The sequence below is a fragment of the Terriglobus albidus genome, assembly GCF_025685425.1.
GTDB classification, from domain to species: domain Bacteria; phylum Acidobacteriota; class Terriglobia; order Terriglobales; family Acidobacteriaceae; genus Terriglobus; species Terriglobus albidus.
In genome coordinates, this window is sequence record NZ_JAGTAS010000029.1 from 1 (window position 1) to 57,671 (window position 57,671).

At 59.1% G+C, this 57,671-nt stretch carries 46 protein-coding genes, 1 tRNA gene and 2 pseudogenes (1 of these 49 running past the window's edge); 26 read left to right on the top strand and 23 right to left on the bottom strand.

Annotation, left to right across the window (positions count from 1 at the left end; genetic code table 11):
* Positions 1-314 precede the first annotated feature (314 nt).
* Positions 315-1,073 carry a GPI anchored serine-threonine rich family protein gene (locus OHL21_RS05535; RefSeq protein WP_263416252.1) on the bottom strand — a complete coding sequence of 253 codons (759 nt, stop codon included), beginning with the start codon at positions 1,071-1,073 and terminating at the stop codon, positions 315-317.
* 175 nt (positions 1,074-1,248) lie between these two features.
* Between OHL21_RS05535 and OHL21_RS05540 the strand changes: the two genes are divergently transcribed.
* On the top strand, positions 1,249-1,716 hold the full coding sequence (locus tag OHL21_RS05540; protein ID WP_263416253.1) for an ester cyclase: 468 nt from the start codon (positions 1,249-1,251) through the stop codon (positions 1,714-1,716).
* A 130-nt stretch (positions 1,717-1,846) separates the two neighbouring features.
* On the opposite strand, the gene OHL21_RS05545 is transcribed toward OHL21_RS05540, so the two are convergent.
* The 7 genes from OHL21_RS05545 to OHL21_RS05575 all read right to left on the bottom strand — a co-directional run bounded on the left by OHL21_RS05545 (position 1,847) and on the right by OHL21_RS05575 (position 6,574).
* A tRNA-Pro gene (locus tag OHL21_RS05545) sits at positions 1,847-1,923 on the bottom strand.
* A gap of 373 nt (positions 1,924-2,296) precedes the next feature.
* Complete coding sequence (locus OHL21_RS05550) at positions 2,297-2,830, bottom strand: DUF4112 domain-containing protein (protein ID WP_263416254.1); 534 nt, start codon at positions 2,828-2,830, stop codon at positions 2,297-2,299.
* A complete protein-coding gene (locus OHL21_RS05555; protein WP_263416255.1) occupies positions 2,827-3,696 on the bottom strand; it encodes an outer membrane lipoprotein-sorting protein in 870 nt (289 codons plus the stop codon). The genes OHL21_RS05550 and OHL21_RS05555 overlap by 4 nt, the downstream gene beginning before the upstream one ends.
* 259 nt (positions 3,697-3,955) lie before the next feature.
* A complete protein-coding gene (gene gatA, locus OHL21_RS05560) occupies positions 3,956-5,392 on the bottom strand; it encodes an Asp-tRNA(Asn)/Glu-tRNA(Gln) amidotransferase subunit GatA (RefSeq protein ID WP_263416256.1) in 1,437 nt (478 codons plus the stop codon).
* Complete coding sequence (gatC, locus tag OHL21_RS05565; RefSeq protein ID WP_263416257.1) at positions 5,392-5,712, bottom strand: Asp-tRNA(Asn)/Glu-tRNA(Gln) amidotransferase subunit GatC; 321 nt, start codon at positions 5,710-5,712, stop codon at positions 5,392-5,394. Before gatC ends, gatA begins: the two co-directional genes overlap by 1 nt.
* A complete protein-coding gene (locus OHL21_RS05570; protein ID WP_263416258.1) occupies positions 5,712-6,014 on the bottom strand; it encodes a DUF721 domain-containing protein in 303 nt (100 codons plus the stop codon). The genes gatC and OHL21_RS05570 overlap by 1 nt, the downstream gene beginning before the upstream one ends.
* 2 nt (positions 6,015-6,016) lie before the next feature.
* Positions 6,017-6,574 carry a D-glycero-alpha-D-manno-heptose-1,7-bisphosphate 7-phosphatase gene (locus OHL21_RS05575; RefSeq protein WP_263416259.1) on the bottom strand — a complete coding sequence of 186 codons (558 nt, stop codon included), beginning with the start codon at positions 6,572-6,574 and terminating at the stop codon, positions 6,017-6,019.
* A 52-nt stretch (positions 6,575-6,626) separates the two neighbouring features.
* Here OHL21_RS05575 and OHL21_RS05580 point away from each other — a divergent pair, with 52 nt between their 5' ends.
* A complete protein-coding gene (locus OHL21_RS05580) occupies positions 6,627-6,818 on the top strand; it encodes a hypothetical protein (RefSeq protein WP_263416260.1) in 192 nt (63 codons plus the stop codon).
* A gap of 346 nt (positions 6,819-7,164) precedes the next feature.
* On the opposite strand, the gene bamD is transcribed toward OHL21_RS05580, so the two are convergent.
* Complete coding sequence (gene bamD / locus OHL21_RS05585) at positions 7,165-8,907, bottom strand: outer membrane protein assembly factor BamD (protein ID WP_263416261.1); 1,743 nt, start codon at positions 8,905-8,907, stop codon at positions 7,165-7,167.
* A gap of 134 nt (positions 8,908-9,041) precedes the next feature.
* Positions 9,042-9,740: a ribulose-phosphate 3-epimerase gene (gene rpe / locus OHL21_RS05590; RefSeq protein WP_263416262.1), complete on the bottom strand. Its 699-nt coding sequence runs from the start codon at positions 9,738-9,740 to the stop codon at positions 9,042-9,044.
* 134 nt (positions 9,741-9,874) lie between these two features.
* Between rpe and OHL21_RS05595 the strand changes: the two genes are divergently transcribed.
* The gene (locus OHL21_RS05595; protein ID WP_263416263.1) at positions 9,875-10,873 is read left to right on the top strand and encodes a catalase family peroxidase; all 999 of its coding nucleotides are present in this window, start codon (positions 9,875-9,877) and stop codon (positions 10,871-10,873) included.
* Positions 10,874-11,065: 192 nt separating this feature from the next.
* Here the strand turns inward: OHL21_RS05595 and OHL21_RS05600 are convergent, their stop codons facing one another.
* Positions 11,066-12,277, bottom strand: coding sequence for an excinuclease ABC subunit C (locus tag OHL21_RS05600; RefSeq protein WP_263416264.1), 1,212 nt, complete (start codon positions 12,275-12,277; stop codon positions 11,066-11,068).
* Positions 12,278-12,977: 700 nt separating this feature from the next.
* On the opposite strand from OHL21_RS05600, the gene rplA reads away from it, so the two are divergent.
* From rplA to rpoC, 5 genes are all read left to right on the top strand, one after another.
* Positions 12,978-13,688 (top strand): 50S ribosomal protein L1, encoded by a 711-nt coding sequence (gene rplA, locus OHL21_RS05605; RefSeq protein ID WP_263416265.1) that lies wholly within the window; start codon positions 12,978-12,980, stop codon positions 13,686-13,688.
* A 69-nt stretch (positions 13,689-13,757) separates the two neighbouring features.
* Positions 13,758-14,381 carry a 50S ribosomal protein L10 gene (gene rplJ, locus OHL21_RS05610; protein WP_263416266.1) on the top strand — a complete coding sequence of 208 codons (624 nt, stop codon included), beginning with the start codon at positions 13,758-13,760 and terminating at the stop codon, positions 14,379-14,381.
* 161 nt (positions 14,382-14,542) lie between these two features.
* Positions 14,543-14,920 (top strand): 50S ribosomal protein L7/L12, encoded by a 378-nt coding sequence (rplL, locus tag OHL21_RS05615; RefSeq protein ID WP_317889960.1) that lies wholly within the window; start codon positions 14,543-14,545, stop codon positions 14,918-14,920.
* A 729-nt stretch (positions 14,921-15,649) separates the two neighbouring features.
* Positions 15,650-20,116, top strand: coding sequence for a DNA-directed RNA polymerase subunit beta (gene rpoB, locus OHL21_RS05620; protein WP_263416267.1), 4,467 nt, complete (start codon positions 15,650-15,652; stop codon positions 20,114-20,116).
* Positions 20,117-20,263: 147 nt separating this feature from the next.
* Positions 20,264-24,454: a DNA-directed RNA polymerase subunit beta' gene (gene rpoC, locus OHL21_RS05625; protein ID WP_263416268.1), complete on the top strand. Its 4,191-nt coding sequence runs from the start codon at positions 20,264-20,266 to the stop codon at positions 24,452-24,454.
* Between the two features lie 162 nt (positions 24,455-24,616).
* On the opposite strand, the gene OHL21_RS05630 is transcribed toward rpoC, so the two are convergent.
* Positions 24,617-25,081: an REP-associated tyrosine transposase gene (locus OHL21_RS05630; RefSeq protein ID WP_263416269.1), complete on the bottom strand. Its 465-nt coding sequence runs from the start codon at positions 25,079-25,081 to the stop codon at positions 24,617-24,619.
* A gap of 220 nt (positions 25,082-25,301) precedes the next feature.
* Between OHL21_RS05630 and OHL21_RS05635 the strand changes: the two genes are divergently transcribed.
* Complete coding sequence (locus OHL21_RS05635; protein WP_263416270.1) at positions 25,302-27,485, top strand: DUF4139 domain-containing protein; 2,184 nt, start codon at positions 25,302-25,304, stop codon at positions 27,483-27,485.
* A gap of 435 nt (positions 27,486-27,920) precedes the next feature.
* Here OHL21_RS05635 and OHL21_RS05640 read toward each other — a convergent pair whose 3' ends face one another.
* Positions 27,921-28,289 (bottom strand): VOC family protein, encoded by a 369-nt coding sequence (locus tag OHL21_RS05640; protein WP_263416271.1) that lies wholly within the window; start codon positions 28,287-28,289, stop codon positions 27,921-27,923.
* 87 nt (positions 28,290-28,376) lie between these two features.
* Between OHL21_RS05640 and OHL21_RS05645 the strand changes: the two genes are divergently transcribed.
* The 5 genes and pseudogenes from OHL21_RS05645 to OHL21_RS05665 all read left to right on the top strand — a co-directional run.
* The gene (locus OHL21_RS05645) at positions 28,377-28,670 is read left to right on the top strand and encodes a helix-turn-helix domain-containing protein (protein WP_263416272.1); all 294 of its coding nucleotides are present in this window, start codon (positions 28,377-28,379) and stop codon (positions 28,668-28,670) included.
* Positions 28,671-29,012: 342 nt separating this feature from the next.
* Positions 29,013-31,685 carry a DNA gyrase subunit A gene (gyrA, locus tag OHL21_RS05650; protein WP_263416273.1) on the top strand — a complete coding sequence of 891 codons (2,673 nt, stop codon included), beginning with the start codon at positions 29,013-29,015 and terminating at the stop codon, positions 31,683-31,685.
* Positions 31,686-31,789: 104 nt separating this feature from the next.
* Positions 31,790-33,532 (top strand): hypothetical protein, encoded by a 1,743-nt coding sequence (locus tag OHL21_RS05655; protein WP_263416274.1) that lies wholly within the window; start codon positions 31,790-31,792, stop codon positions 33,530-33,532.
* Positions 33,533-33,582: 50 nt separating this feature from the next.
* A pseudogene (locus OHL21_RS24455) lies at positions 33,583-34,090 on the top strand (TIGR03435 family protein).
* Positions 34,091-34,221: 131 nt separating this feature from the next.
* Positions 34,222-34,440: pseudogene (locus OHL21_RS05665) on the top strand (TIGR03435 family protein); the annotation flags it as partial.
* Positions 34,441-34,775: 335 nt separating this feature from the next.
* Here the strand turns inward: OHL21_RS05665 and OHL21_RS05670 are convergent.
* Complete coding sequence (locus tag OHL21_RS05670; RefSeq protein WP_263416277.1) at positions 34,776-34,997, bottom strand: DNA-directed RNA polymerase subunit omega; 222 nt, start codon at positions 34,995-34,997, stop codon at positions 34,776-34,778.
* Positions 34,998-35,240: 243 nt separating this feature from the next.
* Between OHL21_RS05670 and OHL21_RS05675 the strand changes: the two genes are divergently transcribed.
* The gene (locus tag OHL21_RS05675; RefSeq protein WP_263416278.1) at positions 35,241-35,783 is read left to right on the top strand and encodes a hypothetical protein; all 543 of its coding nucleotides are present in this window, start codon (positions 35,241-35,243) and stop codon (positions 35,781-35,783) included.
* A gap of 308 nt (positions 35,784-36,091) precedes the next feature.
* On the opposite strand, the gene OHL21_RS05680 is transcribed toward OHL21_RS05675, so the two are convergent.
* Entirely contained in the window at positions 36,092-36,742 is a 651-nt protein-coding gene (locus OHL21_RS05680; protein WP_263416279.1) for an NAD(P)-dependent oxidoreductase, read from the bottom strand.
* Positions 36,743-36,882: 140 nt separating this feature from the next.
* On the opposite strand from OHL21_RS05680, the gene OHL21_RS05685 reads away from it, so the two are divergent.
* Positions 36,883-37,767, top strand: coding sequence for an ROK family protein (locus OHL21_RS05685; RefSeq protein WP_263416280.1), 885 nt, complete (start codon positions 36,883-36,885; stop codon positions 37,765-37,767).
* A gap of 326 nt (positions 37,768-38,093) precedes the next feature.
* Here the strand turns inward: OHL21_RS05685 and OHL21_RS05690 are convergent, their stop codons facing one another.
* Positions 38,094-38,219: a hypothetical protein gene (locus OHL21_RS05690; protein ID WP_263416281.1), complete on the bottom strand. Its 126-nt coding sequence runs from the start codon at positions 38,217-38,219 to the stop codon at positions 38,094-38,096.
* 179 nt (positions 38,220-38,398) lie between these two features.
* Between OHL21_RS05690 and OHL21_RS05695 the strand changes: the two genes are divergently transcribed.
* The 4 genes from OHL21_RS05695 to OHL21_RS05710 all read left to right on the top strand — a co-directional run bounded on the left by OHL21_RS05695 (position 38,399) and on the right by OHL21_RS05710 (position 43,992).
* A complete protein-coding gene (locus OHL21_RS05695) occupies positions 38,399-40,633 on the top strand; it encodes a sensor domain-containing phosphodiesterase (RefSeq protein WP_263416282.1) in 2,235 nt (744 codons plus the stop codon).
* A 520-nt stretch (positions 40,634-41,153) separates the two neighbouring features.
* Entirely contained in the window at positions 41,154-41,912 is a 759-nt protein-coding gene (locus tag OHL21_RS05700; RefSeq protein ID WP_399257464.1) for an RNA polymerase sigma factor, read from the top strand.
* Positions 41,913-42,022: 110 nt separating this feature from the next.
* Positions 42,023-42,994: a HEAT repeat domain-containing protein gene (locus OHL21_RS05705; protein ID WP_263416283.1), complete on the top strand. Its 972-nt coding sequence runs from the start codon at positions 42,023-42,025 to the stop codon at positions 42,992-42,994.
* Positions 42,995-43,002: 8 nt separating this feature from the next.
* Positions 43,003-43,992, top strand: coding sequence for a PDZ domain-containing protein (locus OHL21_RS05710; protein ID WP_263416284.1), 990 nt, complete (start codon positions 43,003-43,005; stop codon positions 43,990-43,992).
* A 332-nt stretch (positions 43,993-44,324) separates the two neighbouring features.
* Here OHL21_RS05710 and OHL21_RS05715 read toward each other — a convergent pair whose 3' ends face one another.
* Complete coding sequence (locus OHL21_RS05715) at positions 44,325-45,767, bottom strand: hypothetical protein (protein WP_263416285.1); 1,443 nt, start codon at positions 45,765-45,767, stop codon at positions 44,325-44,327.
* 145 nt (positions 45,768-45,912) lie between these two features.
* On the opposite strand from OHL21_RS05715, the gene OHL21_RS05720 reads away from it, so the two are divergent.
* Complete coding sequence (locus OHL21_RS05720; RefSeq protein WP_263416286.1) at positions 45,913-46,962, top strand: radical SAM protein; 1,050 nt, start codon at positions 45,913-45,915, stop codon at positions 46,960-46,962.
* 108 nt (positions 46,963-47,070) lie between these two features.
* On the top strand, positions 47,071-47,220 hold the full coding sequence (locus OHL21_RS05725) for a hypothetical protein (RefSeq protein WP_187143281.1): 150 nt from the start codon (positions 47,071-47,073) through the stop codon (positions 47,218-47,220).
* A 499-nt stretch (positions 47,221-47,719) separates the two neighbouring features.
* Here the strand turns inward: OHL21_RS05725 and OHL21_RS05730 are convergent, their stop codons facing one another.
* Entirely contained in the window at positions 47,720-48,367 is a 648-nt protein-coding gene (locus OHL21_RS05730) for a dihydrofolate reductase family protein (protein ID WP_263416287.1), read from the bottom strand.
* 111 nt (positions 48,368-48,478) lie between these two features.
* On the opposite strand from OHL21_RS05730, the gene OHL21_RS05735 reads away from it, so the two are divergent.
* Complete coding sequence (locus OHL21_RS05735; RefSeq protein ID WP_263416288.1) at positions 48,479-49,399, top strand: amidohydrolase family protein; 921 nt, start codon at positions 48,479-48,481, stop codon at positions 49,397-49,399.
* 109 nt (positions 49,400-49,508) lie between these two features.
* Positions 49,509-49,697, top strand: coding sequence for a hypothetical protein (locus OHL21_RS05740; protein WP_263416289.1), 189 nt, complete (start codon positions 49,509-49,511; stop codon positions 49,695-49,697).
* A gap of 56 nt (positions 49,698-49,753) precedes the next feature.
* Here the strand turns inward: OHL21_RS05740 and OHL21_RS05745 are convergent, their stop codons facing one another.
* Positions 49,754-50,428: a DsbA family protein gene (locus OHL21_RS05745; protein WP_263416290.1), complete on the bottom strand. Its 675-nt coding sequence runs from the start codon at positions 50,426-50,428 to the stop codon at positions 49,754-49,756.
* Positions 50,429-50,559: 131 nt separating this feature from the next.
* On the opposite strand from OHL21_RS05745, the gene OHL21_RS05750 reads away from it, so the two are divergent.
* Positions 50,560-52,047, top strand: coding sequence for a TolC family protein (locus OHL21_RS05750; RefSeq protein WP_263416291.1), 1,488 nt, complete (start codon positions 50,560-50,562; stop codon positions 52,045-52,047).
* A 431-nt stretch (positions 52,048-52,478) separates the two neighbouring features.
* On the opposite strand, the gene OHL21_RS05755 is transcribed toward OHL21_RS05750, so the two are convergent.
* Both OHL21_RS05755 and OHL21_RS05760 read right to left on the bottom strand, forming a co-directional pair.
* Positions 52,479-53,219 carry a hypothetical protein gene (locus tag OHL21_RS05755; RefSeq protein ID WP_263416292.1) on the bottom strand — a complete coding sequence of 247 codons (741 nt, stop codon included), beginning with the start codon at positions 53,217-53,219 and terminating at the stop codon, positions 52,479-52,481.
* Positions 53,220-53,287: 68 nt separating this feature from the next.
* Positions 53,288-54,601 carry an MFS transporter gene (locus OHL21_RS05760; RefSeq protein ID WP_263416293.1) on the bottom strand — a complete coding sequence of 438 codons (1,314 nt, stop codon included), beginning with the start codon at positions 54,599-54,601 and terminating at the stop codon, positions 53,288-53,290.
* Positions 54,602-54,797: 196 nt separating this feature from the next.
* On the opposite strand from OHL21_RS05760, the gene ggt reads away from it, so the two are divergent.
* Positions 54,798-56,567: a gamma-glutamyltransferase gene (gene ggt, locus OHL21_RS05765; protein WP_317889961.1), complete on the top strand. Its 1,770-nt coding sequence runs from the start codon at positions 54,798-54,800 to the stop codon at positions 56,565-56,567.
* 138 nt (positions 56,568-56,705) lie between these two features.
* Here the strand turns inward: ggt and OHL21_RS05770 are convergent, their stop codons facing one another.
* Both OHL21_RS05770 and OHL21_RS05775 read right to left on the bottom strand, forming a co-directional pair.
* Positions 56,706-57,605, bottom strand: a complete 900-nt coding sequence (locus tag OHL21_RS05770) for a haloalkane dehalogenase (protein ID WP_263416294.1) — start codon at positions 57,603-57,605, stop codon at positions 56,706-56,708.
* Positions 57,602-57,671 carry the end of a TetR/AcrR family transcriptional regulator gene (locus OHL21_RS05775; protein WP_263416295.1) on the bottom strand. 518 nt of this gene lie beyond the right edge of the window, so the window shows 70 of its 588 coding nt (coding positions 519-588); its start codon lies beyond the right edge, outside the window; the stop codon is at positions 57,602-57,604. Before OHL21_RS05775 ends, OHL21_RS05770 begins: the two co-directional genes overlap by 4 nt.

Here is a 57,671-nt window from a genome sequence, read left to right on the forward strand (position 1 = left end):
CAAACGGGCATGATGGTGATAGTCCATCTGGCCTCCGAAGATTTTGGATTGCTCTCACAATCAGCTTCTTCGTTCTCGGTCAGATGGACAATAACCTATTGAAACTTCACATTTAGCCGCTGAGGGCATAACCTCGGTACCTCAGCGGCTAAAGCCGCATGTATTTCGGTGCGGGGGACGGGACGGCTAAAAGCCGTCCCCTTAAGCAAGACATTCGCACCTGCGGTGCGAAGAGCGCTCGCTGAAACATTAGAGCTTTCCATGATTTATGTCACAAACTTCAGCGCCTAGAACTCTAGTAAGCGCTTAGAACTCTAGTAGATGTAAAACGGATTGCTGCGGCCTGCGTAGATCTGGCTTTTACTGAGTGCGGGTGGTTCCGCCCCCATCGGCTTCAGATATGAGATTTCGATCAGGAATGGTCCGCGGGATGGGACCGAGTTCGGGATGAGCCAGGCGTACTCGCCCGTGTTCGGAATATCCCTGGCGTCCAGGACAAGGCCGTCACGCCAATAGCGCGTCGTGTCATGGACGATAAGTGACACTTTGCTGATATGCAGCCTGGGTTTTGTGCTCCAGCGAATGGTGTAGTGCGTGTTTGGGTGTAGTCGATCCTGCGCGGCTGGAGAGGTAATACGAAACGACGCAGCTGGATCCTTATCCCTGATGGTCGTTAGCATGAGGTCAAAGACTCTTGTGGTCTCGGTGTCCGGATTGCATGTTTCTATCTCTATGTAGATCGTGACGCACTTGCACGAAGGAGATGCAACGCAATTGGCCTGGCGGCCGCCGATCGAGATCAATCGTCTTCCGGTACGCGGTTCACCCGGTGGGGAGACGGTAAGGCCGACGACGGATGCGGGTTTGCCGGTCAGCTCCTCTGGTGGAGTTTGGTAGTACTGCGGCGCAACCTGCCACTCCGGCGGATATCTGAAACTGAAGCCGCCCCATTCGTAGGTCTTCCAGTGCTCAAGCTCGGCTTGCTCAGCTGAGGCTTGGTTCGATTCCGCTGCTTGAGGAGAGGAAGGACTCGCGAGAACTCCGGCCGGAACGTAAGAGATTGAGGCAAGCAAAAAAACTACTGCTAGTTGAGGGAACCGCCGGTTTCGGTCGAGCATTTGAGCTCCGCGAATTGCCATGAAAGTATGCGCTCAAATGGCTTCCAATGGCTGTTTTTAATGTGCCGGCCGCCCGATTTCAATTCCTCACAAGAGGGGTCTATAATCCCGGCGCAGAAAGGGGTCTGCGATGGAAACAGATACCAAGCAAATTGCACGCAGGTATATGGACGAGTGTTGGAACCAGGGAAAACTGGAGTCAATCAGCGAACTGGTTTCGGCTGACTGCCGTATCCACGATCCTGTTTTTCCCTCCCTCTCTTCGGGGGCGGACAGCCTCAAAGGTCATATAGGGATGTGTAAGAACGGCTTTCCTGACCTGACGTTTTCGATCGACGACACCATCGCCGAACGCAACGAAGTCGTACACCACTGGACAGCACGTGGCACTCACAAAGCCGAATTTCTCGGCATGCAACCCACCAACCGCAAGGCGACGGTCTCAGGCACATCGATCTATCGAATCGAAGATGGCAAGATCGTTGAGCAATGGGCCGATTGGAATCTTATGTCGCTGATGGAGCAGCTCGGAGTTGGTATGGCTCACTCGACAGGAGCGCAGGCAAGCGCCTCAAGCGGTCAACAAACACGGCTCTGACGAGCACGCTAGGCCCGTCTTTTGATTCCTTCTGAAATGTAGAACTGCATTCGCGCTGCCTTCAGCGATGGAGGCAGCGCCTCTGGTGTGGATTTCTGGCTTGGCTGGATTCTAGGAATGATTGATTTATTGGTCGGGGCGGAGGGATTCGAACCCCCGACCCTCTGCTCCCAAAGCAGATGCGCTACCAGACTGCGCTACGCCCCGACGTGATGATCTGCCGGCCAGCCGGAGATTGTTCCCGACGCGCCGTGCTGTTTGATTTTACCTTAGCTGGCCGGAGGGAGGGTCTGAAACTGGTGGGAGCAGCGGGCTTCAGCCCGCTAATAAAGCTGTAAAGTGAATGGGCTTTAGCCTTGGGCTTTTTCTGATGGACGCTGAAGGCCCAGGGCTGAAAGCCCATTTCTATATTGAGACGATAGACCGAGGGCTGAAAGCCCTCGGCTCCCACCCAGTTCCAGCTTCGCTCGAATAGTAACGCCAGAGAACCAAGTTCGCCGGGGACGCCGAATATCCCACCCATCGCTTCACGATGGATGGGGCACCCAGTGTATGGGATCTCCGAGTTGTCGTTACTTCTCTAACGTTGCCAGACTGGGTGCATTGGGATGCCGAGAAGCCAGCCCAGCAGCCAGATGGTGACCACAACCGGAACGGCGAGCAGCGCCAGGAACATTGCTCCCAGAACGAAGAGGAAAACCCAGTCTTTCCAGGTGTGCCGGCGAGGCTCGGCGATATGGCGGGTCAGCAACTTGTAGTTGCGGCGGTTGGCCTTCCAGGCGATATCGAAGGCATCGCCGACGAACGGAATTGCGCCCACCACCACGTCGATGCCGATGTTCGCCATCATGCGCAGCAGGCCTGCCGTGGGCACCCCGCGAGCCCAGGCGGCGATGACGATGACGGCGCTGGCGAGGCCGCTCAGCAGGTCGCCGATGCCGGGAATCAGGCCGATGATGCCGTCGAGGCCGAAGCGGATCGAGGTTCCGGGAATGCGGAACCAGTCATCGAGCACACGGGCGAGGAACTCCAGGTTCTCGTCAGAGAACGCACCCGAACGGCCGATGCTGCGCGGGCGAAGTACTTCTCCGTAGGTTGCAGAGCGCGAGTTCATTGCTTCGGGGGATTGGATGCCGGCGGAGGCGTCTTCTGCTGCTCCTCCTGCTTGCGCTTGTCGGCGCCCTCGGTCACATCCTGACCTTCATAGATCAGACGGATCGTTGAACGGAAGCGCTTGTAGTTGGTGTAGCGAACATACGAGCGGACATGCACGTCCTCGCCGATGGAGCCGTCTTGCGCAGCAAAGTGCAGGATGCCCTCCCCTTTGGTGTAGGTGGGGAACCAGTACTTGCCGTCGATCTGCTCGTAATAGGTGGTGTAGGGAATGTGCAGGTCTTCGTGTCCGCGGCGAAGGTCATCGGGAACGGTCTTCCCGTTCACCAGGACGATCTGGAAGTCCTGCTGATCGACATAGACCTTGCCCTGGAAGTAGCGCTGGTTCTTCTCGATCGTCTTCGGTTCGGCGGAAAGCACATAAGTGTCGAGCTCATCGATCTTCTGCTTGCCGATGTACTTGATGTTGTACTGCGGCAGCTCTTCGGCGGTGAGTACAAAGGGGAGCTTGCGTTCGATGTCTTGGACGTCCGAGGGCGACATGATGATGCGCTCCAGCGTGTTCTGCGGAGCAAAGACGACATTCTCCACCTGCCGGCCCTCTTTGCTGAAGGTGATGTCGGCCACCATCTGGTATTCGCCGTCGACTTTGTTCGCATCGTTCAACGTCTGGATCTTCACCGATCGCCGGAAGCCATAGTCCTCGCGCACCTTGGCGAACTCACTCTCACGTGCTCCCATCTTCTTGATAATGTCGTCGGGAGTCAGACCGGCGGGAGCTGTCGTATCGAGCGGACCAAAGCCGGAGTTCTGCGCAAAGCCAGCCGAAGCGCAAAGAAGAACGAGGGCAGGGAGAAGGCGTTTCATAGGGACTATAAGGATAGACGCGAAAGGCAGTTTCCAGTTGCCAGTTAAAAGTCGCCAGCTGAAAACAAGTTGCAAGTTGAAAGTTCACCCCAACGAACATGTTTCGTTGGGGGCCCGTTGAAACCGTGCTGTATGGGTGGCTTGTGCGCACGTGGTCTAACGCACGCCTAAACGGCAAGAGGGCTGGGCTTTACACTTCGCCCACCCCCCTGCAGTACGTCTTCAATTTCAACTTGCTACTTGCAGCGAAAATTCGCAGCTATGGCTGTGAATTTTCAACGGCTTGTGCCACCCTGAGAGCCATTCCTTCCTCGAAGTGCTTGCCCAGGATCTGGACTCCGATCGGCAGGCCGTCCTTCGTGTTTCCGCAAGGGACGGAGACGCCGCAGATACCGGCCAGCGATGCCGCCACGGTGTAGACGTCGGCCAGGTACATGGCGACGGGGTCGTCTGTCTTTTCGCCCAGCTTGAAAGCTGGGGTCGGGGTCATCGGAGTGACGATGGCGTCGACTTCGTTGAAGGCAGAGAGGAAGTCACGGGTCAGCAGGGTGCGGACCTGCTGGGCTTTCTTGTAGTAGGCGTCGTAGTATCCGGCGGAAAGAGCGTAGGTTCCCAGCAGGATACGGCGCTTGACCTCTGCGCCGAAGCCGGCGTCGCGGGTCTGGCGGTACATTCCGGTCAGCGTAGACGCGGATTTGTCGCGCAGGCCGAAGCGCACGCCGTCGAAGCGCGAGAGATTGCTCGAAGCCTCGGCTGTGGCGATGACGTAGTAGGTTGGAATCGCGTAGCGGGTGTGGGGCAGGCTGATCTTCTTGATCTCGCAGCCGGCAGCCTTGAGGTCTGCGATGGATTTCTCGACCGCCGCACGGATTTCGGGATCGAGACCCTCGCCGAAGTACTCCTCGGGAACGCCGATCTTCAGGCCGGCGACCGGCTTCTGACTTTCAGCCACATAATCGTTGACCGGCGTGTGCGATGCGGTGGCGTCCATGATGTCGGAGCCGGCCATCACGCCGAGCAGGGTGGCGGCGTCCTTGACGTTCTTGGTAAAGGGCCCGATGCGGTCAAGCGACGAAGCAAAGGCGATCAGGCCGAAGCGCGACACGCGGCCCCAGGTGGGCAGCAGGCCGGTCACGCCGCAGAAGGCTGCGGGCTGACGGATGGAGCCACCAGTGTCGGTGCCCAGGCTGGCGACGCAGAAGCCTGCAGCGACCGCTGCGGCTGAACCACCGGAGCTTCCGCCGGGAACGCGGTCCAGGGCGCGCGGATTGTGCACCGGGCCGTAGGCGGAGTTCTCGTTCGAGCTTCCCATGGCGAACTCGTCGCAGTTCAGCTTGCCCAGAAGGACGGCGCCCGCGGCTTCCAGCTTGGCGACGGCGGTGCAGTCATAGGGTGGATGGTAGCCCTCAAGGATCTTCGATCCAGCGGTCGCGGGCGAGCCGACCATGGTCAGCACGTCTTTAATGCCCAGAGGGATGCCGGCCAGCGGCGGCAGCGGATCGCCGGCCTTCAGCAGCGCATCGATTTTTGCAGCCTGGGCGAGCGCACGATCCTTCGCCAGCGAGAGATAGCTGTTGATCTCGTCGTCTTTTTGAGCGATACGCTCGTAGTGGGCTTCGGCGAGTGCGGTGGCCGTGGTCTCGCCGCTCGTCAGAGCGGCGCGCGCCTGGTCGATGCTCAGGGTCTCAAGATTCATCAGCGTTCAATCACCTTCGGGACCTTGAAGAAGCGGTGGTCGGCTTCGGGTGCTTCCCGCAGCACCGCATTGCGATCAATCGAGGGGCGAACGACGTCCTCCCGCAGCGCTTCGGCGGAGGCTTCGACCTGTCCACCGAGTATCTCGCTGACCTGTGCCATGGGCGGAACTCCGGCGGTATCCAGCTCATTCAACTGGTCGATGTGGCCAAGAATGGCGTTCAGGTCTTTCTGCATGCGGGCGACTTCGTCGTCTTTCAGCTCAAGCAGGGCCAGCTCGGCCACGCGGCGTACGACGTCAGCGGTTACTGTCTCACTCATCACTTCTGAGTATAGCGAGGCCGCTCCTGCCCCGAAACAAAGCGCAGCCCAGTCACGGAGACACCTGCCACTTTCTTCAGGTCGCCGACCAGCCGTCCGCACATGGCCTCGAGCTGAGGCCGCCATGCGGGGTCGTCCACATGCAGGATGACGGTGCCTTCTTCGTAGGCGGTCACCTGGCTGTGTGAGGCAATGGCGGAGCCGGCGACGACCGGCCATGCGGCCGCCAGGCGATCCGTCTCGCTGAGCGTGCGTAGCGACTTCCCCAGCGTATTGCGCAGCACATCCCGCATCCGTTCCATAGCTATACCTTCTGGTACCGCTCTGCGATCCAGCGTTCAACCTCTGCCAGCGACTCGATGGCAGTGTGGGGTTCGCCGCAGCCGGCCTCTTCGGTCCCCCGGATGAGGAAGACCTTTTCTATGCCGGCGGCGTGACCGGCGGCAAGGTCAGAGCAGCGGTCGCCTACCAAAATACTGGTAGTAAGGTCGATGCCAAGCTCGCGTTCGCCCCGCAACAGCATGCCGGGGCCTGGCTTGCGTTCGTCACACTCGCGCTTATATTCGCCGACGCCGTGCACGGGATGGTGGGCGCAGTAGTAGACGGCATCGACGTCGGCCTGTTCGCGATCAAGCTCGGCGCGCATCCAGACCATCAGGTCCTGGAACTGATCTTCGGTGTACATGCCACGCGCAATACCGGCCTGGTTGGTGACGATCGCCACCTTCATACCGTGCGCGCGGGCGGTGCGGATCAGTGAGGTAATGCCGGGCATCCACTGAACGTCAGAAATCTTATGGAGATAGCCAATTTCGACGTTCACTACGCCGTCGCGATCAAGAAATAAACAGGGAGGAGCCACACCTTAAAGATACAAGGCATCCGCAGTAGCGCCTGTGCACTCCTATTCACGCATGGCGACAACACAAAAACAGGAACGCGATGCGAAGGTAACGCCCTCGGGTCCGAAGGGTGATAACCCGGCGACGGCCGGACCGGGGCAGACTAAGGTCAACTCCAGCACGCCGGAGAATAAGGATGGAGAGATTGACCCAACAGCGCCGGGTGAGACCGGGACGACACCGGGGTCGACGCGAGTTCCATAACATCGATAAACTCTGTGCTTTATTGAGAATTTAGGGGTATTCCTTGCCCACCCTAGCGTTGCGAGGGTGGGGCACCCGGGTGGGATAAGCGCTGAAGGCGCGCTCTATACCAGCCTGGGGCAACGCCCCAGGTGTCGATGTCACAGATGTTAAAGAGCTGAAGGCCCGCTCTATAACTCTCAATGCAAAGCAACCCGAAACATTGAAAGCAGGTCCTTCACTAATCACGCCAGCGAATCACCCCAGCGAACAAGTTCGCTGGGGACCCCGAACGTTCGGGATGACAAGATTTATGCAATACAAAAGCCCCGGATGACCGGGGCTTTTTGGGGTTCGTGAAAGGTGTTTAGAACGGGTTGATTTTGCCCAGACCCTTCTTCTTCTTGTTCTTGGAAGAGCTCTCCTCGCTCTTGTCGATCGAAGGCTTTGGAGCCTTCTTGCCGTTGGCCGGCGCCTGCTGCGCTGCTGGGGTCTTCTGACCGGGCGCGATATCGTTGACCGTGTCTTCCGGAGCAGCGGGCTTTTCTACGGGAGGCAGAGCCTGGGTATTCTCGCTACCGCCAACGGCCTTCAGGCCATAGGTCCGCGGTGTCTCGCCGGTCTTGGGTGTCACAATCTCCAGGCCAACCCCGTTTCCGGTTGCTCCACCCGCCGGAGTGGCCGGAGTGGTCATATTAACTGCTCCCGAGCCGGGGGCAGCTGAGCCGTCCGCCGGGTTATTGATGTCGTTGAAGCCGAGCGGAGCCGCGGGGGCTGCCGGTGCGCCAGGCTGTGCTGCCGCCGGCGTCTCAGAGGCTGCGGTTTCGGGAGCCGCCTTGACTGCTTTTGGAGTTGGCGCCGCTGCGGCGCCGGGGTTGAGCGCCTCACGGTAAGAGTCTTCGACAAACTTTGCCACCTCGGGCGCCAGGGTCGGACGCGGATCGGCCATGGTGGGCTCACCGATCGTGGCGGTCTGGACGACGTCCGGACGGCGCAGGAACATGATCTTGGCGATATCGAGCAGCTTGTATTGCGACCGGCTGTTTTCGAGTGCCTGGCTGGCCTCAGCCTGCTCCTTGCTGGCCTCGGGCTGCTGCCGGTTGAGCGCCGCGATACGATCGCGTGCATCTTCGACGTGATTGGAAGCGGCGTGCTCGGTGACGGCCTTGGTGTAGGCCTCCATCGCCTTGTCTTCGAACTCCTGCGTCAGCTTGGCCTTCGGTCCTTCGGGAAGATTTGAGCCGCGCACGAAGCGTGCCTGCGCGGCATAGCCGTCACCGATACCGATCAGCACCTGGTCCATACCGCTGTAGAGCGGATAGGTATCGGCCACCGTCTGATAGCGGGCGATGGCGGCAGCCCAGTTCTCGTGAGAGGCGTAGAAGGAGGCGACCTCGGCTTCCCTTGTGGCCAGTACCTCCTGCACCTCACGCAGACGCTGCTTGGCCTGCGGCACCAGCGTGGACTGCGGGAACTGCTGAATCATGTTCCGGTACTCTTCCTGCGCGTGCATGGCCTTGGTGTAGTCACGGTCAGGCTTATCCATCTGGCGGAAGTAGATGTCGCCGACGCGCATCTGGGCCTCGGCGGCCTCGGGCACATTGGGGAAGAAGGTAATGAAGTCCTTGTACTCGGCTTCGGCCTGGGCCAGCGCGGCGGAGCCGCCTTCCTTGTACCAGCTATCGGCGACGGCCAGCTTGGCGCGCATCTGGTACTGCGAGTCCGGATAGGTATTGAGCATCGTCTGCAGGTCCAGACGGGCGACGTCGAAGTGGCCCTTGTTCAGAGCCTCGAGCGCCTTGTCGTAGAGCTGCTTGTCGGGCAGGTTCTTGTCTACGTCGGCCAGCGGGTTCCGTTTCAGGCGCTTCTTCTCGGCTGCTTTGGTGTCCTTGGACTGCTGAACCTTCTGGTCTTTCTTGGATTCTTTTTCTTCAGAGCCTTTGCGCTTCTTCGCCTGCTTGCCCGTGGAGAGCGTGACGCTCTCAGACTGCGAACCGTCGGGATTCGCGCCGGTCGCCTGCGCGTGCAGGCTCAGCGAACCGGCCAGAAGAGCCGCAGCCACGGCGGCGGAAAGCGGTGCGAAACGGGTCGAGAAAACAAAACGGCGCATGCAACCTCACTGCTCTCTGGATGAGAAAGCGCAACCTTCCCCCGGTTTAGGGCCACGGCAGGAAGGTGTGTTTATTTTAGACGGTCAGATGGTGAGATGGGATATGGTCCGGATGCTTTTACAGGCACCCGGAACTATCTGCCCGGCGTGGCTAATTCGGCCTTTCGTGCCAGTTCGGCTTTTCGTGCCAGCTCCAGCAGATTGCGGGCGTCCTCGACTGCCTGCCCGCGGCCGAAGACCGAGGTGCCGGCGACCAGTAACTCGGCTCCGGCCTTCACCACGCTCTCGACGGTGGTGTGATCGATGCCGCCGTCGACCTGTATCCGGAATTCCAGGCCGCGCTCCTGCCGCATCTGGGCCAGACGCTCGACTTTTTTCAGCGTACTGGGGATGAACGCCTGGCCTCCGAAGCCGGGGTTTACGGTCATTACCAGTACGTGGTCCACAATGTCCAAAACCTCGGTGAGAAACTCCACCGGAGTCGCCGGATTGATAACTACGCCGGGCTTCATGCCGTGGCTCCGGATCAGCTCCAGCGTGCGGTTCAAGTGTTTGCAGGCTTCCCACTGCACGCTTACCCAGTCGGCGCCGTTATCGGCAAAGGCCGGAATATAGCTGTCGGGATTGGCGATCATCAGGTGGCAATCGATGGGCAACGCCGTCGCCTTGCGCAGGCTATTCAGTACCGGCGGCCCAATGCTGATGTTGGGCACAAAGACGCCATCCATCACATCGAAATGGACGACTGTGCCACCGCCTTCTGTGGCTTTGGCGACGTCGTCGGCGAGGTGGGCAAAGTCGGCCGCAAGGATGGAAAAGCAGAGCTCGGTCACAGGTTCGAGTGTACCAAGCGCCGGCTTTCTACCTTTGCACGTTTATGCCGTCGGCGTACGTTTACGTCCGCGCGGAAAGATGGAGTAAGCTGCCTCTACCCACTTCAAACGGCATGGCTTCGGCCAGGACCTAAATGGCTTCGACAAAACAACTGGCTTCGGCCAAGGAGATCGATCCCCCTATGCCTCTTCCGAACGATGAACGCGTCGTCGACCTCGCGAACCGTATTCTTGCTCAGTTTGATACGCTCTTCGGTCTCCATCCCGGCTTCCGTGCTGCTCATGCCAAGGGGCTGATGCTGACTGGCTCCTTTACCCCCTCGTCGGAGGCGCTGTCCCTGACGAAGGCGCCGCACGTCACTCGTCCGTCGACGCCGGTGACAGCTCGTTTCTCCAACTCCACCGGTCTGCCGATGCTGCCGGACAGCGTGCCGGATGCCAATCCGCGCGGTCTGGCGATCCGTTTCAACCTGGCGGAGCACGTTCACACGGACATTGTCAGCCATTCGATCGACGCTTTCCCGACGCGTACCGGAGACGAGTTTCTGGAACTATTGAAGGCCATCGGCGCCAGCGGACCGGATGTCGCCTCGCCCAAGCCGGTTGAGGTCTTTCTCGGTTCGCACCCGGCGGCGCTGGCGTTTGTCCAGGCTCCTAAGCCTTTCCCGGTCAGCCTGGCGACGGAGAGCTACTTTGGCGTCACCGCGTTTGCCTTTACCAATGCGCAGGGCGAGACGAAGTATGGCCGCTACCGCATCGTTCCCGAGGCGGGCGAGCACTTCTTCTCCGATGAGGAAGGGGCAAAGCTTGCCCAGAACTATCACTACGACGAGATCGCCGAACGCGTCGCCAAGGCGCCGGTAAAGTTCCGGATCCTGGTGCAGGTTGCCGGGCCGAAGGACACGGTCGACGACGCAACGGTGCACTGGCCGGAGTCGCGTCCTCTGGTGGAGTTGGGTGTGGTGGAACTGAACGCCGTCATGCCGGATTCCCTGGCACAGCAGAAGCACCTCATCTTCGATCCCATTCCACGCTGCGAGGGCATTGAGGCCTCTGCAGATCCATTGTTGGAACTTCGGGCGGCTATTTATCTGGTAAGCGGCCGTCGCCGCCGTGCGGCGCAGCCAGCATAGGCTCTGGCGTCGTAGCGGATGGCGGAGTCAGGGTGGGAGCAGCGGGCTTTCAGCCCGCTTCTATATTGAGCCAATAAGCCGTGGCTAAAAGCCTGCGGCTCCCACCGATTCGCGCGTAGCACGAATACCCATGTCTCCGAGGTACCCCGGCCATGGGGAACCCGGTGTATGGGTATTCCGAATGAGTACGTCTTACACGGCGGTCTCTGAAGCAGTCACCACGCGATTCCCCAGCGCGGCCGCGCCGTTCAGCATGCGACGCCATGGCCAGTCCTTGTCGGCGAAGAAGATTCGTCCGGTGCGGGACTTCTCCGGCCGGTAGTACCAGCGCTTCAGTAGGGCAAGGTGGTCGCCCAGCAACGCCATATCGGCGGGTGTTTTCGCGCGCTCCTGCAGCCGATGCAGCAGATCGCGCAAGCGTTCTTCAGGTCCGGCGGTTTCAGGCTCGCCTTCGAGCGGAACGGGTTGCAGCATCAGCGGCTGCGCAAAGAGAGAGCTGCCCGTCTCTTCCTGCGCGCGGGCTGCGCGGATGTCGCGCGTCGCAAAGATCTCGGGACTGGTGATGTAACCGCTGTGAACCAGAAAGACAGCGACCTCGCCTTCGCTGCAGGGCTGCAGAAGCACGGCATGCAGGCGAGGTAGCGCGGTGACCAGTTCGGGAGCGAGATCGGCTGCCGACTTTACCTTTTGCCAGCGGGTATGAAGCTCGGCGGCGCGCTCGAACTCCATCGCGGCGGAGGCGTCGTCACGCTCCTGAGCGACGGTGGTCAGCAGCGACTGTCCGCGCGTTTCCAGGAAGGCACGGACACGAGCAGACTCTTCCGCGTACTCCTCCGGCGTGCACCTCTCCTGGCAGGGGGCGAGGCACTTCTTCATCTCGCCGTAGACGCAGCCTGGGTGCTCCGGGTAAGGCTCAAGCTCCTCCCAGCAACGGCGCATCTTGAAGAGGTCGAGCATGGCATCGGCGTAGCGCTCGGCTGCAGCGCGTGAGGGGAAGGGACCGGAGGTTTCGTTGAGCGATTTCTTCGCGAGCCGGTTGGTGACGTAGACCCGGGGAAAGGCGTTGTCCGCGGCGAAGCGGAGGGTATAGGGAACGAACAGCTTGAGCCGCTTGCGGGCTTCGGGAAGAGAGAAGAAGGCGGCGGTCGCCTGGTAGAGGCAAAGCAGGCTTTCGAAGTCGCTGCCGGCGGCGGTCCACTCGACGAAGGCGACACGGTCACGCAGGTTCAGACGGCGGGTCTGGCCTTCAACAGGGGCAAGGAGGCGGGCGGCGCGGCGGCGGAGGTTGGCAGCCTTGGTGAGATAAGGTTGCGTGGTCTCATCGGCTCCGCGCAGCGCCAGGACGCCGGCGGATTCCGGCAACTGGCGCAGGGTCTCGGCGGCGGCTTCGGCCGAGAAGGACACGCGGTGCCTGAGGTGAAACGCATCCGGCATAAGCGCGATTGTACGGCGCGGAGATATGGGTTCGAAGGCAGCGGGGCGGGGTTAGACTCAACGCATGCAACTCTCGCTCGACAAAGTCGCGATGCCCGCACGGCTTACTCCCTCAAAGCCGATGACGGATGCGGAACTCCTTAGGAGCAGGAAGGGCATATGTCCGTCGTCGGTGAAGGTCTGTTGGGAAGCTTTGAACTGCCGCTAAGCAGGATTTGGAAGATAGCTGGCCCCTATATCCACATCCGCTTCATACCCACATCTGCTTCTCAGATATGGGGCGCCCGCCTTCTACCGGGATTATTAGATGCATACCTCCTGTATTTCCTGTCACATCCAACATTGGCTGCCTCAAAAGTAGTGCAATGACGCGGGTTTTCGCTGCGTTCGCGCTCCTGCGAAGGTTGACACCCCGAAACTTTTCCACCATACTCGTAAGAGTGCCCGGGCCATAGGTCCGTGGCACATGTACCACGGCCGAACGACCGACCCCATCCAGCAGTTGTCGTACCAGCAATTTCGGGGGCGGTTCCGCGAGAAACAAGGTCGCGGCGGGTGAACCTAAGCCAGGCGAGCAAAAAATCTCTGGCTTCCAGCGGGCAGAAGCAACATATCAGCCCGGTTCACCCAAGGGTTCGTGCGGTGGGAGACTCAAGAAGGATTACAGTCGATGGCTAAGAAGCTTTCCAAGAATGTCGCGAAGGCGCGCGCGGCCGTAGAGCCCCGCCCTTACAATCTCGCAGACGCCGTTTCCCTATTGCAGAAGGTCAAGTTTGCCAAGTTCGACGAGACCGTCGATCTGACCATGCGCCTGGGTGTTGATACCCGCCACGCCGACCAGATGGTCCGCAGCACCGTGGTTCTGCCGCATGGTCTGGGTAAGACCAAGCGTGTTGCCGTCATTACGACCGGCGACCGTCTTCGTGACGCGGAAGCGGCCGGCGCCGACTTCTTCGGTGGCGAAGAGCTGGTGGAGAAGATTCAGAAGGAAAACTGGACCGATTTCGACGCCCTGATCGCGACGCCCGACATGATGAAGTCGGTTGGCCGCCTCGGTAAGGTGCTCGGTCCCAAAGGTCTGATGCCGAACCCGAAGACCGGAACGGTCACCACGGATGTAGCCGCCGCCATCAAGGAGATCAAGGCCGGTAAGGTTGAGTTCCGTGCTGACAAGACGGCTCTCGTGCACGTCCCGGTGGGCAAGCTTTCCTTCGATCAGCAGAAGCTGGTTGAGAATGCCATGACCGTGATTACCGCTGTGGTGAAGGCGAAGCCTTCCGCTGCCAAGGGCAAGTATGTCAAGGCTGCCTATGTCAGCTCCACGATGGGTCCCGGGGTTCAGCTGGATTCGTCGGTCATCGACGCCGCCGGCAAGGCATAAGGTTTCCGCCGCTGAACGGCGGCTTATGAATTTCTCGCCGGGATTGAGCCGGCACAAAGGATTTTCACCATGGCAGTGTCCAAGGCAAAGAAGCACGCAACGGTCGAGTTCCTCGCGAAGGATCTGGCCAACTCCACCTCGGCGATCGTCGGCACCTTCTCGGGGCTGACGGCGGGCAAGGATTTCTCGCTCCGCAAGACCATCCGCGAGGCGGGCGGTAAGTATCACGTCATCAAGAACAAGCTGGCCCCGAAGGCGGCCGCCGGCACCAAGATCGAGGCTGCACTGCAGGGCCTGAAGGGCGTCAGCTCGGTTGCCTATACCGAGGGCGATCCGGTCGCTCTGGCGAAGGCGCTCTCGACCTGGGTGAAGGACAACGCAGAGTTCACCTTCAAGCTGGGCATTATCGACGGCAAGGTGCTCACGGTTTCCGAGATTGGCGATCTGGCTGCCCTGCCCGGCAAAGAAGAGATCTTCTCGAAGCTGCTCTTCCTCATCAATGCTCCGGCACAGCGCCTGGCGACGGTCATCAATGCGACCGGCCGCGACCTGGCGGTGGTGATCAACCAGGGTGTCGAGAAGGGCAAGTTCGGCGGCGCGGCAGCAGCGGCTGCCCCGGCGGAAGTTGCCGCGGTAGAGCCCGACGTTCAGGCCGAAGCGGCTGCAACCGAAGCTCCGGCAGAGGGCGCGTAAATCAAGTTTCGCTGGCTTTAAATTCAGGTTTCGCTATCGCGGCGGGGCGCTTGTCTGGGCGCATCGGAGCCTGTCGAGGATGGCAACCGGAGTGAATGTGGGCTCCGGAAGTAGTAAGCGGTAAGAAAAAATTTCAAGTTCAGAAGTACTGGAGAAATAACATGGCGGACATTCAGCAGTTGGAAGATCAGATCGTTAGCCTGAGCCTGCTCGACGCGGCAGCTCTCGTCAAGAAGCTCGAGGAGCGCCTCGGCGTCTCCGCGGCAGCCGCGGCCCCTGTGGTCGTCGCTGGCGCCGGTGCGGGTGCTGCTGCTCCCGCGGCCGAAGAGAAGACCGAGTTCACCGTCATCCTGAAGGAAGCCGGCGCGAACAAGATCAACACCATCAAGGCTGTGCGCGAAGTCACCAGCCTGGGCCTCAAGGAAGCCAAGGACCTGGTCGACGGCGCTCCGAAGCCCTTGAAGGAGAACGTCTCGAAGGAAGACGCGGCTGCCATCGCGAAGAAGTTCGAAGGCATCGCGGCTGTCGAGATCAAGTAACTTCTCGCCTTCGGGCGAAGGGTATTGGCGGACTCCGGGCTGCGGCCCGGAGATTCGTCTGTGAGGCGGATTTCGGCTCGCGCCCCTGACACTTGCACTTCCAAGGCGGAAGCGGTATCCTCTACAGATGAGGAGACCCGCTCCTGCCTGGGTGTGCGTAACGGGGCAGATGGGCTCGCGAAGGTTTTCCGGTCTCACCGATACTTGACAAGATCAGGATTCACTCCCGGCCCACCAAGGGCCGGTCATGCAGAATGCGTCAGCGGCGAGCGCATCGGCATGGTACCCCGAGCAGTAGTAATTCGCGGCAATAGCTTTCGGAAGGGCGAACCGAAAGCAGGCGGCAGATATTTACATCGGAAAGATTCAGCTAGTGCACAAGCCGGTCGTTGCGCTCTTGGGACTTGTCGTCTCTAAGGGCGTTTTGCCGTCTTTGTATCAGGGCAGCAGATAGCTTTTCTCTGCGCTGCTCGCGCTTGTTATAGCAGAATTCACTGCCGGGCAGCCAACAAAATTCGGGTTTCAACGTCGAAGTTTCGCCACTTCGGCGCAGCATCCTGCGCATGGACCAGTCCGGCAACCGAGGACGGGCGGGTCTGAACAGCGCAAACATCCGGGCGGAATCTCAGAAGCTTGAGTCCGCCGCCCCTACGGAAGGCATTGCGGGTTAGATGCAACGCAAAGCCGGCCGGAGGCCTCGGAAGGCACGAAGTCAGGAGCAAACACACGATGTCCAGCGAATTGCGCGCGGTCCGTAGCCGTCTCGACTTTTCCAAAATCCCTACCGCTATCCAGATCCCGAACCTCATCGAGGTCCAGCGCCGCAGCTATGAGCGTTTCCTGCAGATGGATAAGCTGCCGCAGGAGCGTGAAGATAACGGCCTGCAGTCGGTCTTTACGTCCGTCTTTCCGATCACCGATTTCCGGAACGTCTCGGAGCTCGAGTTTGTCGACTACTCCATCGGCAACTGGGAGTGCAAGTGCGGTTACCTCAAAGGTCTGAATCACCTGCGTACAGCCTGCGTTAACTGCGGCCACATGGTGATCACCGATCCGTTCCACCCGGGCGATGTACTCTGCACCTTCTGCGGAACCTATAACAAGAACACCCCCGACTTCTGCACCAAGTGCGGTGACCCGGTCGGTTTGCAGTTGAAGTATGACCAGGCAGAGTGCGAAGAGCGCGGCATGACCTTCTCGGCTCCGCTGAAGGTGACCATCCGCCTGAAGATCTACGACAAGGATCCGGACACCGGCGCCAAGACCCTGCGCGATATGAAGGAGCAGGAAGTCTTCTTCGGCGATATTCCGCTGATGACGCCGAACGGCACCTTCATCGTGAACGGTACCGAGCGCGTGATCGTCTCGCAGTTACACCGTTCGCCGGGTGTCTTCTTCGAAACCGCGAACAACCGTACCTACTTTCTGGGCAAGATCATTCCCTACCGCGGAAGCTGGGTCGAGTTCGAGTACGACCAGAAGAACATCCTGTACGTCCGCATCGACCGTAAGCGTAAGTTCCTGGGAACGATCTTCCTGCGTGCTCTCGGCCTGCGCACGGACGAGGAGATCCTGAAGACCTTCTACACCGTGGACACGATCAACGTCCGCGACCAGAAGCTCTTCTGGAAGGTGAAGGAAGAGGGCGCCACCAATCTGCTGGGCACCAAGCCCGCGGCCGTGGTGAAGGTGGATGGCAACGATGTCGCCACTCCGAACCGCAAGGTTTCGCCGTCGATCCTGAAGCAAATCCGCGCTGGCAAGGTTGCGGACGTTGAGGTTGAGACCGCCGAGTTCGACGCGTCGATCTTCGCTGCTGACGTTGTCGATCTGACCACGGGCGAGCTGCTGTACGAGGCCAACCAGGAGATCACCACCGACAAGCTGCACAAGATCGCGCAGTCGGGCGTGACCAGCTTTGAGGTCTTCTTCCCGGAGCGCGATGATGTGGGCAACATCATCACCAACACGCTGAAGCGTGACTCTGTCCGTAAGCCGGAAGAGGCTCTGATCGAGATCTACCGCAAGCTGCGTCCGGGCGACCCGCCGACGCTGGACACCGCCACGGCTCTGTTCGAGGGCATGTTCTTCGATCCGCGCAAGTACGACTTCTCGCGCGTAGGCCGTCTGAAGTTCAACATCAAGCTGTATGAGAACGCCGATGCCACCGAGCTCGACAAGCGCACTCTTACGCCCGAGGACTTCTACGGCACCATCCGCTACCTGCTGAAGCTGCGCAAGAACATCGGCGTGGTGGACGACATCGATCACCTGGGCAACCGCCGCGTCCGCGCCGTAGGCGAGCTGATGGAGAATCAGTTCCGCATCGGTCTGGTCCGCATGGAGCGCGCCATCAAGGAAAAGATGTCGGTCTACCAGGAGATGTCGACCGCGATGCCGCACGACCTGATCAACGCGAAGCCGGTGATGGCCGCCATTCGCGAGTTCTTCGGATCGTCGCAGCTCTCGCAGTTCATGGATCAGACCAATCCCTTGTCGGAAATCACGCACAAGCGCCGTCTGTCGGCCCTTGGGCCGGGCGGTCTGTCGCGTGAGCGCGCGGGCTTCGAAGTCCGCGACGTGCACCCGACGCACTACGGCCGTATCTGCCCGATCGAGACGCCGGAAGGTCCGAACATCGGTCTGATCAGCTCGCTGAGCTGCTTTGCCCGCATCAACGAGTACGGCTTTATCGAGTCGCCTTACCGCAAGGTGAAGGACTCGCAGGTGCTGGACTACGTTGCTGTAACCAACAGCGGCGAGTCGGGTCTGCGCGTGGGCGATGTGCTTGAGGTTAACGATGCGCACAAGCTCGCTGAGCAGCTCCGGAAGGATAAGAAGCGTGTGCTCGAGGTTGAGCCCTACAGCTTCTACCTCTCGGCCTGGGAAGAAGACCGTCACACCATCGCACAGGCAAACATCGACCTGGACGCACAAGGCGTCATCACGGAAGATCTGGTGAATGCCCGCCGTCAGGGCAACTTCGTCCTGGTTCCGAAGGCTGAGGTCGACTACATCGACGTTTCGCCGAAGCAGCTGGTCTCCGTGGCCGCATCGCTGGTGCCGTTCCTTGAGCACGACGACGCGAACCGCGCTCTGATGGGAGCGAACATGCAGCGCCAGTCCGTGCCGTTGCTGGTCGCCGAGGCTCCGCTGGTCGGTACCGGTATGGAGGGCGTCACCGCCCGCGACTCCGGCGCCGTCATCCTGGCCAAGCGTAACGGTATCGTCGACTCGGTCGACTCCGAGCGCATCATCATCCGCGTTGAGGGTGAGCATCATCCGACACAGCTCTCGCGTGAGGTTGGTTCGGATATCTACCAGCTCATCAAGTTCAAGCGTTCGAACCAGAACACCTGCATCAACCAGAAGCCGGTGGTTCGTAAGGGCGATCGTGTTCTCAAGGGCCAAGTCATTGCTGACGGTCCTTGCACGGAGCAGGGCGAGCTTGGTCTTGGACGCAACGTTCTGGTGGCCTTCATGCCGTGGCGCGGTTACAACTTCGAGGACGCGATCCTGATCTCGGAAAAGCTGGTCCGCGAGGACTACTACACCTCGGTGCACATCGAGGAGTTCGAGATCGAGGCGCGCGACACGAAGCTAGGACCGGAAGAGATCACGCGTGATATTCCGAACGTCAGCGAGCACGCTCTGCGTGACCTCGACGAGTCGGGCATCATCCGTATCGGCGCCAAGGTTGGGCACAACGACATCCTGGTCGGCAAGGTAACGCCGAAGGGCGAGACTCAGCTCACTCCGGAAGAGAAGCTGCTGCGCGCCATCTTCGGTGAGAAGGCCGGCGATGTTCGCGATGCTTCGCTCACCTGCCCCCCGGGTATTGAGGGTACGGTCGTTGACGTCCGCATCTTCTCCCGCAAGGGCCAGGAAAAGGACGAGCGCGCCAAGGCCATCGAGCAGGAGCAGATTGAGAAGCTGGAGAAGAATCTCGGCGACGAAATCCGCATTCTGACCGACGAGCGTCTGAAGCGCCTTGAGAACATCCTGGGTGGTAAGGAAGTCCAGGCTGATCTGCACGACGAGCGCACCAATAAGAAGCTGCTCTCGAAGGGCGACATTCTGAACCGCGAGACCATCGAGCTGATCTCGACGCGTAACCTGAAGCGTATCCGTTACAACGACAAGGATCCGCGCGTCAACGAGCAGATCGATGAGATCGAGGAGATGACCTCCCGTCAGATCGATGTTCTGCGCAAGATCACGAACGAGAAGATCGGCAAGCTGCAGAAGGGCGATGAGCTGCCTCCGGGCGTCATCAAGCTGGTCAAGGTCTACATCGCCATGAAGCGTAAGCTTTCGGTCGGTGACAAGATGGCAGGCCGCCACGGTAACAAGGGTGTTATCGCCCGTATCCTCCCCGAAGAGGATATGCCGTACCTGCCCGACGGCACCCCGATGGAGATCGTGCTCAACCCGCTCGGCGTACCGTCTCGTATGAACGTGGGACAGATCCTCGAGACGCACCTCGGCTGGGCCGCGCATACGCTCGGCGAGCAGGTGGCGGAGCTGGCCAAGAAGGCACAGGACGCCGCTGAGGTTCGCGAGATCTTCAAGGCTCGCTTCGAAGGCACGGCTGCTCTGAACCAGCTTCTGGAGCTCGACGACGAGCAGACTCTGCGCGTCGCGGCCGGTATGAAGCGTGGTATCTGGTTCGGCACCGCGGTCTTCGACGGCGCTCGCGAGGGCGAGATCAAGGCTCTGCTCAAGTCAGCCGGCCTGCCCAGCTCGGGCAAGTCGCAGCTGCTGGACGGCATGACCGGTGATGCCTTCGAACAGCCGGCGACGGTGGGCTACATCTACATGCTCAAGCTGTCGCACCTGGTCGACGACAAGATCCACGCCCGTTCGATCGGACCGTACTCGCTCATCACCCAGCAGCCGCTCGGTGGTAAGGCGCAGTTCGGTGGACAGCGCTTCGGCGAAATGGAAGTGTGGGCGCTGGAAGCATACGGTGCTGCGTACATCCTGCAGGAGCTGCTCACCGCCAAGTCCGACGACGTCTATGGCCGTACCAAGATCTACGAGGCCATCGTCAAGGGTGAAGCTGCGATCGAGCCTGGTGTGCCCGAGTCGTTCAACGTGCTTATCCGCGAACTGCAGTCGCTCTGCCTTGATGTTGAACTCATCAAGGTCGACGGCAAGAAGGCTCCTGTGCCCGCAGTCGCGGCGGCCGACTAACGAAGGTGGCGGTCACCGCAAGGTGATCGCCCACCCGCTCAAGATCTGGTAAGTACCGGCAACGCGGTCCGCCAAAAGTGACCGCAGTGAAGTGAAACCAAAGACAGTGAGACGAAACTTAGCTCACTGCCACGGAGACTGAAGATTATGTTCCGCTCCAGCCCATTTGAACTGACTGGTCCCATCACGGACTTCGACGCCATCCGCATCTCGCTCGCCAGCCCGGAGAAGATCCGCAGCTGGTCGCACGGCGAAGTCACCAAGCCCGAGACCATCAACTACCGTACCTTCAAGCCTGAGCGTGACGGCCTGTTCTGCGCCCGCATCTTCGGTCCGATCACGGACTGGGAGTGCCTGTGCGGCAAGTACAAGCGCATGAAGCATCGCGGCGTGATCTGCGACAAGTGCGGCGTTGAGGTCACACTGTCCAAGGTCCGCCGTGAGCGCCTGGGCCACATCGAGCTGGCTTCGCCCTGCTCGCACGTGTGGTTCTTCAAGGGCCTGCCTTCGCGTATCGGCCACCTGCTCGACATCTCGCTGCGCGAGCTCGAAGCCGTGCTGTACTTCGAGTCGTATGTGGTTATCGATCCAGGCGACGCTCCGGTGAAGGAGCGCGAGATCATCAAGGACGAAGCCAAGTTCCGCGAGCTCGACCAGCAGTATCGTCCGAGCGGCTTCAAGGCCATGATGGGCGCCGAGGCGATCAAGGAGCTGCTCAAGCGCGTTGAAGTCAACGAGCTCGGCATCGAGCTGCGTGAGCGCATGAAGCAGGAGCAGTCGCTCCAGAAGAAGCTGAAGTACGCCAAGCGCCTGAAGGTGGTTGAGGCCTTCCGCAAGAGCGATAACAAGCCGCAGTGGATGATCCTGGACGTGATTCCGGTGATTCCGCCCGAGCTTCGTCCTCTGGTGCCGCTGGATGGCGGACGCTTCGCGACCTCGGATCTGAACGATCTGTATCGCCGCGTGATCAACCGTAACAACCGTCTGAAGAAGCTGATGGACCTGCACGCTCCTGAGGTCATCGTGCGCAACGAAAAGCGCATGCTGCAGGAAGCGGTAGACGCGCTGTTCGACAACGGCCGCCGCGGCCGCGTGCTGCGTGGCGCGAACAACCGTCCGCTGAAGTCGCTCTCTGACACCCTGAAGGGTAAGCAGGGCCGCTTCCGTCAGAACCTGCTCGGTAAGCGTGTGGACTACTCCGGCCGTTCCGTTATCGTGGTCGGTCCCGAGCTGAAGCTGCACCAGTGCGGTCTGCCGAAGAAGATGGCGCTTGAGCTCTTCAAGCCCTTCATCTATCACCGCCTGGAGCAGACCGGTCACTGCACCACCATCAAGCAGGCCAAGGAGATGGTTGAGCTGCAGGAGCCCATCGTTTGGGACATCCTGGAAGAGGTCATCAAGGACCATCCAGTACTGCTGAACCGCGCGCCAACGCTGCACCGTCTCGGCATTCAGGCCTTCGAGCCCGTGCTGGTGGAAGGTAAGGCCATCAAGATTCACCCGCTGGTCTGCACCGCCTTCAACGCGGACTTCGACGGCGACCAGATGGCCGTGCACATTCCGCTCTCGCCTGAAGCTCAGGTCGAGGCCAGCGTGCTGATGCTCGCGTCGCACAACATCCTGTCGCCCGCCAGCGGCGCACCGATCACGGTGCCGACGCAGGACATGGTGCTTGGTCTGTACTACCTGACCAAGTCCAAGGTCGGCGCCAAGGGCGAAGGCCGCACCTTCGGCAACATCGAAGAGGTGCTGATGGCCCTGCACGCCGGCGAAGTGGAAACTCTGTCGCCGATCCGTCTGCGCTACTCCGGCACTGTCCTTGACATGACCACGGCGTACGACGATCAGGACCTGCTGCACACTGAGCCGGTGGAGTACAACAAGCAGTACATCTCCACCACCGTAGGCCGCGCCATCCTGAACGACGCTCTGCCTGACGGCATGCCGTATGTGAACGGCCTGCTGAAGAAGAAGGGCATCGGCCAGCTGGTGAACTACAGCTACCTGAACCTCGGTCTCGAGACCACGGTGAAGGCGCTCGATCGCATCAAGGAGCTGGGCTTCCAGTACGCGACGCGTTCGGGTCTGTCGGTCGGTCTGGACGACATGGTCATCCCGGACTCGAAGTACACCGTTGTGCACGACGCCGAAAAGCAGGTCATCGCGCTGCAGCAGCAGTATCTGGACGGTGCGATCACCAACGGCGAACGTAACAACAAGGTCATCCAGCTGTGGTCGGGAATCACCGAAAAGGTGGCCGATGAGATGTTCGGTAACATGAAGCGCGCCGATAAGGAAGGCGCCATGAACCCGATCTACATCATGGCCGACTCGGGCGCTCGTGGTTCGAAGCAGCAGATCCGTCAGCTGTCGGGTATGCGCGGTCTGATGGCCAAGCCCTCGGGCGAAATCATCGAAACCCCCATCACGGCGAACTTCCGTGAAGGTCTGACGGTGTTGCAGTACTTCATCTCGACGCACGGCGCACGTAAGGGTCTGGCCGATACCGCTCTGAAGACCGCGGACTCGGGTTACCTGACCCGCCGTCTGGTCGACGTGGCGCAGGACGTGATCATCAGCGAGAACGACTGCGGAACGGTTGAGGGTATCTACGTGACCCCGATCATCGAAGCCGGCGAGACCATCGAGCCGCTGCGCGACCGTATCATTGGCCGCGTCTCGCTCGAGAAGCTCAAGGACTTCGAGGGCAACGTCATTGTCGACGTGAACCAGGAGATCGACGAGGACAAGGCTTCCGCAATCCAGGCCGCAGGCGTGGAGCGCGTGAAGATCCGCTCGGTACTCACCTGCGAGTCGCGCCGCGGCGCCTGCCAGCTCTGCTATGGCCGTAACCTCGGCTCGGGCAAGATGGTTGAAATGGGCGAGGCCGTCGGTGTCATCGCGGCACAGTCCATCGGTGAGCCTGGAACGCAGCTCACGATGCGTACCTTCCACGTCGGTGGTACGGCATCGCGCGTCAACGAGCAGTCGCACCTCGATGCCAAGAACGCCGGTACGGTTCGTTTCATCAACCTGAACACGGTCCGGTCGAAGGACGGTGGTCTGGTTGCCATGAACCGCTCGGGTTCGATCGCGATCGTCGACGAGAAGGGCCGCGAGAAGGAGCGTTACGCGATCCTCTACGGTGCCAAGCTGCGCGTTGAGGACGGCCAGCAGGTGGAGCTCGGTTCTACTCTCGGCGAGTGGGATCCGTATACCTTCTCCATCGTCACCGAGGTTGGTGGTACGGTGCAGTTCAAGGACCTGCAGGAAGGCATCACGCTGAACGAAGAAGTGGACGAAGTCACGGGCCTGTCGCGCCTGGTGGTTACGGACGCTCCTGACGAAAAGCGTCAGCCCACGCTGCTGATCAAGTCTGAGAAGGCCAACAAGCGGTACCTCATGCCTTCGCGCTCGCACCTTATGGTGGCCGACGGCGATGAGGTCTTCCCGGGCGATGTGCTCGCGAAGATTCCCCGTGAGTCGACCCGTACGAAGGACATCACCGGCGGTCTGCCGCGTGTTGTGGAACTCTTCGAAGCCCGTAAGCCGCGCGAAACGGCCGTCATCAGCGAGATCGATGGCGTGGTCCGGTTCGGCGACGTCACCAAGGGTCAGCGTAAGATCTACGTCACCGGCGACAACGGCGAGGAGCGCGAGTACTCCATCCCGCGCGGTATCCACGTCAACGTGCAGGAAGGCGAGCGCCTTCGTGCCGGCGACCAGCTGATGGACGGTCCTCTCAACCCGCACGACATTCTTGCCGTGCTGGGCGAGCGCGAACTGCAGATCTACCTGGTGAACGAGATCCAGGAAGTCTACCGGTTGCAGGGTGTGGCTATCTCCGATAAGCACATCGAGACCATCGTTCGTCAGATGCTGCGCTGGGTGAAGATCGAGGATGTGGGCGATACCAACTTCCTGCTGGAACAGCAGGTGGACAAGTTCCGCTTCCGCGAGGAGAACGACAAGGCCATCGCCAACGGTGGACGTCCGGCAATCGGCCGCCCGCTGTTGCTCGGCATCACCAAGGCGTCGCTCTCGACGGAGAGCTTCATCTCCGCAGCCAGCTTCCAGGAGACCACGCGCGTGCTTACCGAGGCTTCCATCAACGGAGCCATCGACAACCTGCGCGGTCTGAAGGAGAACGTCATCGTCGGCCGCCTGATCCCGGCCGGTACGGGCATGGAGTACTACCGCAACGTCCAGCTCTCTCCGGAGCTGGAAGAAGCAGCCGCCCGTATCCAGCAGGAAGTCCAGGAAGCGCACGATGCCGAAGAGCGCGAGCTCGAGGCAATGCGTATGGAAGGCGAACAGGAAGAACTCGCCGCCGAATGACCTTCGCGGTCGGCGAATCGCTCGCTTCGCGAGCAAAGCTGAAAACGGCAGGGCTTATGCCCTGCCGTTTTCTTATGGACCGCACTGTACGGTCAATCCCTATTTTCTAACCAACCCATACACCGGGTGCCCCAGGTCCCTCGGGGACCTGGGCCCGGCCTTTCACTGTCTCGTCCACTCAGAGTCTATTTCCACTCGTCCGCGCTCTCCTGTCAGGTAGTGACGATAGCTAGACCATTGCCAGTCTTGGGGCTCGTGAACAAGACCCCGAGTCACAGGATTGCGATGGATATATTTCACTTTCTCCTTGTACTTCGGTCCCGAGTACACATTGAAGTCGTAATACCGAGGCATCCAGAACCTCATCCACGAACTCCGTTGCGTTACCGAAAGCTTGATCGCCTTCATAGCATCGGATAGCAGGCCTACCTTCGGTTCCGACACCAAAAGATGTACATGCTCCGGCATGATGACATACGCGAAGATCTGGAATTGATATCGCTCCCGCATCCGTTCGAGAGCATCCTCAAACAATTCACAGTGCCCGGATTTATTGAAGTAAGGCTTTCGTTCGTAACAACTCACCGTCACGAAGTGCTTGTCGCCTTCATCTTGGATACGCAACATGCCGAGGGTCACGCGCCAAGAATATCCCACGCGGGGAGATTTCTGTGAAAGGCCGAGCCCAGGTCCCCGAGGGACCTGGGGCACCCGGTGTATGGGCGATTCATAAGAATGCGGGAACCTTTCTGTATCGTCGGGTGTCTACTTCCCGGCAGGTAGACTCACTAAACCGAGCCTTTGAGGTCTAACTGCACATCGGTTGTTTGTGCCTCGGAGGCCTGCATTGAGATCGTCTGCTGCCGCGCTGGTTGCTTCACTCCTCTCATCCTCACTTCTCAACCCCGCCAATATTGCAGCCCAGCAGGCCGCCGCTCCGACAACGCCCCGTGTGCTTCGAGCTGCAAAAGAAAGCGCAGCGCAGAGTCTGCCGGTGCGCAGTGTCGCTCTCTATAAGAATGGTGTCGGCTTCTTCGAGCATGCGGGCGAGGTCAGCGGCAACCAGCAGGTAACGATCGACTTCACCAGCGAACAGCTCAACGATGTGCTGCAAACATTGACTGCCATCGATCTGAACGGCGGCAAGATCAACGGCGCGGGCTATAACTCCACCACACCTCTGGAGCAGCAGTTGAAGAGCCTGCCGCTGGCGCTAAGTCAGAACCCCACCGAAGCTGATCTTTATCAGGCGATTCGTGGTGCACGCGTCGAGGTGACGGGCAACGGTGCGGCTGTTAGTGGCCGATTGCTGAATGTGGAGTCGCGCGATCTTCCGACAGCCAACACCGGCAGTGGAGACGATAAGCCACGTCCGATGGCTCAGTTTCTCACTGTGGTCTCCGATGGTGGAGGCGTGCGCACGATTCAGCTCAACTCTCAGACACAGGTACGTCTGCTCGATGGTGCGCTGCATCAGGACCTCTCGCATTATCTTGAACTGCTGGCCGCGAATCGCGGAGGCGGTTTGCGCCACCTGACCTTGAGCGCGACTGGCACCGGAGCAAGGCAGATCCGCGTGAGTTATATCTCCGAGGTTCCGGTGTGGAAGTCGACGTATCGGCTGATCTTCTCCGATGGTGGACAGAAACAGCAGGCCACGTTGCAGTCCTGGGCGGTGATTGATAACACCGTCGGTACGGATTGGAATAACGTGCAACTCTCGTTGATTGCGGGTTCTCCGCAGAGTTTTGTTCAGCCGATCTCGCAGCCGTACTACACACGCAGGCCGGAGATCGGGCTGCCCGAAGAGGCACAGCTTACACCACAGACCCATGAGGGTGGAGATTTCAATGGCGGACCGATGCAGGGAACGGCCCCGATGTTTGTATCAAAGTCCGCTATCGGCAGCGGCAGTGGCTCCGGTCTTGCTCCCGGCTCCGGTGGTAACTATGGGGGTGGTGTCAAAAAGATCGGAGCTGGAGAACCGATGGTTGCTCCCGCGCCTATCGCCTATGAAGATTCCGCCGCAGCTTCGGTCTCTCCGAATGCCTCAGGGACTGGGTATGACGATTATTTCGAATACAAGCTGAACCAGCCCATTACGATCCGCAAGAATGAGTCCGCAATGGTGCCGGTTCTGCAGTCGAAGGTGGATGTCGAGCGAGTCACGTTGTGGTCATCCACCCAGCCGCGTCCTCTGCGTGCCTTGTGGCTCACAAATTCGACCGGAGCCACGCTCGATCGCGGCAGCTTCTCCATCATCGAAAACGGAAGCTTTGGCGGCGAAGGCCTGCTCGATCCGATCCATCCCAATGAGCGCCGCTTGCTCTCTTACGCGGCGGACGATGCAGTACGCGTGAGTACCGAGTCAAGGCTGGACTCGCGCCATCTGCAGCAAGCGACTATGCATCAGGGTGTGCTGAAGATGAGCAGCCGTGAGATCGCGGAGATTACTTACGTTGTCCACAACTCCGGTACGTCCCCACGTATGGTGATTGTGGAGCATGCACGCCGTAACGGATGGGAGCTCGACTCTGACACTGCACCCGCGGAGACGACGCCCAATGCCTATCGTTATCGGGTTGCCGCCGCGCCGGGTGAGACCGTAAGGCTCCATGTCGGTGAGCGTCACACTATCGCGCAAAGCTGGCGTCTGGCGACGATGAATGAGCAGACGTTCGATGCGATTATTCGCACGAATGGTGATGATCCCAAACTGCGGCAGCAGCTTCAGCCCATTCTGGAAGCACGTCGTCAACTCACGGAGATCGACACCCAGATTAAGGACAAGCAGACGCAGATCGACAGCATCGGTAAAGATCAGGATCGCCTGCGTAATAATCTCTCGGCGCTGAAGAGCTCCGCAGAAGAACGGGATCTTATCCGGCGGTATACACGAGAGTTGAACGAACAGGAAGACCAGATCGCCGCATTGCGTAAGGATCAGGATGGGCTGAAACAGAAGCATACTCAAGCGCAGGCTGACCTGGATGCAAAGGTGCAATCATTGGAGACGGAGCAGAGTTTCTGAGGAAGCGATGCTCGGGTGCCCCACATACGCGCAGCTTATGTGGGAAGTTCGAGCGAAGCTCGAATCGTCTTTGTTTGTCATCCTGAGCACCGCGAAGGACCTGCTTTCTTAAGACGAGCGGAAGAACTATGGAGCGGGCCTTCAGCCCTTTGAGGTCCTAGAGGCCGAGACCTGGGGCGTTGCCCCAGGCTGATATAGAACGCGCCTTCAGCGCTATTGCGCCGGGGTTCCCGACGAACTTTGTTCGCCGAGATGGTAACGCGATGGGTGGGATGTCGAAGCGAAGTTCGAACCACCTTTTGTTTGTCATTTCGCAGTGACCGAAGGGAACGGAGAAATCTACTTCTCTATCGAGAATTGCATCGACGAGTCAAATGCGAGAAGCAGATTCCTCCGCTGGCGCTGCGGCATGACAAATAAAAGACAACGCCCGCGCTACCGGCTGCTCAGCACGAATTTATTCCCATCCACATCCTCGAAGATGGCGGCGGTGCCCCAGTCCTCCTTCTTCGGATCTTTGAAGAAGGTCACGCCCTTGCGTTTCAATTGGTCGGCGGTGGCGAAGACGTCGTCGCACCACATACTGATGGGCTGGAAGGTGCCGATGCGGTCTTCCTGGCCTTCCGGTGTGAAGAGCACGAGGCCGGTGTCGGCGCCGGGAATGGCGAGCTCGATCCAGCGTTGTCCGCCGGGAATGAACTCCTGGTCGGTTGTGACCTTGAAGCCCAGGGTCTCAGTGTAGAACTTCAGCGATGCGTCCTGGTTCTTCACCGGAACGCTGATGAATTTAATGCCGCGAATCATAAGTGGGTATCTCCGAGTGAGAGGCTATCCGCGAAGCCCGGCGAACTCAATGTGTTATTCGTTGCTATACCATTCACAACTACAGCTATGAAGTCCATCCCGCTCGATGCCTACATCCCGCAGACACTCCTCCGCGACCTCGTCGGGCATGACCGGAAGCCGGCGGCGTTTCTGATCTATCTGTGGCTGTATGCGGAGCAGCAGCGGACGGGCGAGCCGATTGTGATTAGTTATGCAGCTCTCGCCGAGGAGACCGGGCTTTCGCGTTCGGCAGCGCAGACCGCGGTGGCGTGGTTGCGGAAGCGGAAGCTGCTGGCGGTGAAGCAGGAGAGTGTGACGGCGACCCCGGTTTATACGGTGCAGACGCCGTGGAGACGGTAGATATATCGAGCGAAGCTCGATACCGGTGGGAGCCGTGGGCTTCAGCCCACGGTTTACAGGTCTTGCAGAGATCGGGCTTTAGCCCTGGGTTTTACTCGAAGAAGACAACGGCCCAGGGCTAAAGCCCATCTTCAATTGGCCTCAGATTCAGCGGGCTGAAGCCCGCTGCTCCCACCCGGCTACGCCAAATAAAAGGTGAAAGATCCCGGCCTAAAACGGCCCCATTTCCACCGCCCCGGACAACCCTTTCAAATCGCCAAAACCACCAATAAAATCAACCACTTTGGCGTTCTCTCCACTCTGTCAAAACCACCCGTAAACCGGTATACTTAAACCATCCACATGGCAGACGATCAGAACAATCTCCCGCTCAACTCAGGCAACAGCGGCGACGGCAACTCGCCCACGGGCGCCTCGTCCATTCTTCCGATCAATATCGAAGATGAGATGCGCCGCAGCTATCTCGACTACTCCATGTCGGTGATCATCGGCCGTGCGTTGCCCGATGTCCGCGACGGGTTGAAGCCGGTCCATCGCCGCATTCTCTACACCATGTCGGAGATGGGGCTGTCGGCCAATAAGAAGTACACCAAGTCTGCCAAGATCGTCGGCCAGGCCATGGGTCAGTACCATCCGCACGGCGACTCCGCCATCTATGACGCCTTGGTGCGTCTGGCGCAGCCATTCAGTATGCGTTATCCCATGGTCGACGGCCAGGGTAACTTCGGTTCGGTCGACGGCGATCCGCCGGCGGCCATGCGTTACACCGAGTCGCGCATGACCCGTATCGCCGGCGAGATGCTGGCCGATATCGATATGGACACCGTCGACTTCACGCCGAACTACGACGAATCGGTGCTGGAGCCCACGGTGCTGCCGACGCGCGTGCCGAATCTCATCATCAACGGCGCGGAAGGTATCGCCGTCGGCATGGCCACCAAGATTCCGCCACACAACCTCACCGAGGTGGTGAATGCGGCCATCGATATGGTCAACAACCCCAGCATCGGGGTGAAAGAAGTACTGCGCCATGTGCAGGGACCTGACTTCCCCACCGGCGGCATCATCTATGGCAAGGGTGGGATTGAGAAGGCCTACTCCACGGGCCGCGGACGCTTCCTGGTTCGCGCCAAGGTTGCGACCGAGAACATCTCCGGCGGACGCCAGTCCATCGTCGTCACCGAGCTTCCCTTCCAGGTCAACAAGTCCAACCTCATCAAGCGCATCGCCGAGCTGGTCAACGACAAGGTTATCGACGAGATCTCCGGCGTGGACGACTTCTCTGATCGCGAAGGCATGCGCATCGTCATCGAGCTGAAGCGTGGAGCGCAGCCCGAGATCGTACTGAACCAGCTCTTCAAGCACACGCAGATGCAGGAGAGCTTCTCCATGATCTTCCTGGCCGTGCACAACGGCCAGCCGCGCGAGCTTCCGCTGCCCGACGCGATTCGCGCCTTCATCGATCACCGTATCGATGTGGTGCGCCGCCGCACCGCCTTCCTGCTGGGCAAGGCGCGCGACCGCGAGCACATCCTGCTCGGCTACCAGATCGCGCTGGATCACCTGGACCAGGTCATCCGCACCATTCGCAACAGCTCCAGCCGCGCCGATGCCCGCGAGAATTTGTTCCGCTACTTCTCCGGCCGCGCCATCTCGCTGAACGGAACTGAGGTTGCCGGTATCACGCTGGACCCAGCGAAGTACGGCATTACGGCCGAGACACTGCCGGCCAACGGCAGCCTGATCCTCAGCTACCGTCAGATCGACGCCATCCTCGACCTGCAGCTCTATCGCCTGACCCAGCTCTCCATCGACGAGCTGTTGAAGGAACTGGGGGAAGTTCGCGACAACATCGCGGAGTACGAGTCGATCCTGGCTTCGGACAAGAAGCTGCGCAAGGTCATCGTCAAGGAGCTCGAAGAGGTCCGTGACAAGTACGGCAACGAACGCCGCACGCAGATCGTCGATGAGGGCGCGGAGCTTACGCTCGAAGACCTGATCGCCGACGAGCAGGTTGCCGTCACGGTCTCGAACACCGGCTACCTGAAGCGCACGCCGATCTCCACCTATCGTCAGCAGCGCCGCGGCGGCACTGGTCGCCTGGGCATGAAGACGCGTGAGGAGGACTTCGTCGCGCAGTTGATCGTCGAGTCCACGCACTCGTACCTGCTCTGCTTCACCAACACCGGCCGTGTCTTCTGGGTGAAGATCTACGAAATTCCCGACGTCGGCGCCGCCGGCAAGGGCAAGCACATCGCCAACCTGCTGGCACTGCAGCCGGGCGAGAAGGTGGTAACCTACCTCGGTATCCGCGACCTGACGGAAGAGGGCAAGTTCATCTTCTTCGCGACGCAGCAGGGCACGGTCAAGAAGACTCCGCTGACGGACTTCTCCAACGTCATGACCCGCGGCATCATCGCGATCGGCATCGGCAAGGACGATGAGCTGGTCGGCACCCGCGTGACCGACGGCAACCAGGTCATCTTCCTCGCGACCCGCGAAGGCATGGCCATCCGCTTCCCGGAGTCGGACGTCCGCAGCATGGGCCGTCCAGCCGCCGGTGTGAAGGGCATCACGCTGAAGAAGGATGACTACGTCATCGCGTTGGCGACGACGCCGAGTGAAGAGGCTCGCCAGAAGCGTGCCGCCGAGGGTGTGGAGCTTACACCGTGCCTCATCCTCTCGGTCTCGGAGAATGGCTTCGGCAAGCGTACCGATGCGGAGGAGTACCGCCTGCAGACCCGCGGCGGCTCGGGCGTCATCAACATGAAGGCGACGCCCAAGACCGGCAAGGTCTCGTCCATCAACCTGGTCGACGAGACCAGCGAACTGATGGCGATCAGCCAGTTCGGCAAGATCATCCGCATCGACACCAAGACCATCCGCGCCGCCGGCCGCAGTACCCAGGGAGTAAAACTCCTCAGCCTGGATGAAGCGGACAAGGTCGCGGCCGCCGTGGTGATCCCGCCGGATGAGTCAAACCACAAGGATCCGGAGCAGGGATTGTTGCAGTAAGGAATCCCTGATTTTAGAAGGCGTGGAGCTAGCCAGCTTCACGCTTTTTGTTTTTCCGCTAGGAAAAGATTGAATTCGGTTAGGTCCCAATTACACTACCTCTCATGTCTGTTACAGGGCTCTATCAACGGCTGAAAGAATTGAGTAAGAACGATTTTGAGGCATTGATTGACACGCTACTTCAGGCGCGCTTTCCGAGTGCTGGTATTACGCGAGTAGATGGTGCCGGAGGTGACAAGGGTGTTGATTCTTATCATGGACGTCTGAAAGGCGGCTTGTCCGTATGGCAAGATAAACACTTTCCAAACGGCATCAAAAGTAGCCAGAAAAGAAATATTCTTGAATCTATCGGAACGGTATTCAAAAACTACCATCCGGTCCAATGGACTCTTTGTATTCCTATCGATCTAACGCCGGAAGCTAGAGAGTGGTTTGATAGCAATGTTGTAGATGCATATTCTTCAAAAGCATCAATCGAATTGCTGCAGGCGTCTAACATCGTTTATTTCCTACTTCAATACAAGAAGATTCGTGAGACTTTTTTCCCAGACGTGATATCAGATCAGAACGCCCTGCGTTCGATGATAATGAATTCAGACAATCTATCTGGTAGGCAAAAAGGGATTCTTGGCGGCGAATACGTCTCGCAGTACATTGCTGATCTCGAATCCCTTGATGAGCGTTTCTCCTATGAAGTTATAGTAGGAGGCTCACTTCCAGCAAGAGACACTCGTAACCGTCCTGGTTTATTAGCTTCGATCTTTGATGGTAGGCAAACACTCAATGTGCTTGCTAATGATCGAGTAGCGTTACAAGACGATCCAATCAAGTTTTTAGTCTCGATGTCTAGAAAAGCCGCCGAGCGAATGCACCATAGCATCAAAACGGGGCATGAGGTAAGGTTCACCGGTGAAGAATTTGTAAAGCTTGAATTACCACGCCCCATTAGCGAAATACTCGATCAATCCAAATTTGAACTGAAAGAGGTTCGATTTCAGCCACGATGGGCCAGTAACCTAAAAAGCATCCCAGTAAAAATGATCATTCCAGGCGCAGATCCGCCAATTCGTTATGAGTATGTGTCTTTGCGGGTAAAGTATTTAGGTACTGACGAAGTGACTTTCGAAAGTGAAGGAGCACTGCCAATTAAGCTTCTGATTGTTGCCTCTCTAACTGGGGATAATCGGTGCCTGGCGAGCTTCGAGGTGGATTGCCCAGGCAAGACCTTTCGTTCAATTTCTCAGGCGATCACCTTTACCGACGCGATTATGCGCGGCGAAGAGTTTCATGTCGAGGGGTTGGAAAATCCTGAATTTTCACTAAAAATCCAGGGAGTTCCTGAAAATCAGGATGAAGACTCACGCCCCAAAGACGCGCTAAGAGCATTTGTCGATGACGCTTTAATTGTAAGTAAATACTTGGGAAGCGATTTGGTGTTTCCTGATCAAACGCCAATTACCGACGATTATGAATTTCTTTCGTGGTTAAAGCTGGTTGCAACCGGCGAAGAATTCGAAATACAAGGTATCAGCTTTACGATGACTAAGGACTCAAGCTTGGTAGATCAAGTCGAGCTGATATCGTCGGCAAATTTTGGCGCCAAGATGGCTTTCCGAATTGACAGTGAGACGCGAGTGCTTTTCGGGATGCCAATCCGGACCGGCGATCAAATTTTGGAAGTCGACAAAATCACGCTAGACGATTTAGACGGGACTGTTCGTCGACTTAAAGCTGCACCAGAAAAAGGAGCCATCGACGTTCGGGCACTTGGGCCATCGAAGGCGCGCTACGTTCGGCAGCTACAAGGAGTTCCTTCTGCTTCACCTGCTTCTTTAGGTTCGATATAAGGCAAGCACTCGGGAACCTTCAGTGTGAAATCGTCGTACCATCGCACATGATGTGCCGATTCTTTTCCCTGTCGCTCGTCCTCTGCTCGCTCGCTGCGTATGCGCAGGATGGCTTCGAGGCGGCCAGCATTCATCCCACCAAGGAGTCTGTTCCTAACGAGCGGGATGGCTCCATCTTGGCTGAGCATGGCACGCTTCGGCTGCATGATGTCACGTTGAAGTCCTGTATTCACTATGCTTATGGCGTCTCCACCGCGCAGATTGTGGGTGGCACGAATCTCTCCGGAGAGCGGTATGACATTCTGGCCACTGCCGGGGGATCTTGGGGATGCGGAGCTGCGGCGCATGTTGCAGAGACTGCTGGCGGAGCGGTTTCATCTCACCCTGCACCACGAGCAGCGCGAGATGTGGGGATATCTCCTCTCGGTCGCTCCGGGTGGGGTGAAGGATTCGGCGGCGATCCATGCCGCGGCCGGGGAGGGTGAGCCGATCCACCAGAACTCCGAGATTGGATTTAGAGCATTTTCCCTGTTGCTGGGTATTCCGAAAGAGGCGTGAAGCGGCGTTTTCATTGCGGAAAACGCCCATAGATGCGGAAGCCCTACTCTACACCTACAGGGAAAATGCTCTAGCGCCCGCAACTTCACCATGAAGGATCTGGCGGCGTATCTCTCCAGCCACTCGATGGTCCGGTGGCGGATGAGACCGGACTTGCGGGGCGCTATGACATCTCAGTCGACTTCCGTCGCTATGTGAATACCGGTCCTACGACGCAGGAGGAGCGGCCGAGTGTCTTGTCCGTGTTGCGCGCCACGCTTAAGGGTGAGTTGGGATTGCAGCTTGCGGCGAAGAAGGGGATGTATGACGTTGTGATCGTGGATCACGTTGAGGCTCCGTCGGGGAATTGAGGGTGTGGTGGTTGCCCGTACACTGGGTGCCCCATTCATCGCGTCGCGATGAGTGGGAAAGTCGAGCGTTAGCTCGATTCTGTTTTTCTACCTGGAAATCCCGGCAAAGCAGGTCCTTCGCTTTGCTCAGGATGACAAGCAAAAAAACAATCGCGCATACGCGCCATATCCCACCCATCGCTTTGCGATGGATGGGGCACCCAGTGTGGTTGAGGGGCGAGAAGCGGGTCCTTCGCGATGCTCAGGATGACAAACAAAACGGTTCGCGCGAAGCGCGAATACCCAGGTCCGAGGGGACCTGGGGCACCCGGTGCATAGCCGAGTCAGATTTTGTCTTAGAAGGTGATGATGTCCAGTGCCGGGGTCGGCTTGATCTCAACCGGGCCGAAGACATCGCCGTGTTTGCCCTTGCTGATGTCTCCCAGGACGTTGTTCACGGTATCTTCGGTGCGGGTCTGCGGCATGTGCGTGACGCGGGTGACGCGGGCCGTGGCCTGGCAGAGGCGAAAACGATTTGGAATGCGGGTGAGTGCCTTGTACACCTGTTCAGATCGCATATGAGACTCCAGTCGGGACAAGCCGTTAACGTTCGCGCGAAGCGGGCTCGTCGAATGACAGGCTTCAATCAAAGGAAGCGAGCAGGAAGGCGTACTGCAAGTTTACTCGGAAATTGGGGCAGCAGGTCATTATCAAAAAGAAACATTGGCATCCATTTCGTAAGTGCGTCATGAATCGCACCGAAGGGCGGTCCGTGGGTGTGACGAGATAGTTAGATATGCGACACTCGAACGGAATAGGTCATGTCTACGAAACTTGATATGCGCGAGACCGATGACGCGCTCATCATTCGTGCTGTCTGGAAGCTTTCGTTGCCGCTGCGCATTCTGCGGATCGCGGCGGAGCTTGCTGTTGGTGCATGGGTTGTTGAGAGCTTCTGGCGAGGCCCTTATCCCGTCCTCGCAGTCGCTGCTGCGGTATCCGCTGCGATTTTTCTGGTGAAGGATGTTCGCAAGGTCTGGAACGGGTCCGACGTCACCCTCACGGTAACGCAGGAAAACATCACCAGCGAAGGGTTGGGAGATAATCACTACTCTCCCAGTTCTATGAACCGTCTGGGTTGTGATCTAACCTATGACGCCGGGAATGGTAGTGAAGACGATCCCTATCCTTCAGGGCTCTATACCGGCCACACCTGCCTGCTGCCGGAGCTTACCGAACTTCAGACAATGCAGATAATGACTGCGATCTACGCCCGTTTTCCGGATACCGGGACAGAATCACCTGTTGTGGAAGATGGCAAGACATCGGAGTTGATCAGCCTGAATCTTGGCCGCACTTCATAACTCTCCGCTTAACCCGAGTGCCCCATCCTCGCAACGCTAGGGTGGGCTAAGGGGGCACGAACTACTGCGAGCCGCAGATAAAAGAGTTAAGACTTGGTTTGAGATTTTGGGGTGATCCTTGCCCACCCTCGCGTTGCGAGGGTGGGGCACCCGCGGGGGGAAGAAGGTCGCTTAAAATCGGTTCGTGCGTAGCGCGAATACCCACGTCCCTTTAGGGACCTGGGTATTCGGTGTGTGGCTGAACATAAAGGCCGCGCTTGCGCGCGGCCCCGATTCAACCATTCAACCATTCAACAATTCAACTCGCTTCAATAAGCAGCCGTAAATCTCTGTCCGCGGAACTGTGGCTTTTCCAGCTCATCGGCGACTGCGATGGCGTAGTCGGCATACGAGATCTCACTCTTGCCGTTCTCACCCACGATCAGGTCGTCTTTGCCCAAGCGGAAGGTTCCCTTGCGTGGGCCGACTTCGAAGAAAGCTGCGGGAGAGAAGTAGGTCCAGTCGATGGTCTGATTCTTCTTGAGGTTGTCGAGGAGCTTGATGTGCGAGTCGACGATCGGCAGCCACTCTGCCGGAAGATAGCCGCTGTCGCGCAGCGTCACGCGCTTGCCGTCCTGTGTCGTGACGTACAGGCTGCCGGCCCCGCCGACGACCAGCAGACGAGGTCCGCTGTTCTTGCCTCCGGCCAGCGAGACACCTTCGACCACACGGTCGGTCATGCCGACGATCTGGTCCGTATCGTTGACCGGCGGAGCCAGGGCGCTTACGACAGCATCGGCGCCGCGTACGATAGCCGTAATCTTGTCGGGGTGGCTGGCATCATCCACCGCGGTGGTGGCTCCCGGTGCGCTGTAGTCCGCGTGGCGAGTCACCGCCACCACCTGATGTCCGCGCGACACCAGTTCTTTTACGATCTCCACACCCGATTTGCCCTTCGCTCCGTAGACGACAACCTTCATGACGATCCTCCATTTATTTCGATATCGAAATATCGCTTCGTATGACTAGATGACCCTCGTACCTTCTCGGATGCAGGAAAAGTGACACCGAGGCCGGGCACAGGTTAGAGTTGCGGTGAAAACGGAGCAAGGAAAGGGCCATGGCGAAGACGATAGGCATCATGCTCACTGAAGGAATTGAAGCCGGCGTGGTGGAGGACAACGCGCTGGTGGGGCCGACCACTCATTTTCCGGAAAATCGGTGGGAGACGGACGCCCTGGTCGAGAAGCCTCATGAAGACCTGGTAGAGCTGTTGTGCGATCGGATTCTCGATCTCGCCCAGGGCCACAACGACGTTACCGCCGTGGGGCTTGGCCTGCCCGGCCTGGTTCGGCAGGGCGTGGTGGAAGAGGCGCCGAACCTGCCGCAACTGAAGGGCGCCAAGATTCAGCAGGCGGTGAGCTTTGCCCTGCATGAGCGCGGATTCGATACCAATGTAAAAACCGTCAACGATGCCGACGCCATGGCCGCCGGCCTGGCGGCGCAGTTCGGCAAGCTTGACCGCATGATCCGCGTCTGGACGCTCGGCCGCGGCATCGGCTATGGCCGCTATCCGTTTATCGACGGCGTGTGGGAGGGCGGCCATATGGTGGTCACGCTCGACGATAAGGAGCGCTACTGCGGCTGCGGCGGACGCGGACATTTGGAAGGCATCATGGGGCATCGCGCCATGCGCATGCGCTTCCTCGATCTGGAGCCGGAAGAGGTCTTCGAAATGGCGAAGAAGGGCGACGATCGCTGCCTGCAGTTCAAGAAGCTCTGGCACAAGGCGCTGGCCGCGGCCACAGCCAGCAGCATTCATATGACCGGGCCCGGGAAGTTCTACCTCACCGGCGTGAACACGCGTTACATCGATCTGCCGATGCTGGAAAACTATGTGCACCAGATGGTGACGATGAGTCCGCTGCAGAGCTTCTCGATCGAGGTTGTGAAGGACTCGGCCGGTACTGCGGTCCGCGGCGCCGGGATTGTTGCGGGGATGTAGCGCCTCTGGCGAGGCGGGTTGAATAGTTGGTTAGTTGAATGGTTGAATAGTCAAAGGCCGCGCGTGAAGCGCGGCCTTTGGTTTTGCTCGAGCCGTGCGCGTTGCCGGAAGATTGCCCTCAGCGGCTGAAGCCGCTTTATTGGCGGCCGGTGCGGGACGGCTGAAGCCGTCCCCTTAAGCAAGACCAGAGCGCCTCTGGCGCTCTCTCTGGGCAGCGTTGCTGGCCAGGAAGTAAGCTTTCGGGATCATCTTCATCAACCACATCAATTACGAATCGCGGAGCTGTTCGCACCGAAGGTGCGAATGCCTTGCTTCGAATGCCTTGCTTAAGGACACGGCTTCAGCCGTGTCGTAGCAGAGGTGGTGAGGAAAGCGGCTTCAGCCGCTGAGGGCGATGTCTTGCGTCCGAAAACATCCGAATCAGTCGCCTGCGCATGAGTAATCTTCTGCATTGCTCTTGCCGATAGAGAGGGTGCGCCCTCGTGTTACCGTGATGGCAAAACAAGAAACTGGCCGGCCCGAAGATGCTTCCTGCAGGAAAGTACATGGACAATCCAGGGGGAACGATGTACCTTGCAGGTTACCGAGCGGGCCCGCTTTTCGTGTCGGATTCTGACGAATGTGGAGCTGTATGGTAACGCATCCCCCTACCGGAGCAGTACCGGCTGCGCTTCCCCCGAACGAGGATGAACGTCTTGCAGTACTACGCAGCCTTTGCATCATGGACACGCCTTCCGAGCCGGCTTTCGATCAGCTCACGGCGATGGGGGTCAAGATCTTTTCTGTTCCTATCGCATTGATCTCGCTGGTCGATAAGGATCGCCAGTTCTTCAAGTCAGTCCAGGGAACGCCCATTCGGGAGACGCCGCGCGATCTCTCCTTCTGCGCTCACTCGCTGCTGACGCAAGGCGAGACCGTCATTCCCGATGCGCGTCTTGATCCTCGCTTTGCGGCGAATCCGTTTGTTGTGGAGGAGCCGTTTGTTCGCTTTTATGCCAGCTCTCCGATCATCACACCAAGCGGCATCCGTCTCGGCAGCTTCTGCATCATCGACCGCGAGCCGCGCACGCTGAATGAGCACGAGACTGAGCTGTTGCGTCACCTGGCCACTGCCGCCTCGTATCTGATCGAGCAGCGCACCACGGCATTGCAGCTTGAGCACGCGAAGCAGCAGATCGATCTAGCCAGCGAGCGTTACCGGCTGGCGACCAGCGCCACCTCGGACGGCATCTGGGATTGGGACCTCCGCTCCGGCCAGATCTATCTTTCGGCTCGCTGCAGCGCGCTGCTTGGTTATGGCGGACAGGAGCGTATCACCAGCCTGCGCGGATGCTACCGGCATATCCATCGGGGCGACCGTAAGCGGATCCATGAAGAGATCGCACACGCGCTACATGGTCAGCAGAACTTCAGTTGCGAGTTCCGCTATCTGCATTGCGATGGAGAGTGGCGGTGGGCCGGGTGCAGCGGCCTGCTGCTGACCGGCGCTTCGGGCGAGCCGCAACGCATGGTAGGCGCGTTGAGCGACCGTAACCAGATCCGCGCCATTGATCCGCTGACGCATCTTCATAACCGGGCCTCGTTCATCGACCGTATCCAGAGCCGCATTGATAAGTCCTCCAGCGGTGAAGAGACGTATGCCGTGATCTATGTCGACATCGATCACTTCAAGCGCATCAATGACAGCCTGGGACATGCGGAAGGCGATGTGGTTCTGCTTGAGATTGCAGCGCGGATCCGCAAGAGCCTTGCCGACCGGCCACATAGTTGTGCGGCGCGCCTCAGCAGTGACGAGTTCGCCATTCTGCTGGCGCATGCTCCTGGCGAGGAGGATATTGCTGCTTACGTGCAGCGATTGCAGGAGACGTTGCAGGCGCCGGTAATCAGCCGCGAGCAGACACTCTTTCTTTCGGCCAGTATCGGAATCGCGACTGCGGATGCATTGGTACGCGATGCACAGAGCATGCTGGAGAACGCCGATCTTGCCATGTATCACGCCAAGAACTCGGGCCGTTCCGCCCATGTGGCGTTTGCTCCGCACATGCGGGAGGATGCGGCAAAGCGGGTCCAACTGGAGCTGGACCTGCGGCGGGCGCTGGAGCGGGACGAGATCGTTCTCTACTACCAGCCCAAGGTAGCCCTGCTTACCGGGCAGGTGATTGGCTTTGAGGCGCTGGTGCGCTGGAAGCATCCCGAGGGAGAGATGATCTCGCCGGCTGAGTTTATTCCTGTGGCCGAGGAGACGGGGCTGATCCGCGATCTTGGCATGGTCACGCTGCGGCAGGCGATCCGGCAGGCGGCGCAGTGGCGCAAGGATGGAATTCTGACCGATGAGATGAACGTCGCCGTCAATATCTCCGGCCGTCAGATCGGTGATAAAAACCTTGTGGGCTTCATTCGCGATCAGTTGCAGGAGAACGGACTTCCGGCGCAGAACCTGCGGCTGGAGGTGACGGAGAGTCTGCTGATCAACAGCGACGCAACCACCGGTGAGTTCTTCCGCGAGATCAAGGCGCTGGGCATCGGTATCGATATGGATGACTTCGGTACGGGATACTCTTCACTGAGCTATCTGCATCGTTTCCCGTTCGACGCGCTGAAGGTGGACCGCTCGTTCGTGCAACGCATCGACCAGACGGAAGAGAGTCTGAGCCTTCCACGGTCGATTGTGGCTCTGGGCAAGGCGCTGGGGATGCGCGTGCTGGCGGAGGGCATTGAGAACATGGAGCAACTGACGCAGCTTATCCGCATCGAGTGCGGCTATGGGCAGGGTTATCTGTTTTCGAAGCCGGTCCCCGCGGAAGAGGTGCCGGAGATGATGCGGCATCTCGATAGCAAGATCCGCATGGAGCTTATGGCTTCGTAGGTGGGATTGAATGATGGAATAAGTGAAGGATTAAATAATGAGGGCCGCGCTTTCGTTTCTCTGCCAGGCCGGTTTTCGATGGCCCATGCACTGGGTGCTCCATCCCTTGCACGGTACCTCAGCGGCTGAAGCCGCTTACTGTTCCGCCTCCACTGAGACACGGCTGAAAGCCGTGTCCTTAAGCAAAACATCCGCACCTGCCGGTGCGGACCGGCTTACGCAGCCGTGATTTGCGGCTCCCTTGCGGATGGAGCAGGCATTAACAAAGCACCAAAGGCGCTATGTTTTGCTTAAGGGCATGGCTTCAGCCATGCCGAACCAAGGTCCTGAAACGAGCGGCTTCAGCCGCTGAGGTACCGTTTACGTCTCAAAACTCGCGTGAATTTGATAATCGTTATCAACGATCAAGCCGCGTCTCGTCCGGTGATCGCCCGTGGCGTCCTTCCTCTCTGCTTACGTTTCCTGCATACCACGGTCTATTGGAGTGAGATTGATTTCCTGACTCCGGAGTCAGAGATAGATGCGAACAGAAGTTTTAGGTGCAAACGTCGTTTCTCCGTTGGGAAGCGGTATGGGAGCCAGCATTGGGCTCCGCCGGGTAGAATCATCCGCAGCCATGGCAAAAGCGGCTGCAACCCGGGCGGCACGGAACAGCGGTCGGCTGACACAGGCCCAGATGGATGCCCGTGCGCAGCAACGCGCTGAGGACGACGACCTGATCCGGGCGGCGCAGAAGGGTGACCGCGCCAGCTTCGATCAGCTTGTACGCCGGTACGACCAGGCGGTGTTGCGGCTGGCGCTGCACATGCTTGGGAACGAGCAGGATGCGCAGGATGTGCATCAGGAGGCGTTTTTGAAGGCCTACCGCCACATCCACAACTTCCGCTTCGATAGTTCGTTCTACACCTGGCTGTACCGCATCGCGACGAATCTCTGCCTGGACGCTTTGCGCCGGCGGAAGAGCCGCCGGGAAGATCCGGCGACGGTGCTGGATGCCGCCGGGGAGGAGATGGACCTGATGGCCAATGTCTCCGACGAACGCGCGATGGCGAATCCCGAGCGGGAGTTGGAGCGTAAGGATATGGGCGAGCGGATTATGGCTGCGCTGACCAAGCTGACGCCCCGCGAGCGCATGGTCTTTGAGCTGAAGCATTACCAGGGTTTGAAGCTCCGGACGATTGGAGAGATGTTGAACACCACGGAAGAGACGGCAAAGAATACGCTCTTCCGTGCTACTCGAAAGCTTCGGGCCAATCTGGCCGGGCTTCGGGCTAGTTAGAACGGGAAGTTTGCGGTACCCAAGCGGACGCACGGCTGAGCCATTGAGACGATCCGCAGAAAAGTAGTTGAGCAGTAAAGATTTTTTGAGGCTGGTAGAGGTAGAACGCAATGAAGTGCGAATCGGTACAACTCGAGGTCGTGCTGCTGGCATACGGCGAGCTGGCAGACGATCGAATCCCGGAACTGGATGAGCATCTCGCAGGCTGTGAGGCTTGCCGGCAGGAGCTTGAGTCGTTGACGGCGATGCAGGATACGCTGGCCGGCTTTGAGCTTGCTGAGCCCTCGCCTAACTTGCTGGCACAGGCACGTGTAAAGCTGGATGAGGCCCTGGACGCTGAACCCGCCCCGGGCCTTCTGGCGCGTCTGCGCATTCTGGTGATGGGCAGCCTGCATCATGTAAAGGCGGCTCCGGCGCTGGCGGCCTTGTTGGTAGGCGTAGGATTTCTCGGCGGCTCGGCCATCAGCCGCTATCAGGCCGCGAACGCTCCCAAGGCCACCCCGCCGGTATTGATGCAGCACTCGGCCGACTCCACGATCGCCAATATCAGCTCCATTGTGCAGACGCCCGACTCCAAGCTGGTGCAGGTCAACTACAACCGCGTGGTGCCGGAGACGGCTCAGGGTACGCTGGACGATCCGCAGATCAAACAGTTGCTTCTGATGGGCGCCAAGAACGGCATCAGCAACGATGTCCGCGACTCCTCGGTAGCGTTGCTGGCCGAGGGATGCAAGGCCGGGCACATCTGCGACGAAGATGACCAGACCAAGCGTGGATCGTCTGTCCGCGATACCCTGCTGGTCAGCCTGCGCTATGACCAGGACAGCAAGGTCCGCCTGAACGCCCTGCACGGGCTGCAGCGTTACCTGGTTACCGACCAGCGGGTCCGCGATGCGGTGCTGGAGTCGATCATGAACGACCACGACCCGGACGTCCGCATGCAGGCCATCAATATGCTGGAGCCGGTGCAGGCGGATTCTTCCGTGCGACAGGTCTTGCATACGGTATCCACTACGGACGACAATCCGTATATTCGGAACGCATCGATGAACGCTCTTGAGAGTGTCAGCCAGATCCAGTAATCACCTTGATGACGAGCACGCTGGCCGTCTCGTCGAACTGGTGTGAGGAAGAAGTTTGTACTGCCATGAAGTACTCGCCGGCGCATAGAATCTCTCGCCTGACGCTCGTTGCCGTTGCTCTGGCAACCGGCCTCTGCACAGCCACAACCCATGCGCAAGAGTGGGAGCAGCAGCCCACCTGGAGGATTGTTCTGATCTCCGGCAGCCGCTCCGCGCAGGGCTATCTCGGTGTGGACTTTCACGATCTCTCGCAGGACCAGGTCGCATCGCTGAAGCTGAGGGACACGCGCGGCGTCGAGGTGGTGATGATCGACCACGACGGTCCGGCCTGTAAGGCAGGCCTGCGGGAACATGATGTGATTCTGCAGATGGACGGTCAGGCAATCGACAGCGAAGACCAGCTGCGCCGCATCCTGCATGAGTCGTCACCGGGGCGCAGAATCTCCCTTCTGGTGAGCCGTGATGGGCAGCAGCAGACCTACCAGGTAACGCTGGCGAATCGCAGCGAGATTGAGCGCAAGGCCTGGAGCCAGCACTTCGTGGTTCCGGACCCTGCGATCGATTCCGCCGCCTCCTCGCGCCGGGAGGAGAGCTCTATCGCTCGTCTCGGGGACAAGCTGCTTCCCAGCCCCTCGGTCATCTTTGGCCTGCCCCGGATCGGCGTTACGCTTGATCCCATGGAACCGCAGCTTGCCGAGTTCTTCGGGTCCCCGAACGGCAAGGGCCTATTGGTGCGTACCGTAGAGCCGAACAGCGCTGCCGACCGCGCCGGCATGAAGGCGGGCGACGTAGTGCTGAAGGTCAACGGCGTTGCCGTGGCCACACGCAACGACTGGCTGCGGGCGCTGCACGATGGCAAGTCCAAGCCGGTTACAGTAACCATCCTGCGCGAGAAGCGGGAACAGAACCTGACTGTCCATCTCGAGGATAAGAAGAAGGGCGAGATAGACGACGATCAGGATCGCCGCCACGCCATGTTGTTTCAGTTTGTGTTGTAGAGAATTCTTCCAACACAGTCAGATGTTCATGGTGGGAGCAGCGGGCTTCAGCCCTGGGCTGTTTTTCTTCTTCATAAGAAAGGCCCAGGGCTAAAAGCCCAATTAATTTGATGCTGATTGACCGTGGCCTAAAGGCTGCCTAAAGGCCACGGCTCCCACCGTATTCGAGCTTCGCTCGAACGTCCCATGTCCCGGGTGGGACATGGGGTGCATGGGTTGTCTCGAGCCCATCGGTACTAGTCCGAATCCCACCCATCGTTTCACGATGGATCGGGCACGCAGTTCTGTGGCGGTCCAACCTAGCAACCAGGAACTAGCAACCAGCAACTGTCTTACAACACTGACATAAAGTTCACCAGGTCCTGCTTCTCCTGCTCGGTGAAGTGGGCGTTGAATCGTTTGTTGTAGAAGTCGACTACCTCTTGCAGGTTCTTCGCTGTACCCGCAGTGAAGTACGGCGCCCGTGCGGGCAGGCCGCGAAGCTGCTGCATGACGAAGGAGCCGACATCGGCGCACTTGCCGGTGACCAGGGCGCGGCCTGGGTCGTTGGTATAGATCACGCGTCCGAGATACGGGTGCGGCGTCGCATCGGCGGTGCAGGTGATCTTGAAGAGCGGCAGTTCGGGCCGGTCTCCGATCCATGCCTTGATGCTGGTGCCGATGTCGGCCCATGCTCCTTGATTGCTGACTCCGGTAAAGCGCTCGCTGTGGCAGGTGGCGCAGGTGCCGTCCATCGCCTTGTGCCCGCTTACGTGTTCCAGATTGGCGGTTTCACCGATGTGGAAGGTGCGCGTGGAGAAGGTGCGGCTGCCGCGAAGGACTGATTCGCGGAAGAGATCGCGCGGGGCAGTGCTCGCGGGGTGCCGGTAGGGCCAGTCGTCGATGGCAAGAAAGCGGGCGAGGTTGCGGTCGACGACGGCGTGCAGATCATCCGGATGGGTGCGGCTCATCGTCCACGGCCCGAGGACATCGGCTGAGCCGACCTCGGTGAGGTCGCCTCCGGTCTCGTCACGGCTTTGGGCAACAAAGAGCTGCTCTTCAAATTCGACGATCTGGCGCAGGTCCTCTCGGGAGAGGTTGCCGCTGCCCTGTTCGTGCATGCGGACAGCATCAATGGCCTGCTGCTCCAGTGTGGTGGCGCGGCTGTCGGCGGTGAAGGCTCCGGCGGTCAGGAAGCGGAAGTTGCCCACGATGCGAGGGCGGCGATAAACAGAGATCGTTGGCTTCGCGGAGTGAAGGCCATAGACCGGATCGGTGTTGCACCCGGTGGGGTCGCGCAACACTTCGATGGTGAACTCCGGCTTTACGCCTGCGGCGGGCCAGGGTTCATAGATACGGAAGAGACCATGCTCCAACAGCAGTGAGTGCGAGCTCTTTTCTTTTTGCGGCAAACTTGGGCAATTGGATCCGTCGACCGCGGCGAAGACAGCGTCCGATCCGTGGGTCTGCTGCCAGCGCTCGTTTAGCCGTTCCAGGTTGACGCTCATCGCGGCCGAGGGCTGGTGGCAGGTGATGCAGGCGCGGTCATTGTTCCCCAGTTTGGAGAAGAAGGCATGGTCGCGAGTGCCCATATTGCCGCCGGTGTTGTAGACAAGGATATCGCCGGTGGAATCGCGAAACAGGGCCGCCAGCGGCATCTTTTCGCCGGTATTGGACTCCCACCAGATGGGCGAGCCGCCATATCCCTGGGCCAGCAGGGCAACGACAGGAACAGCCACGGCCGCCGCGGCCAGAAGGGCGCGGTTGCGGATCCGACGAACGAAGGTCTTCTTCATAAAGCGATTCCTCACTGAGGGAGAGATCGGCACAGATGACCCGGTACAGATTGTGAATGGGTGGTTTCAGTATGCCATCGGATTTGCATCGGATGTACCCAAAAGGGGTTCCGAAGAGGGCAAAGGGTAAAATAAAGCAGTCACCATGACGCAGTCCGCTATCCAGAAGACTCCGCGGCCCATGCCGCTTCGCCGCCGCGTAAGGGGCGCTGTGCGCCGCATGCGCGAATTGGGCTCTATTGCCCATGCTCTGCTCTCCACCGGGCATCCATATATGGCGCAGATTGTGCCGATGCGCCGCTGCAACCTGGCCTGCGCCTACTGCAACGAGTACGACGATCACTCGAAGCCGGTGCCGCTGGATGAGATGCTTCGCCGTATCGACGATCTTGGCCGCCTGGGCACCTCGGTGATTACGATCTCCGGTGGTGAGCCGTTGCTGCATCCGGAGCTGGACCAGATCATTGCGCGTATCCGCAGGACCGGCGCCATCGCCGGCATGATCACCAATGGTTATCTGCTGAACGCCGAGCGGATCCAGCGTCTGAACAAGGCGGGTCTGGATCACATGCAGATCTCGATCGACAATGTCATGCCCGACGAGGTCTCCAAGAAGTCGCTTAAGGTGCTGGACCAGCGCCTGGTATGGCTTGCCGAGCATGCTGACTTCCACGTGAACATCAACTCCGTGGTCGGCGGCGGTATCCAGAATCCGCAGGATGCTTACACCATCTCGCAGCGTGCCCTGGGACTGGGTTTCAGCTCGACCATCGGCATCATCCACGACGGTGACGGACAGTTGAAGCCGCTGGGCGGCGAAGAGCGCAAGGTGTGGGATGCGGTTCGAAAGCTGACGCGCCGCAGCTACTCGCGCTTCAATCACTTCCAGGAAGCGATTGCGAACGGTAAGACCAACGACTGGCGCTGCCGCGCCGGCGGACGCTATCTCTACGTCTGCGAGAACGGCCTGGTGCATTACTGCAGCCAGCAGCGCGGCTTCCCCGCGACGCCGCTATCGCAGTACACCACAGCGGATGTAAAGCGCGAGTTCCTGACGGAGAAGACCTGCAGCCCGAGCTGCACGATCAGTTGTGTGCACCAGGTCAGCTATATCGACCATTGGCGCGCACCGCAGACCAGCCAGACCAGTCCCGGTGCTTCGGCAGGTCATGGTGAGTTGGTGCAGATCCAGTAACGGCTTTAGTGGTATCGCGAAGAACGCTCCCTTCAGGGAGCGTTCTTCTTTTTGCTCCTTGGTGTGAGAAGGCTTCCCTTCGTAGGACATGCTGCATCCAACGCGGTTATGATCCGTAAACTCAAATCCGGCGAATTCCGTATCTACAGCCGCCACGCCGATAAGAAGACGGGCAAGCGTAAAAATCTGGGTACGTTCTCAAGTCGCGAGGCGGCGGAGAAGCACGAGCGAGCGATCCAGTTTTTTAAGCATCACTAGGTGAGGCGGAATTCCTAAGTTTGTCATCCTGAGCGTTTCGGGGTCCCCAGCGAACTTGTTCGCGGGGGTGATTAGCGAAGGACCGGCTGTTCTCTTCTTTGGCGAAGACAAAGCAGATCGAGCACAGCTCGATCTGCTTTGCTTAAGGGGACGGCTTTCAGCCGTCCCGTAATGACATCAGCAAAGAAGGCGGCTTTTAGCCGCTGAGGGCAGGCTTTTCAGCTCAAGTACCTCAGCGGCTAAAGCCGCGAATCTTTCAAGCACTGTTTTGGCACGGCTGAAGCCGTGCCCTTAAGCAAGACAATCGCGCCAAGCGCGATACTCGTTTCTTCGCGGGAGACCGCGAAGAAACGATTCCAAGCAGATTTCTCGCCCCAGCCAGCAAAGCTGGTCAGGGATCCCGAACTCTGCGAAATGACAAAAGAAACTATTCGAGCTGCGCTCGAATATCCCACCCATCGCGTTGCGATGGGGCACCCGGTGTTTGCGTGAATGGACTTTATTGCTTCTCCAGCACGAGGTGTGTCGCCTTTTCGGTGACGACCTTCTCCGTTATCGAGAAGCCGAGCGATGGTAGATCGATGCCATGGAAGAGCGGTTCGCCTTTGCCGAGGAAGACGGGCGATACCGCAAGATGAATCGAGTCGACGTGTCCGGCCCGTAAGTATTCACGCACGGTGGAGACGCCTCCGCCGATCTTCACGTCTTTATCCTTTGCAGCGGCCTTGGCGCGTTGCAGCGCCTCGTCAATGCCGCCGGTAACGAAGAAGAATGTTGTGCCACCTTCCATTACAAGCGGTGGCCGCTCATAGTGTGTCAGCACAAAGGTCGGTGCGTGATATGGCGGGTTCGGTCCCCACCAGCCTTTCCATGAGTCATCGGGCCACGGACCACGGACAGGGCCGAACATGTTGCGGCCAAGGATGAAGGCTCCGAAGTTATCCATCGCGCGATGGGCGAAGCTGTCGTCCACATCCGTGGAGCCGCCGCCGTCATCGCTATGCATCGCCTTGAAGGTTCTGGTGTGAAAGAACCACTGAAAGATCTCAAACCCGCCCTTGCCCAATGGATCGTTGAGACTCTGTTCCGGCCCTGCACTAAAGCCATCGATGGACACTCCAAAACCCGCGACACGAACCTTCGACATCAGCCCTCCTTGTTCCCGCACCATGCTATCCGATGCGACTCTGGAGGCGTGAGATGCAGACATTGCAGGCCTGAGCGGCGCAGGATTATTGTGGCTGTGCCAGGAGGAAGCATGCGTTACAGCCGCCGGGCCTTTCTTACAAATGCAGTTGCGGCAATCATGGCAGGCGCTGTTCTTCCTGTGATGGCGGAGGACACGCCGCAGACCGTCGGGCCGCAGGCCATCGACTCCCACGTGCATGTCTGGGTGAAGGATCCGCGGTTTCCTTTTGCCGAAGGAGCCAATGTTCCTGAGGGCATTGACGCCTCGGTGGAGACACTGCTGCGGCGCATGGAGGCCAACCAGGTGGCGCGCACAGTGCTGATCCAGGTGATTCATTACAAGTGGGACAACCGCTATCTCGTGGATTGCCTCAGGCGGTTTCCCGGAAAGTTTGCCGGAGTGTGTCGCGTTAATCCGGAGGCCCGGGATGCCTCGGACCAGTTGATTTACTGGACCTCACAGGGCTGCGACGGTGTGCGATTGAGTCCCGCCGCCGATGACTCCGGTGATTGGATTCGCAAACCGCAAATGTATGCGTTGTGGGGGCAGTGTCAACGGCTGCACGTACCGATGACTTTGTTGTTGCCGGCTTCACGCCTGCCGGATGTGCGTCCGTTGATCGACCATCATCAGGACCTCACGGTCGTGATCGACCACATGGCTGACTGTCCCATCGGGGACACAGCTTCGCTTGCAAAGCTATTGGATCTGGCACGTTATCCGCGTGTTTTCGTTAAGATCACCCATCTGTGGTCGCTCTCGCGGCAGAGCTATCCGTTCCGTGACAGCTATGAGATGGTGGCGCGGGTACGCGATGCCTTCGGATCGCAGCGCATTATGGGAGGTACCGACTGGCCTATCAAGACAGAGCTTGCAAGCTACGAGCAACGGCTGGCGCTCTATCGCGAAGAGATCCCGTTTTTCAATGCAGACGAGCGGAAAGATGTTCTCTATCGCACAGTACAACGCGTCTGGCCATCAAGCCGCTAACTGGGTTTTGCCTGCTCCGGCACGATTTGCGCGCGTCTTTATGTACTTCGTATACTTTCGATCCGAGAATGAGGGTCGATACATTCTCGGGGGCTCCATGAGGTCACCGGTGTTGAAGACGGGTTACGGCAATCGCATCTTCCTGATGTTTGCTGACCGGCGGCGTAAGTTCGACGAAGAGGCGTTTCCGGCGAAAGAAGGGGCCGTATGGCCGATCGTGATTGCGGCTCTGTTTGTCTTCGGCGCCGGCGTTATTTTCTTCACCCTTCTCAGCTTTTTCCGACACACGCTCCGATAAAAGCAACGAAGAAAGGCCGCCCGGGGCGGCCTTTTCTCTCGATTATTGGGTGAAGACTACTTTTTCGCGATCTTCTTAGTTTCGGTACTGCTGCTGCCGGCCTGCGCCTTGGCGTTCTGGATGGCAGGCTCAATCTGTTCAAAGTCCGAGATCTGCTGAAAGGCCTTGTCGGTTACTACCCAGATGGTTGGGGTCTGGTTGATGCCGATGCGGTCGCCCAGTGCGCGGTCGGCCTTGACCTCGTTGGCCAGCTCACCCTGCGGGTCGACGACAAAGGGAAGCTGCTGTTTGCGGTCGGCCAGGAACTTCTGGGTCGCCCGCAGCAGATCGTCTTTGCTGGCGATCATGTTCTGGTTCTGGAAGATGGCCAGGCGGTATTGGTCGGCGATGTTCTTGCCGTTGGGAAGCTTGTCCTGCATGTAACGGGCGTAGACGGCGGCGTCAAAGCTCCAGATATGCGCTCCGCCCAGGGGAAAGTCCTTCATGACGACGGGGACGCCGTATTTCATGCTCAGCTCGTGCACCAGGGGGTAGGCACGGGAGCAGGCCGGGCATTCCAGGTCGACAAACTCCCAGATGGCTACTTTGGCGCCGGCCGGGGGCTTCAGCATGGAGGTGTCTTTGAAGGTCGTCGAGGGCGCCTGGCCGCTGACAAACTGGGCGACTGCTGGTACGGCGGCGGCAGTGGCGGTGAGGGCAAGGGCGAGCAGGAGCTTGGGTGTACGCATCATAATGGGTTGATTAAAGGACGTCGCCGGGCAGCCGGGGCGAGCAAGCTGATTTTACTCGTTTTTCCCGCCGGGAGAATTTTGCGCAACCGTCCCCAGGCGGAGACAATCTAACAACAGACGAACGCCTGAAGATGACTCGACTTACGCGCGCCATACGATCGGTTTCTGCTGCCCTCCCCCTCGCTGCTTCGCTCGTTCTGGCGCAGGATACGACCACCATTCCGCCGATCTCGAACCTTCCGGACGCCCCCTCTGCCGCGCAGATCAAATTGGATGGTGTGCCCATCAGCGTAGCCACCTCCGAGGTCCGGCGATTGACGCTGGATGAGGCCATCCAGCTCGGCATGGAGCACAATGTACAGCTCATTGTGGCGCGGCAGCAGCAGCGTTCGCTCCACGGGCAGGTGGGCACGGCGTTGCAGGCCATTACTCCAAATATGTCCATTCAGGGGACGGCGAACCGGGCAGAGATCAGCCTGGCGGCTCTGGGTTTCAGCCCCACCAAGTCTGGACGACTGTTGAGCACCTTCGGTATTCCGGCTTCGGCGATTCCAAATATCGTGAAGGTCGATACCGTCACGGCACAGGTCAACCTGCAGCAGTACCTGTTCAATATGCCGGCCATCGAGATCTACCGTGCCGCTAAATCGCAGCAGCAGGTCGCCGAACTGAATACGGCCACGGTTCGCGGCGATGTGGTGCTCCAGGTGGGAACCACCTATCTCAGCATCCTGGCGGATGCGGCCAATGTCGCCAATAATCAGGCTCTGCTGAAGCAGGAAGAAGAGGTTCTGCGGCAGGCGCAGGCACAGCATGATGCCGGCGTCGGGACCAATCTCGATGTGCTGCGGGCGCGATCGCAGTTTCAGCAGCAGCAACAGGCGCTGATCAGCGCTGAGAATGCGCTGGCCAAGGACAAGATTTCGCTGAATCGCCTGATCGGCCTGCCGGCAAACCAGTCGATTGAGCTGACCGACATCGTTCCCTACTCCGAGCTTGCGCAGATGGCTCTTCCGGATGCCAAGAACCTTGCCTATCAGCGGCGGAAGGACTTTCTCCGCCTGCAGGCTCAGATCCGCGTCTACGAGCGCCAGCGCCGCGCGATCACCTATGAGCGTCTTCCTGCCCTGAGCTTCGAGGGCAACTACGGCGTCACCGGCGGCTATATTCCGAATGCGGCTACCAGCGGCCTGTATCACGGCACCTTCAGCGCCATGGCGAAGCTGGATGTGCCGATCTTTGCCGAGTCTCGCTTCAGGGGCGATCGCCAGGTGGCTGATGCTCAGCTGGAGTCATTGCGGAACCAGATCGCCGACCTTCGCGTGGGCATTGATCAGCAGCTTCGTTCCGCGATGCTGGATGTGACCTCCACCTCGGAGCGGGTGAAGGTCGCAGGATCGAATGTCGACCTGGCCAGCCAGGCGCTGAGAGACACCATTGACCGCTACCAGGCCGGCGTGGACGACAACCTGCCGGTGGTGCAGGCCGAGGCCCAGCTTGCCGCCGCCCAGTCGCAGTATGTGACAGCAAATTTCCAGTACAACCAGGCAAAGCTGCAGCTCGCACGCAACACCGGTGTTGTGGAGACGCAGTACAAGACTTATCTGGGGCGGAATTAGGGCCTATCGATAAATTCGATAGACCCCATGCATTGGTGCCTATGTCCCTCAGGGACACCACCCCAACGAACACGTTCGTTGGAGACCCGGACATGGGCTCGGCCTTTTTTCCCGATGCAAAATTCTTTAGCTTGTACGAACATAACCCTTCCGAGATGTCGACAAATTCGCATCGAGTTAAGAGTTATAGAGCGGGCCTTCAGCCCTTCGATATTTTGTGGGCACCGAAACCTGGGGCGTTGCCCCAGGCTGGTATGGAACGCGCCTTCAGCGCTTTCCTGCCGGGTATCTTTTTGTTTGTCATTTCGGAGCGTAGCGGAGAAATCCGCTTTTCTACCGATAGTTACTCTAGCCGGGTGCCCCACCCTCGCAACGCTAGGGTGGGTTAGGAATACCCTAAATTCCCAACCAAAACACAAAACAAAAAAAAGCTATTTTGAAGGTTCGATCTTCGTCGCCTTGTCGTTGACGAAGGTTACGTCGTAGGGCTTATCCAGGTTGTAGTAATGCACTGTGCGGTCGCCCTTTTTCTGACTTCCGCTCTGGCTCACCTGTCCCAGGGCCATCATCATCATGTTCTCGCTCATGCCGAGTTTGGCCTCGTGCTTGTCGATCGCTGCCCAGTTCTCCGCTCCCCAGTGCTTGTAGAGCGTGTGCGGATCGTCATAGAAGAACATCTCGTCCAGATAGAAGGTGTACTGGCCGTTCTCGATATAGCCGACAGTTGCGGCATAGGTCTCTTTCTCCTCCGGCTTGGAGAAGACCGCCATGATGGCCGTGCTATCGGCAGGGATGCGCTGGGTTGCGATCACGCTCTTAGGCGGACGCTGCGTAATCATGTCCTTGATGTCCATGGGCTGCGCGCCCAGCAGCGTGCCGGCCTTCTTACTCCATTGCACCTGTTTGCCGGCATAAGGGAAGTACTCCATCTGGCCACCGGCGGAGATCCAGACGCGTTTGCCGATCAGGTCTTTCGCGTCCTTCATGGTGCTGGGGTAGAGGTGCTTCAGGTGCACCATGTCATCGTCGGTCAGCTTCCACTCAAAAGTAGGCTTTTCTACGACTGCGGTTGCGGCCTGGTGGCGCTGATAGGCGATCATGCCCAGGCGGCCTCCGACAACGAGGACAACGGCAACGGTACAGCCAATAGCAATCTTCTTCCCGGTCTCCATGCCAAGAAGCTTACTAGAGCCTTTCCTCTGTTGCTGGAATCCCGAAGCGCCACCAGCAGGAAAAGGCTCTATTCCACGGGCTCGGCTGCCGTCTGCATCTCGTTGGCGGAGAGCAGTGTCTCGGACGACAACTGATCGACATCGCGCAGCGGCTTGAAGAGAATGCTCCACAGCGCGGTGACAGTGACTGACAGAATGCCGCCGACGACCACCGCGCGCACAGCTCCCAACCACTGCGCTGTCAGGCCGGACTCGAACTCGCCGAACTCGTTCGACGCTCCGAGAAAGAGCCAGTTCACCGCGCTGACACGTCCCCGCATCTCCGGCGGTGTGGCCATCTGCAACAGAGACGAGCGGACGACGACGCTGACCATATCGCTCGCTCCCACAATCGCAAGCGCCGCCAGCGAGAGCCACAGCGACTTCGAAAGGCCGAAGAGAATCGTGGCCACGCCGTAGATGCCAACGCAGGTCAGCATCTTCTTCCCTGCATCGTGGCGGATCGGCTTGACAGTCAGCAGCAGCGAGACGGTAAGCGCGCCAACGGAAGGCGCGGCGCGCAGCATACCCAGGCCCGCAGGGCCGGCGTGCAGAATCTCCTGCGCGAAGATCGGCATCAGCGAGACAGCGCCGCCCAGCAACACGGCGAAGAGATCCAGTGAGATGGAGCCAAGCAGCAGCTTCTTGTACCAGAGGTAGTGCAGACCGGCCAGCACCGTCTTGAGGCTTACGTTCTCCCGTCTGGCGGGCGCGCCCTGGGGCTTGACCATGCTGATCAGAATGACGAAGGCGGTGAGTCCCGCGATGGTGAAGCAATAGACAAGGGGTGCTCCACGCAGAAAGGCGAGCGAGCCGCTGAGAGGCAGAGTGAACAGAATGCCGCCCAGGGCCGGTCCGGCGACATTGGCGATCTGGAAGAAGGTCGCGCCCCAGGTGACGGCGTTGAAGAAGTCATCCCTGGGCACGAGTTGCGGCACCAGGGCGGAACTGGCGGGTCCGCTGAAGGCGCGGCCTGTACCAATCAGGAAGAGGATGCCGTAGATATACAGCACATTCCTGGTGCCGGACAGCGCTACCCACAGCAGCGCCGCGGTGCAGACCGCCTGCAGGATGTAGCAGATGCGGATGATGTTGCGCCGGTCATACCGGTCGGCGACATGGCCCGCGAAGAGAGCGAAGAAGATTCCGGGAAGAAAGAGCGCCAGGCCGGTGTAGCCAAGATCGATGGCACGGTGTGTGATCTGGTAAACCTGCCAGGCTACAGCGATGGTCTGTGCTTCGGCGCCCAGGATTCCCACCAGGCGGGCTGACTGGTAAAAGCGAAAATTGCGCGAACGAAAGGCGCTGGCTGCCGATCCCAGCCGTTGGGAAGAGTCTGACATTACAGTCCTAATGCTTTCATATCGGCCCCATGGCCGTCATGCCGGTGATGTTTTTGCGATATGTCGTAGGACGGACGAGGCGAGGAAATAGTACGCACCGTATCTGCTGCAGTATCTTCCTTCGCAAGGTCACGGGGTTTGTGAATAGAAGATTTATGCTGGTGACATCCGTACCGCCAATAAGGAGCAATGCCCGTTGACTTGCCGGTCGATCGCTGCCGCCGTATCTCTGTTTTCGCTCGCTCTTCCCTTTGAGGTTGTTGCAATGCAGGCGCAGTCACCGGAGCCGGTGCGCGCCCGCCACGGCATGGTGGTCAGCATTCACCACGATGCCTCAGATGCCGGTTTAGAGATGCTGAAACAGGGCGGAAATGCCGTGGATGCGGCCGTGGCTGTCGGCTTCGCTCTGGCGGTTGTGTACCCGCAGGCGGGCAATATCGGCGGTGGCGGCTTTATGCTCATCCGCGATAAGCATGGCAAGACGCACTTCCTTGACTACCGCGAGAAGGCGCCTGCGGCGGCCTCGGCCAATATGTATCTCGACGAGAAGGGCAATGTCATTCCGCGCATGTCGATCACCGGTTACAAGGCCAGCGGCGTGCCGGGGACGGTTGCCGGACTTACCTATGCGGAACAGCACTTCGGCAAGCTCGGACTTGCGAAGATCATGGCGCCTGCCATCCGTCTCGCGGAAGAAGGCTTCACCTTTACCGACGAGGAAGTGAACACGCTGCATAGCGCCAATCTGGCGAAGTTTCCCACATCGCATCGTATCTACCAGCGCGACGGCGACTTCTATAAGGCCGGTGAAGTCTTCAAACAGCCGGAGCTGGCGGCGACGCTGCGCCGCATCGTTGCCGATCCCACCGAGTTCTATAAGGGCAAAATGGCGCGGCAGATCGCCGACTTCGAGGCAAAGAACGGTGGCCTCATCACCGTCGCCGATCTGGCTGCCTACGAAGTGAAAGATCGTAAGCCCATCGAGGGTGACTATCACGGCTATCACATCATCACTTCGCCGCCGCCGAGCTCAGGCGGTATTGTGCTGCTGGAGTCGCTGGGCATCCTGACCGGCTATAACCTGCCCAAGTTTGGTGCGGACCGCAGCGCGGCGCAGGTGAACCTGATTACTGAAGCGTTTCGCCGCGCCTTCATGGACCGCGGCGATTATCTCGGCGATCCCGACTTCATGAAGATGCCGCTGAAGGAGATGGCTAATCCGAAGTATCACGAGGCCTGGCGTAAGACCATCACGGTCGGCAAGCCCACGCCTTCGAAGGATCTGGTTCGTCCCGCAGGTATCATGCCTCCCGCACCGACAGTTCCTCCGGCAAAGGAGTCGACCGAGACCACGCATTTTTCTGTGATGGATGCGGATGGCATGGCGGTGGCCAATACTTACACACTGAACTTTCTGTTCGGCTCTTCAGTGACCGTCGACGGCCTGGGCTTTCTGCTCAACGATGAGATGGATGACTTCGCCTCCAAGATGGGCGTGCCCAACGGCTTCGGACTGATCCAAGGACCGGCCAACGCAATCGCCCCCGGCAAACGGCCTCTTTCGGCCATGACACCTACCATCGTGACGACGAAGAATCACTGGTATCGCAAAGGGAAGGTGCGTTTCGTGCTGGGCTCGCCCGGCGGCCCTACCATCATCTCGACGGTGGCCAACAACATCATCTCCATCCTTGACAACCATCTCGACGTACAGCAGGCGGCAGACGCGCCGCGCTTCCATCACCAGTACCTTCCTGATGAGCTAAGTGTGGAAAAGAAGTTCCCGCTCGATGTGGTGGAGCAGTTGAAGGCGACGGGATATACCATCAAACGCTCCGGCGAGTTCGACGAGAAGAATCCAGGTGTCTGGGGAGATAGCGAGTTGATTGCTGTCGATCCCAAGACTGGAGAACTCCTGGGCGGACACGATAACCGGCGGAAGTTTGGAAAAGCAGCGGGATATTGAGAAAAGTTAAAAGTTAAAAGTTGCAAGTTAAAGGGGTTAAGGCATGGATAGCAAGAACTTTGTTCTTCACCCATGCCTCGCTTTTTCGTTTGGGGTCGCAACGCATTCTGCCTCGCCCATGCGTTAACGTTTTAACTTTTAACTTGCAACTTTTAACTCCTCAATCCATTCCTTGATATTCGCTCCAATCACATCCGGATGATCTTCCTGCAGGTAGTGAAGGCCCGAACGAAGCTGTACGACCTCACAGTTCTTCAGGTTCTTCGTGAAGCTTTCTGCGAATGCGGGCGAGATCAACGCTCCTGGATTGCCCACGAACAGCAGCTTCGGGTAGGTGGATGCGGCGAGTGCGCGGTGTGCTTCCTCCAGCGTGGTGTACACATCGCTGGGAGTCCCTGCGATGGGCAACTCGTTGGGAAACCGCCAAGTGGGACGGCGCGATTCCGGCGTCGGAAATGGAGCGCGGTAGACCGCCATCTCTTCCTGGGTGAGCTTTCGTGCGGTCGCTGCCGGAAGTATGCCTTCAACGAAGATATTGCTCTCGAGGATCATCGCTTCGCCCACGCCAGGTGTTCTGAAGCGTTGGAAGGTTTCGATCTGTGCAGGATGGAAATCGTTCCATGTGGGCATGGGGCGGATGAACTCCATGAACGCAAGTCCACGCACAAGCTCCGGCCTGCGTGCTGCCAGGTGAAAGGCGAGTGCGGTGCCCCAGTCCTGCGCGACGAGATATGCCGATGTGATGTTCATCCGTTCGAGAAAGGCATCGAGGTAACGGACATGATCTGCGAACCGATACTCAATCGCCGGCTTGCCGGATTGTCCGAAGCCGATCAGGTCCGGCGCGATGCAATGCGCGACCGGAGCCACGAGCGGAAGGATGTTGCGCCAGATGTAGGACGACGTTGGATTTCCATGCAGAAACAGCGCCACTGGCGCGCCCAGAGTTCCTGCTTCAGAGGTTCCTGCTTCGCGGTAAGCCATGGTCGAGTCCAGAACCTCGACCTGAGACAACAGCACATCATTCAGTACGCTCATCGTTGCCCCTTGAACACGGTTTGAAAGATGATCTTGCGAAAACGTTCCAGTGCGGCCGGTCCCCGC

Bases quoted from the DNA above. Each gene is read 5' to 3' on its own strand.
- OHL21_RS05540 (WP_263416253.1), top strand. From the start codon at position 1,249: ATGGAAACAGATACCAAGCAAATTGCACGCAGGTATATGGACGAGTGT.
- OHL21_RS05550 (WP_263416254.1), bottom strand. From the start codon at position 2,830: ATGAACTCGCGCTCTGCAACCTACGGAGAAGTACTTCGCCCGCGCAGC.
- OHL21_RS05555 (WP_263416255.1), bottom strand. From the start codon at position 3,696: ATGAAACGCCTTCTCCCTGCCCTCGTTCTTCTTTGCGCTTCGGCTGGC.
- gatA (WP_263416256.1), bottom strand. From the start codon at position 5,392: ATGAATCTTGAGACCCTGAGCATCGACCAGGCGCGCGCCGCTCTGACG.
- gatC (WP_263416257.1), bottom strand. From the start codon at position 5,712: ATGAGTGAGACAGTAACCGCTGACGTCGTACGCCGCGTGGCCGAGCTG.
- OHL21_RS05570 (WP_263416258.1), bottom strand. From the start codon at position 6,014: ATGGAACGGATGCGGGATGTGCTGCGCAATACGCTGGGGAAGTCGCTA.
- OHL21_RS05580 (WP_263416260.1), top strand. From the start codon at position 6,627: ATGGCGACAACACAAAAACAGGAACGCGATGCGAAGGTAACGCCCTCG.
- bamD (WP_263416261.1), bottom strand. From the start codon at position 8,907: ATGCGCCGTTTTGTTTTCTCGACCCGTTTCGCACCGCTTTCCGCCGCC.
- OHL21_RS05595 (WP_263416263.1), top strand. From the start codon at position 9,875: ATGGCTTCGACAAAACAACTGGCTTCGGCCAAGGAGATCGATCCCCCT.
- rplA (WP_263416265.1), top strand. From the start codon at position 12,978: ATGGCTAAGAAGCTTTCCAAGAATGTCGCGAAGGCGCGCGCGGCCGTA.
- rplJ (WP_263416266.1), top strand. From the start codon at position 13,758: ATGGCAGTGTCCAAGGCAAAGAAGCACGCAACGGTCGAGTTCCTCGCG.
- rplL (WP_317889960.1), top strand. From the start codon at position 14,543: ATGGCGGACATTCAGCAGTTGGAAGATCAGATCGTTAGCCTGAGCCTG.
- rpoB (WP_263416267.1), top strand. From the start codon at position 15,650: ATGTCCAGCGAATTGCGCGCGGTCCGTAGCCGTCTCGACTTTTCCAAA.
- rpoC (WP_263416268.1), top strand. From the start codon at position 20,264: ATGTTCCGCTCCAGCCCATTTGAACTGACTGGTCCCATCACGGACTTC.
- OHL21_RS05630 (WP_263416269.1), bottom strand. From the start codon at position 25,081: ATGTTGCGTATCCAAGATGAAGGCGACAAGCACTTCGTGACGGTGAGT.
- OHL21_RS05640 (WP_263416271.1), bottom strand. From the start codon at position 28,289: ATGATTCGCGGCATTAAATTCATCAGCGTTCCGGTGAAGAACCAGGAC.
- OHL21_RS05645 (WP_263416272.1), top strand. From the start codon at position 28,377: ATGAAGTCCATCCCGCTCGATGCCTACATCCCGCAGACACTCCTCCGC.
- gyrA (WP_263416273.1), top strand. From the start codon at position 29,013: ATGGCAGACGATCAGAACAATCTCCCGCTCAACTCAGGCAACAGCGGC.
- OHL21_RS05655 (WP_263416274.1), top strand. From the start codon at position 31,790: ATGTCTGTTACAGGGCTCTATCAACGGCTGAAAGAATTGAGTAAGAAC.
- OHL21_RS05670 (WP_263416277.1), bottom strand. From the start codon at position 34,997: ATGCGATCTGAACAGGTGTACAAGGCACTCACCCGCATTCCAAATCGT.
- OHL21_RS05675 (WP_263416278.1), top strand. From the start codon at position 35,241: ATGTCTACGAAACTTGATATGCGCGAGACCGATGACGCGCTCATCATT.
- OHL21_RS05680 (WP_263416279.1), bottom strand. From the start codon at position 36,742: ATGAAGGTTGTCGTCTACGGAGCGAAGGGCAAATCGGGTGTGGAGATC.
- OHL21_RS05685 (WP_263416280.1), top strand. From the start codon at position 36,883: ATGGCGAAGACGATAGGCATCATGCTCACTGAAGGAATTGAAGCCGGC.
- OHL21_RS05690 (WP_263416281.1), bottom strand. From the start codon at position 38,219: ATGCAGAAGATTACTCATGCGCAGGCGACTGATTCGGATGTTTTCGGA.
- OHL21_RS05695 (WP_263416282.1), top strand. From the start codon at position 38,399: ATGGTAACGCATCCCCCTACCGGAGCAGTACCGGCTGCGCTTCCCCCG.
- OHL21_RS05700 (WP_399257464.1), top strand. From the start codon at position 41,154: ATGCGAACAGAAGTTTTAGGTGCAAACGTCGTTTCTCCGTTGGGAAGC.
- OHL21_RS05705 (WP_263416283.1), top strand. From the start codon at position 42,023: ATGAAGTGCGAATCGGTACAACTCGAGGTCGTGCTGCTGGCATACGGC.
- OHL21_RS05710 (WP_263416284.1), top strand. From the start codon at position 43,003: ATGACGAGCACGCTGGCCGTCTCGTCGAACTGGTGTGAGGAAGAAGTT.
- OHL21_RS05715 (WP_263416285.1), bottom strand. From the start codon at position 45,767: ATGAAGAAGACCTTCGTTCGTCGGATCCGCAACCGCGCCCTTCTGGCC.
- OHL21_RS05720 (WP_263416286.1), top strand. From the start codon at position 45,913: ATGACGCAGTCCGCTATCCAGAAGACTCCGCGGCCCATGCCGCTTCGC.
- OHL21_RS05725 (WP_187143281.1), top strand. From the start codon at position 47,071: ATGATCCGTAAACTCAAATCCGGCGAATTCCGTATCTACAGCCGCCAC.
- OHL21_RS05730 (WP_263416287.1), bottom strand. From the start codon at position 48,367: ATGTCGAAGGTTCGTGTCGCGGGTTTTGGAGTGTCCATCGATGGCTTT.
- OHL21_RS05735 (WP_263416288.1), top strand. From the start codon at position 48,479: ATGCGTTACAGCCGCCGGGCCTTTCTTACAAATGCAGTTGCGGCAATC.
- OHL21_RS05745 (WP_263416290.1), bottom strand. From the start codon at position 50,428: ATGATGCGTACACCCAAGCTCCTGCTCGCCCTTGCCCTCACCGCCACT.
- OHL21_RS05750 (WP_263416291.1), top strand. From the start codon at position 50,560: ATGACTCGACTTACGCGCGCCATACGATCGGTTTCTGCTGCCCTCCCC.
- OHL21_RS05755 (WP_263416292.1), bottom strand. From the start codon at position 53,219: ATGGAGACCGGGAAGAAGATTGCTATTGGCTGTACCGTTGCCGTTGTC.
- OHL21_RS05760 (WP_263416293.1), bottom strand. From the start codon at position 54,601: ATGTCAGACTCTTCCCAACGGCTGGGATCGGCAGCCAGCGCCTTTCGT.
- OHL21_RS05770 (WP_263416294.1), bottom strand. From the start codon at position 57,605: ATGAGCGTACTGAATGATGTGCTGTTGTCTCAGGTCGAGGTTCTGGAC.